A 56658-nucleotide genomic window follows, 5' to 3' on the forward strand; every position below is an offset into this window, starting at 1 on the left:
TGCGCTCGCCGGCCGGGCCCTCGACGATGCCGATACTGCCGCGCACGGTCAGTTCGCGGCCGTCGATGCTGATCGGGGCGAGCAGCGCGTTCATGATGCGGGAGGCGAGTTCGTCGACGCCGCGCCGGGTGTCGGGGCCGGTGGTCAGCGCCACGAACTCGTCGCCGCCGAGCCGGGCGACCATCTCGCCGGGGGCGGTGGCGCAGGCCTGCAGCCGGTCGGCGACCTCGACGAGCATCCGGTCCCCGGCCGCGTGGCCCAGGCTGTCGTTGACGGTCTTGAAACCGTCCAGGTCGAGGTAGCACAGGCCGAACCGCTGCCCCTCCCCCGCGCCGAGCGCCTTCTCCAGGCGTTCGAAGAAGAAGGTGCGGTTGGGCAGCCCGGTGAGGGCGTCGTGGGTGGCCTCGTAGCGGAGCCGCAGGTTGAGCAGCCGTCGTTCGGTGGTGTCCTCCATGAGGGCGAGCTGGTACTGGGGTCGGCCGTCGGGGTCGCGGAGCAGGGAGACCGTCAGGTTCGTCCACAGCACGGTCCCGTCGGGGCGGTGGAACGCCTTCTCCAGGTGGTAGTGCTCGCGTTCGCCCCGCACCAGCTCCTCGTACAGCTTCCAGGTCTGCGGGGCGTCGTCGGCGTGCGTCCAGTCCTGGACGTTGCGGCCGCGCAGGTTCTGCTCGGAGACGCCGAACATGCGGACCAGGGCGCCGTTGACCTGGAGGACGTTGCCCTCGAGGTCGGCGATGCCGATCCCTATGGCCGCGCCCTCGAAGACGGCGCGGAACCGGGCCTCGGTGGCGTGCAGCGCCTGGGCGACGACGCCCTGGGCGCGCAACGCGGCCTGGGCGATGGCCTCCTGCTCGGCAAGGGTGCGCTCCCTGAGGGCCTGCGCGAACCCGGCGGCCATGGCGTGCTGCAGCCGCGCCGAGCGGGCCCGCAGGGCCTCGCGGTCGCCGTCACCGCCGCAGTACAGGACGAGGTAGGCGTCCACGCAGTCCAGGCTGCGGCTGAGGGCTTCCGGGTCGGTGCAGTGCGCCCGCACCAGGGCGGCGCCGACCGCCCTGCCCGCCTCCGGGTCGAAGGCCCTGGCGAGCAATGCCTCGCTCAGCCGCCGTGCGGGGTCCAGCAGTTGGCGCTCGAACTCCGGCCGGGTGGACGAGGTGGAGGTCACCGGGAAGACCGCCCGGCTCCAGATCGTCGCGAACCGGCGCAGTCTGTCCTCCGGGCCGTCGGGTTCCGCGTTCACCGCGTACGTCCCACGCCGGCGAATCCGGAGAAGGCGAACGGGTCCACGTCCTCCACGGGTGTCTCCGGCCGCCACCGCGGCATCGGCACCAGTCCGGGTTCCACCATGTCGTACCCCTCGAAGAACCGCGCGATGTCCTCGCGCGTGCGCATGATCAGCGGGTTGCGGGCGTTCCTGTACACGTCCACCGCCCCCTCGGCCCGCTCCGACGGCAGCGGGACCCCCTCGTAGGAGGCGTGGGTGAGGACGAGCATGCTGCCGGGCGCGAGGGCCTCGCGCAGTTCGGCCACCGCCGCGTAGGGCTCGTCCGCGTCCTCCACGAAGTGCAGTATGGCAACGAGCAGCAGCGCCACTGGCCGGGTCAGGTCGATCAGCCGCTCCACCTCGGGGCTTTCGAGGATGTCGCGGGGCCCCAGCAGATCGGCCGCGACGACGTCCGCCCGGTCGTTGCCCCGGAGCACCTCCCGGCTGTGGGCCACCGCCACCGGGTCGTGGTCGACGTACACCACGCGCGCGCCGGGGTCGGCGGCCTGCGCCACCTCGTGGACGTTGCCGAAGGTGGGGATGCCGGAGCCGATGTCGAGGAACTGCGTGATGCCCTCACCGGCCGCGAACCGCACGGCCCGGCGCATGAAGGCACGATTCGCCTGCATGATCTTGGGCAGTCCCGGCATGAACTCCATCGCCTTGCGTGCCGCCTTCCGGTCGACCTCGAAGTTGTGCGATCCGCCCAGGTAGAAGTCGTACATCCGGGAAACGCTCGGCACCGTGATGTCGATGCTCCGTGGGGCCCAGGCGGGACGCTCCATGTATGTCTCCAAGGCGAAGGCGATCCGGTGTTCGAGAGCAGAGGCTACTGATCGCCCGCCAAGGGAGCGACCTGAAACGGAAATTGACCATCCGTTCCCGGTCACTGCCGCTGGCACGTGCCGAATTGATACCCAGATACATGGTGACGAAAAGTACCCATGGCATTCCGGAGAGTTCCGACGTGCGGCGAAAGACAGGGAGAAGGACCCCGAAATTCCCCGAGTTCCAGTCAATCACAGCAAAACGGTCCGCCCCTCCGTGCGGCATGGAGGGGCGGACCGCGGTCGGCGGTGCCGAAGTGGACGACACCCTGGGGAGGTTGCTACTTCTCCGGCGCGCCGACCGGCTTCCCGTCGGGGCGGACGGCGTACCAGGTGCCGCCGACGCCCTGACCGTTGGTGTCGCCGGGCGCCTTGTCCCCGGCGAAGGTGTAGATGGGCCAGCAGTTGATCGTCTGCTGCTTCGCGCCGTCCGGGCGCGTGAAGGTCATGTAGTTCTTCTTCTGGATGCCCTTGGTGTCGTTGATGTCGACGGGCGCCACGACCGGCCACTTGTCCAGGCAGTCGCCGGTGCAGGCGGAGACGGGCTTCGGCCAGGCCTCGTCCTTGGCGAAGCGGTAGACCGTCATCCCGTTCTTGTCGACCACGATCTCGCCCAGCTTCGGGTCCTTGCGGGTGGACAGCCCGGGCTGGTCGGCCGCCTGCGCCTTCTTGCCCTCGGGGGTCAGCGCGTACCACTTGCCGCCCACGCCCTGGCCCTTGGTGTCACCGGCGTTGACGTCCTTGACGTAGCGGTAGGCGGGCCAGCCGGCGATGGTCAGCTGTTTGGTGCCGTCGGACCGGGTGACCTCGCCGAGCAGGGCCTCGTCGATGCCCTCGCCGGCCGTGGCGTCGTCCGCGGGCACCGGGGGCCAGGTCGCGGCGCAGTCGCCGTCGCAGTTGGACTTGGGCGGCTTCGCGGCGTCCTGGTCGAAGCGGTAGAGGGTGAGTCCGAGGCCGTCGGTCACGACCTTGCCGAGTTCGGCGTTGTCGGCGGCGGACAGCTTGCCCGCGGAATTGGCCGGGCCGGTGGACGGCTGCGCGCTCGCCTTGTCCCCGCCGGCCCCGGCGTAGTCCCCCGCACCTGCGGCGCCCACGTTCTGGCTGCTGGAGGGCGGCGGAGCGTCCTGACCGCACGCCGTCGTCAGCGCCAGCACCGCCGCGGCGCTCGCCACCAGTGAGGCGGTCCGCCAGGAGGTCTTCATCGTCAACTCCACATCATCGCCATGGTCTTGCAGCGCTCTGCCGTGCCGCCGCTCGACGATGGGTACGCACGGGAGTACCCGTCGTGTTCAACGCTCGCCGGACTTTTTTCCGGAACCTCCGGCTCCCCGGGGTGTGCCGGGGGTGCCGGAGGTGACCGGGGCGCAGGAGGCTCCCCGGGCTGCCGGAGGCTCCGGGGAGTGGCGTCCCGCACGCCAGTGCGCCGTCGCGCACGCGCGGGCCCGCGCCGGTCCAACCCCCGGGAGCGGGGAAATACCTCCATCGGGCCAATCCCCGGGGACCCGCGCGTGTCCCGCCACGGCCCGGCTCATGATCTCCGTCGTGCAAGGACTCGTACCGATCTCCTCCGCCCTCGTGGCCCGCGCGCTGGCCGCCACGGCGCTGGCCTGGGCCCTCGTCGGCGCACCCGGCACGGCGACGGCGGACGCCTGTGCGTACGCCTCGACCGGCCCCGACGGCACCGAGGCGGTGGCGGTCGCCGGCAGCATGACCTGGCCCCTGCCCCCCAAGTGCTCACCCCCCGCGCCCCCTCCGACGCCGACACCGACCCCCACACCCACGCCGACCCCGCCACCGCCACCACCGCCGCCCCCTCCCCCGCCGCCGGAACCGACCCCTCCGCCGCCGCGGCCCTCCCCGACCGTGCGGCCCGTCGTGCCGGCGCCGCCTCCGCCCCCCGCGGCCCGCCCGACGCCTCCCCCGGTGCGGCCGACGCCCCCGCCCCCGCCGAGGCCGCGGCCCGCGCCGACGCCGGAGCCCTCCGTCACGCCCACCCCGCGCCCGTCCGTGACGCCCGTGCGGTACCCGGTGCACCGCCCGGCGGCCCGCGCCGAGCGGCCCACCCGCGGCGCCACGTCGCCGCTCACCTTCGTCCTGCTGATCACCACGCCCGCCGTGGTCGCCGTCGCCGCGCTGCGGCCGCGCTGATCCGGATTCCGGCCCGGCTCCGTACCGGCCGCACGCCCGGTCCTGGTCCGACCCGGTCCGGGACCCGTGAATCGTTGACTCGTCGACTCGTTCTGGAGGCACCTCTTGCCGGAATGGCTTGTTCTCACCCTCGCGATGCTGGCCGTCTGTGCCGTGGTGGTGACCATCACCCTCGTCCGGCACCGCCGCGCGGCCGACGACGAGGATCCCAGCGAGACACCGGACGTCATCGAGTACATGACGATGTGGATCGGCGTGGTGTACGCCATCGTCCTCGGTCTGGCGATCGCCGGTGTCTGGGAGGGCCGCGGGGCCGCGGAGGACCACGTACGGGCCGAGGCGGTGGCGCTGCACGAGATCTCCGAGCGGGTCCGGGTCTACCCGGCCGGGACGCGCGACCGCATCCGCGACGACATCGACGCCTACGTGTCGCACGTGGTCACCACCGAGTGGCGCAGCATGGCCGACGGGGCCGGCGTCACGGAGCAGGGCACCGAGCTCCTCGACCGCGTCCGCCGGGACGTCACCGACTACGAGCCGCGCACGGACTTCGAGGCACAGGCCTACCAGCCGCTGGTCGACCAGGTCGCCGCCGCCGACCAGGCCCGCAGCGCCCGGGCGGAGTCCACCGAGGAGACCATGCCGGGCGTGGTGTGGTTCGGGCTGATCAGCGGGGCCGTCGTCACCATCGGGATGATCTTCGCGCTGCAGATCAGGCGCACGCCGCGCGAGCTGGTGCTCGCCGGGATGTTCTCGGCGCTGATCGCCTTCCTGCTGTTCCTCATCTGGGACTTCGACATGCCCTACAGCCGGGGCATCACCGCCTCGGCCGACCCGTTCCTGAACCTCTTCCCGCACCTGAGGACCTGAGGCCGCCGTACGCCGCCGTACGCCGGGCGCGCCGGGCAGGCGGGAGGCCCGGTGCGCGCACGACACGCCGGCCGTGTCCCCCGTCGGCGGGACGCGGGTTCGCCCGCACGGCCCACCGGGATGACCCGTTCGCGCGACTGCGATCGCGCGGGCGGGTGGGCGTTTCTAGCGTTTCGCCCATCGAGGCGCATTCCTGCACCGCGCGGAACAGGTCCGCGGCTGCACCTCGGGACCCGGAGGATCCACATGCACGCGATACGCGTCGCTTCCGCCGCCCTGCTGAGTGCCGGCGCCCTCGCCCTGGCCGCCGCGCCGGTGGCCGTCGCCGGAAACATCACCCCGTTCGGGTTCGGCGTCGAGCCCGAGATCGTCGACCCGGGTGACACCGTGACCCTGCGCGTGGACCGCGCGGGGGGCGGCTGCAAGGGCCACGCCCAGGTCTCCTCACCGGTGTTCGACACGGTCACCATCCCTCCGAAGAAGGCGAAGGCCACGGCCGTGGTCGACTGGGACGCGCGGCCGGGAGCCGTGTACCAGGTGGCGTTCACCTGCGACGGCGTCACCGGCACCGCGCCGCTGACCATCGCCTCCGACCGGCCGGTGCCGCTGCCCACCCCCGTGCCGGTGGAACCGGAGCACCCCAGGGGCGTGCACGCCGGCGAGGGCGGCAGCTTCGCCGGTCTCGACGCGGGACAGCTGGGCCTCGGCGCGCTGATCGTCGCGGGCGCCCTGGGCGCCGCGTACCGCCGCTACCGCCGTCCGTCCCCCGAGGACGGCGCCTGAGGGCGGGACGCGCGGGAGACGGGCGGCGCCCCATGATCCCCGGACGCCCCCGCACCTGATGTCCGGACGCCCCCGCACCGCAGCCCCTCGCCCCGGAGCCGGTGGCGTCCGGGGCGAGGGGCTGCGGTCACGTGCGAGCGGGCCGTCCGAGGGGAGGGACTCAGATCCGCTTCTCGGCGCGGCGGCGCATCCAGAACACGCCGCCGGCGGCGACCGCCGCGGCGACGAGTCCGCCGCCGATGGCCATGTCGGTCGGGGTGGCACCGGTGGTGCTGCTGCCGCCGAGGCCGCCGCGCACGCCGCCGATGACGGTGAAGGCGTCCGAGCGGGTCAGGGTCCGCCCGGAGCAGTGGACGGTGATGTCGTAGGGGCCGGGCCGCGCGTCGGAGTTGATGGTGGCGGTACCCCGGGAGGTGCCGCGCTGGCCGCTGACCGGCGTCAGGTTGGTGCGCGGGAAGGCGTGGGACGTGGCGTGGCCGCCGTTGGGGCAGCCGTCGACGGTGATGGCCAGCTGACCACCGCGGGCGATGACACTGGGCATGGCGGTGATGTTGGACGGGCTGGGAACGCCGCCGCCGTCCGACACGGTCACCGGGGCGTCCGCGACCGCCACGGGGGCGCCGAGTCCGAGGACGGCGACCGCCGCTCCGGCGGCCGCCAGGGCACGTGAGTTGCGCATGTGATCCTCCGCGGAAGGCGCCCCGGGTCCCGTACCCGGTTGGATCGGCGAGAAAGCGCCTCCCGGAAAAACCCTCAGTTGCCGTGCGGGCAGCCGCATTTCGGGAATGGTCCGTCCCGGTGAGGGAAATCCGCCTGCCCGCTCCCAAGATCGTTCATCACCGCAGGTCACATGCCGCGGGGGCGTCCTCGTGCGGCGGTTCCCCGGATGGCGCACCGGTGACGGCCGGGGGCACCCGTTCGGCGCCGTCCCGTCGCCGGTCCGGCCCGCGGAATCTAGCGTTCAGACATGCGCCGGTGACGCGGCGACGGCCGCGTCGAGAGGGGAAGAGCGAATGTCTGCTTTCGAAGCGGCCGCGGCCGAGGAGGAGGCACGGCGGAAGAAGCGCGCGCCGTGGGGCGTGATAGCGCTGGTGCTGCTCACCGGCCTGGCGCTGATCCGCAACGGCTCGGGCGAGTTCGACGTGGGTCCGCCGCAGCCGGCCAGCGCGGCGGCGGCCGACACCCGGGCACCGGTGACCGATGGCGCCCAGCCGCTGCCGTACGCGCTGCCGGACCGGGTCCGGATCCCCGCCATCCAGGTCGACGCGCCGGTCATGCCGGTGGGGCTGGACGCGGAGGGCTGGGTGGACGCGCCGCCGGCCGAGGACCCCAACCTGGCGGGCTGGTTCACCGGCGCGGTCACTCCCGGCGAGAAGGGCACCTCGGTCGTCGTCGGCCACGTCGACAACCAGCAGGGGCCCGCCGTGTTCTACGGGCTCGGTGCCATGAAGAAGGGCAACCGCGTCGAGATCACCCGCAAGGACGGCAGGACGGCCGTGTTCGAGGTGTACGGCATCGAGGTGTTCTCGAAGCACGACTTCCCCGGCGACCGGGTCTACGCCTCCAAGGGCGCCGCGGAACTGCGGGTCATCACCTGCGGCGGCGGCTTCTCCCAGCAGGACGGCTACGACGGGAACGTGGTGGCCTTCGCCCGCCTGGCCGAGGTCCGCTGAGCCGCGCGGCCCCGGCCCGGCGGGCGGGGCCGCTCAGGCGTACGTGGGGCGCGGCACGGTGATGTGGTAGCCGGAGTCGAGCAGCCCGGGCAGGTAGTCGCGCAGGGCGCGGACGCTCTGCGAGCGGTCGCCCCCGGCGTCGTGGGAGAGCACCACGACGCCGGGGGCGGCGCCGTTTTTCACCCGGCCGACGATGGTGCGGGCGCCGGGCTCGGTCCAGTCCAGGGTGTCGACGGTCCAGGCCAGGGGCTCCATGCCCAGTTCGGCGCCGAGCCGGAACGCGGTCCGGTTCCAGGCGCCGTAGGGGGCCCGGAACCATTGCGGCCGTTCGCCGTAGCCCTCCTCGATGACGTCGCTGGTGCGTTCCATCTCGGAGCGGATGCGGCTGCCGGAGAGCTTGGTGAGCAGGGGGTGGGACCAGGTGTGGTTGCCGACGGTGTGGCCCTCCTCGGCCATGCGGGCCAGCAGTTCCTTGTGGTAGGAGGCCATCTCGCCGCACACGAAGAACATGGCCCGCACGTCGTACTCGGCGAGCGTGTCCAGGATGGCGGGGGTGTAGCGGGGGTCGGGACCGTCGTCGAAGGTCAGCACCATGGTGCGGCCGCGGCCGGACACCCGCAGCAGCGGTTCGCTGCGCACCGGGGGCCGGGCGGGCACGGCGCGCGGGGTGCCGTATCCGGTCAGGGGCTGGAGGCGGTACTCGGAGGGCCTCAGCGGGCGGGCGGCCGGGGCTCCGGCGACGGGCGGGGCGGGGGGCGGTGCTGCCTTGTTCCCGGTGAACGTCGTGAACAGGCCCGCCGCGCCGGCCGCTCCCACTGCGGCGGCACCGGTGATCAACGCCCGGCGCCGGGTGAGCAACTGATCCTTCTTCATGAGTCATCAGTCGCCCGGCGGGGGCCCGGCGCTCGGCCGCGACACCGGTGTGGCGGCACGATTCAACCCGCTTGGCCCAGTGGGCGGGCCCGTCTCCCGGCCGGTGCGGGCGGGTGCGGGTCAGCGGCGGCGCACCAGGGGGAAAGGCAGCGTCTCGCGGATGGTCAGTCCGGTGAGGAACATGACGAGGCGGTCGACGCCGATGCCGAGGCCGCCGGTGGGCGGCATGGCGTACTCCAGGGCGTCGAGGAAGTCCTCGTCGAGTTCCATCGCCTCGGGGTCGCCGCCCGCGGCGAGCAGGGACTGCGCGGTGAGCCGCCGGCGCTGTTCGACGGGGTCGGTGAGTTCGGAGTAGGCGGTGCCCAGCTCGGTGCCGAAGGCCACCAGGTCCCAGCGTTCGGCGAGCCGCGGGTCGGTGCGGTGCTCGCGGGTCAGGGGGGAGACGTCAGTGGGGAAGTCCTTGTAGAAGGTGGGCAGTTGCGTCTTCTCCTCGACCAGCCGCTCGTACATCTCCAGGACGACGTCGCCGGGGGTGTCGTCGTCGGTGTACGGCACGCCGGCGCGGTCGCAGAGCCGGAGCAGCTCGGGCAGTCCGGTGCCGGGGCCGATCTCCTCGCCGAGTGCCTCGCTGATGGCGCCGTGCACGGTCTTGACGGGCCAGGTGCCGGAGATGTCGTACTCCTTGCCGTCCTTGTGGGCGACCGGGGTGCCGAAGGCGGCGGTCGCGGCGCCCTGGATGAGTTCGCGCACGAGGTCGAGCATCACGTCGTAGTCGGCGTGCGCCTGGTAGGCCTCCAGCATCGTGAACTCGGGGTTGTGCTTGTAGGAGACGCCCTCGTTGCGGAAGGTGCGGCCCATCTCGAAGACCTTCTCCATGCCGCCGACGCACAGCCGCTTCAGGTACAGCTCGGGGGCGATGCGCAGGTACAGGTCGAGGTCGTAGGCGTTGATGTGGGTGGTGAAGGGGCGGGCGTTGGCGCCGCCGTGGATCTGCTGCAGCATCGGCGTCTCGACCTCGAGGAAGCCGCGCTCCAGCAGGCCCTGACGCAGGGCCTGGACGGCGGTGGAGCGGCGCCGGACGACGTCGCGGGCGTCGGGGCTCGCCACCAGGTCGAGGTAGCGGCGGCGCACCCTGGCCTCGGGGTCGGCGAGGCCGCGCCGTTTGTCGGGCAGGGGGCGCAGGCACTTGCCGACGAGCTGCCAGGAGGTGACGAAGACGGTCGGTTCGCCGCTGTCGCTGACCCCGGCGCGGCCGGTGGCGCTGATGTGGTCGCCGATGTCGGTGTCGGCGGTGAAGCGGTCGAGGGCGGCGCCGGAGCCGTCGCGGGTGAGGGCGAGCTGGTGCTGTCCGGACCAGTCCCGCAGGACGACGAAGACGATGCCGCCGAAGTCGCGCACGAGCATGACGCGGCCGGTGACGGTGACGTCCTGGCCGGGCCGGATGCCGGCGAGGGTGTGGGTGCGGGCGGGGACGCCGACGGGGTAGGGGTCGATGCCCTGGGCGCGCAGCCGGTCCAGCTTGCGGTGCCGGACGCGGACCTGGTCGGGCAGGTGGGCGAGGGGGTCGGCGGGCTCGGTCTCGTCCCCTCCGTCGAGGCCGAGCGCCGCCAGGGACGGCAGGCCCTCGGTCGTCGCGGGCCGCTGTCCGGCCCTGGGGCGCCCCTTCTCACGGAGCTCGCGCAGGGACGGCACGCGGACGAACCCCTCGGCGACGGCGGAGGCGAGGCCGACCCGGGCGAGGGAGGCGGCCTCCCCGTAGCAGAGGAAGCGGGGGTACCACTCGGGGTGGTACTTGGCGTTGGAGCGGTACAGCGCCTCCAGCTGCCACCAGCGGGAGAAGAACAGCAGCAGGCGCCGCCAGATCCGCAGCACCGGTCCGGCGCCGATGCGGGCGCCCTCCTCGAACACGGAGCGGAACACGGCGAAGTTGAGGGAGACCCGGCGGACGCCCAGTTTGGGGGCGGCGGCGCACAGTTCGGCGATCATGAACTCGGTGACGCCGTTGGGGGCCTCGCGGTCCCGGCGCATCAGGTCCAGGGAGACGCCGTCGCGGCCCCAGGGGACGAAGGACAGCAGGGCGAGCAGCCGGCCGTCGGCGTCGTGCGCCTCCACCAGGAGGCAGTCGCCGTCGGCGGGGTCGCCGAGGCGGTCCAGGGCCATGGAGAAGCCGCGCTCGGTCTCGGTGTCGCGCCAGGCGTCGGCCTTGTCGACGATCTCCCGCATCTCCTCCTCGGAGAGGGCGGAGTGGCGGCGCACCCGGCAGCCGGCGCCGGTGCGCCGCACCCGGTTGACGGCCTGCCGGGTGACCCGCATGTCCCGTCCGCCGAGGTCGAAGTCGGCGACGTGCAGGATCGCCTCGTCGCCGAGCTGGAGCGCGCCGAGCCCGGCCCGCACGTAGGCGCGGGCGCCCTCCTCGGACGCACCCATCACGGCGGGTGTCCAGGCGTGGCGGCGGGCGACCTCCAGCCAGGCGTCGATGGCGTGCGGCCAGGCCTCGCGGTCGCCGACGGGGTCGCCGCTGCCGAGGCAGACGCCGGTCTCGACGCGGTAGGTGACGGCGGCCTTGCCGCTGGGCGAGAAGACGACGGCCTTGTCCCGGCGGGTGGCGAAGTAGCCGAGGGAGTCCTGATCGCCGTAGGCGCGCAGGAGGGCGCGGATGCGGGTCTCCTCGTCACCGTGCAGGGCGGCTTCCAGGCGCTGGGAGCGGAACAGGGTGGCGGCGGCGTTGAGCAGGGCGAGCGCGCCGAACAGGCCGAGCACGAAGAACAGGGGGCGTGGCGGGCTGCCGTCGAAGGTGTCGGCGGGGACGAGCCCGCCGAGGACGCGGTTGGCGGCCCAGGCCAGGCTCTGGCCGCGCGGGAGGCCGCCGGGGAACAGGGCGACCAGTCCCCAGCCCGCCAGGACGGCGACGACGAGGCCGGCGACCAGGACGGCCAGCGCACGGCGCACGGCGCCGTGCCGGGAGAGGGCGTAGAACTCGCCGCGGGCCACGATCAGCACGGCGAGCGCGACGGCGCAGACGGCGAAGGAGGGGAGGGAGTCGGCGTAGAGGCCGGACGCGATGCCGATCACGTCGGCGAGCAGGAGCAGGCCGAGGTAGACGACCACCAGCCACCAGGCGATCTTCTTGCGGGCGGCGGTCGCGGCGGCCAGCAGGAAGAGGAAGACCGCGTAGGCGAGGTTGGCGCTGACCGGCACCAGGAGCAGTTCCAGCACGTCGATGAGGGGACGCAGCCCGGTGCGCAGGGGCGGGATGACGGCGAGCAGGACGCACAGGATCCCGAGTGCGGCGAAGAAGACCGCGAAGGCCTGGGGGACCCGGCCGGGGAACAGGCGGCCGGGCCGGCGTACCGGCGCCTTGGTGTCCCGGGCCGTACCGGCGTCCACGGTGGCACTCATGTTTCGACTCTAGGAACACCTTCGCCGCCTCGCCCGTCGAGCGGGCGGGGCCGTCGCCGCGCGGGCCGGGACACCGGTGCCCTCGCCGGGGGTCCGATAGCCTCGCACACGTGACGGAATCGCAGGCGCGACGGTTCGAACGGGGTACCGACGGTCCGAAGGTGATCGTGGTGGGGGTGGACGGCTCGGAGTCGTCGATGCGCGCGGCGGCCTATGCCCTGGGGCTGGCCCGGCGGCAGAGCGCGATGCTGGCGGCGGTGTACGTCCGGCCGGTGATGGCGGCGGGGGTGGCGCTCGGGGCGCCGGCGGCGGACGCGACCGACGAGATCGCGGACGAGCTGGTGAGGCAGATCCGGGAGGCGGCGCAGCGGGTGCGGGACCTGTCCGCGCCGCGCTGGCAGTTCCACACGTTCCGTGGCGATCCGTACAACGGCCTGGTGAAGGCGGCCGACGATCTGCGGGCGGACGCGGTGGTCGTGGGCGCGTCGGAGAAGGCGGGGCACCGGTTCGTCGGCTCGGTCGCGGTGCGGCTGGTGAAGACGGGGCGCTGGCCGGTGACGGTGGTGCCGTAGGGCCCGCCCGTCCCCGCCCCGCCGGCCGGTGGCGCGGTGGCGCCGGGGCGGTGCGGGCGGCGGGCGGGCGGGTGCGGGCGGGGGTGCCTACTCCCCCATGACGAGTCCGTCCTGTGCCGCGCCCCGGCTGAGGACGACGGTGCGGATCCGGTCGCGGACGGCCTTCACCTCGGCGCCCCGGTCGAGGGCCCGGTTGAGGTTGACGACGCGCCCGGCGTCCACGTCGAACAGCTGCGGGACGAACTCGGCCCGGGTGACCTGCCAGCGCTCCCCGGGCCGGGCGGGCGGGGCGAAGGTGAACCGGCCCAGTGTGGACTGGTTGCCGCGCGGGTCCTTGATCCCGTCGTGGTTGACCATCTCGCCGGCGATCTGGTCGCCCATGCCGTAGATCACCCAGGTGCCGTTGACCTTCTCGTACGCCTGCGGGACGTGGGCGTGGGTGCCGAGGAGGAGGTCGATGGCGGGGCGCTCGCCGGCGCGGGCGGCGGTGAGGGAACGGGCGAGGGTGATCTGCTGCTCGTCGGGGGCCTCCTGCCATTCGGTGCCCCAGTGCACGGAGACGACGACCACGTCGGCTCCCGCCGTGCGGGCGGCGCGCGCGTCGGCGACGATGCGGGACTCGTCGATGAGGTCGACGGCCCAGGGCTGTCCGGGGGGCAGCGGGATGCCGTTGGTGTCGTAGGTGTAGGCCAGGTGGGCGACCCGGGCGGTGCCCGCACGCAGCACGGTGACCGCGCGGGACTCCTGTTCGGTGCGGGCCGACCCGGCGTGCCGTACGCCCGCGCGGTCGAGGGCGTCCAGGGTGCGGCGGATGCCGTCGGCGCCGTCGTCGAGGGTGTGGTTGGAGGCGGTGGAGCAGCCGTCGTAGCCGGTGGCGGCCAGGCCGCGGGCGACCTCGGGCGGGGACTTGAAGGTGGGGTAGCCGGTGTAGTCGCCGTTCTCGCCGTAGACGGTCTCCATGTGACACAGCGCCAGGTCGGCGCCGGCGACGACGGAGCGGATCCCGGCGAGCATCGGGCGGAAGTCGTGGCCCGTGCCGCCGGCGTCGAAGCGGGCGCGGTCGATGACCGACGTGTGGGGCAGCACGTCCCCGGAGGCGACCAGGGTGAAGCTCCGGGCCGCCGGAGCGGGGGCGGGATGGCCGGATTCCGCCCCTCGGTGGTCCCGGGCCTGACAGGCCGCGCCGGTCGCGAGGACGACGGTCAGGGCCAGGGCCAGCCGTCGACTGCGTGTGAGCATCACTTCACCCCGCTGTAGTCATATTTACGGACAATCAGATACAAATCTGACAGCGGGCTCCTGTCGCTCCGACACGCTCAACAGGCCGTCCGGCGTGCCGGAACGGCCGCCTCAACCGTTCGTCGAACCGTTCGTCGACGCGATCGACCGTCCGCCGCACGCCCCTGTGCGCGCCCTGTCTTCGAGCGGCGCCGTGGGTTGCCATACGGCCATGACGGCCGGAATCACACTCACGAACGGGACCACCGCCGAGCACGAGCTCGCCGCACTGCAGCGCGAGCACGGCCGGCCCCTCTTCGCGCTGCTGCTCCGGCTCTGCGACGGGGACCGGCAGCGCGCGGAGGATCTGGTCCAGGAGACGCTGGTGCGCGCCTGGCAGCACCCCGAGGCCCTGCGCGCGGACGACTTCGACTCGGTGCGGCCCTGGCTGCTCACCGTGGCCCGGCGGCTCGCCATCGACGCCCGACGGGCCCGCCAGGCCCGGCCCGCCGAGGTCGGCGACGCCGTGCTGGAGAACGCCCGCGTCATCTCCGACCACGCCGAGCGGGCCGCCGCCGCCCTCGACGTCCGCGAGGCTGTGAAGACACTCACTCCGGAGCACCGTGAAGTCCTGGTGCTGGTGTACTTCCAGGGGGCGAGTGTGGCGGAAGCCGCGGCGGCCCTCGGCATCCCTGCCGGTACTGTGAAGTCCCGCGCGTTCTACGCGCTGCGCGCCCTGCGCCGGGTGCTTCCGGGATACGCCGCCGACCTGCGGTGAAACCGGCGGCTGAGTCAAACCTCCGTAAAGCGCCTTGCCGATTGCCCCTGTTGAGTAATCGGCTGTCCTCATCCGTGTTCCGGAAACGGGGGCCCGGCTTCGGGCGACGCGCACGTGACGGAGGAAGGCTGGAAGGGATGCTGCACAGAGGTCAAGAGAGCACGGAAGGGCCGGGGGACGGCCAACTCGTCGTCCCCATGGCCTGGTTGTACGCCGAGTACATCGCCGACGAACTGCTGCGCAGCGGCGACCTGATGCCGCCGACGTCCTTCGAGTTCCGGGCCGGCCGGGACGCGCTGGCGCTGACCGTCTTCCTGTCCGACACCGACCGCGAGCTCTCCGGCATCCGGGTGATCACCCAGCTGGAGACCTGGCTGTCGCTGACCGCCTACGACCAGCCGTGGCAGGAGTGGGTGGAAGAGCGCCTGGCCGACCTGTCGGCCGACGCCGCGGCCCGCCGGACACGCCCCGACCCCGACCTGGCGCTGGCCCGGGCCGCCTGGCGCTGGCTCCAGGAGACGGAACTGCTGGCGCCCGACCTCAACGCGGTGCCGGGCGGTGCGGCGGGGGCCGGGGAGGACGAGGGGCCGAAGGTGTGGACTCCGGCCTGGCAGCTGGGACTGCCGCTCGGCCACCTCGCCATCCACCTGTTCTAGACCCGTCTTCCGACCCGGCGGAAAACCGACCAATCCGCGGGCCGGACGGCTCCGAATCCTTTGGTCACGATTCGGTGTGCTGCTTGAGTGATTCCGCTGCCCGGTGCGTACCGGTGGGAGCAAGGAGTAACCCCACCCGCACCCAACGGCACGAGGATTCGGCATGAGGTCCCTGGAAAGGCATCGCGACGTCGGCGCCTATGCGCTCGGCGTGCTGGACGAGGCGGAGGCATTCCGCTTCGAGGACCACCTCATGGAGTGCCCCAGCTGCGCTGCCCAGGTGACCGAATTCGGCCCGGCAACGCGTCAGTTGATGTTGTACCGGCGCTCCACCCCGCGGCTGGTGCACCCCCTGGCCAAGCCGGGGCCCAGGATGCTGGACCGGCTGCTCGCGGAGGTGGCCACCCGCCACCGGGCGGGACGGCGCCGGCTGCTGCTGGCGCTCGCCGCCTCGGTGGTGTTCGCGGTGTCCGCCCCGGCCGTCGCGATCGTGGCCGCCGGCGGCGACGGCGGGTCCGGGAGCGTCGCCGCGACCGACACCCGCACCGGGGTCTGGGCCCAGGTCACCTCCGACGACGAGGCCTGGGGCAGCAGCATCGAGGTGCAGGTCAAGGACGGCGCGGGCCCTCGCACCTGCCACCTGGTCGTGGTGGGCCGCGACGGCTCCGAGGAGACCGTCACCAACTGGCGGGTGCCCGACCGGGACGGCCGGGCGCACACCATGGTCGCCGGCTCCACCCTCCGCTCCACGCAGATCGCCCGCTACGAGGTCCGCACCTCCGAGGGCGAGCACCTGGTCACCCTGCGGCCCCGCTGACACCGCGCCGCCGGGAGGGGCCTCACTTCAGCAGGCGGGAGAGCCTGCGGTCGGCCAGCGGCTTGCCGCCCGTCTGGCAGGTGGGGCAGTACTGCAGCGACGAGTCGCTGAAGGACACCTCGCGGATGGTGTCGCCGCACACCGGGCACGCCTCGCCGGTGCGGCCGTGCACCCGCAGACCGCTCTTCTTCTCCGCCTTCAGCCGGCCCGCCGCGATCCCCCGGGAACGCTCCACCGCCTCGGTGAGGGTGGTGCGCAGCGCCTCGTACAGGCGGGCCGTCTCGGCCTCCGTGAGCGAGGCGGTCGGCTTGAACGGGGACATGCGGGCCGTGTGCAGGATCTCGTCGCTGTAGGCGTTGCCGACGCCCGCGATCAGGCTCTGGTCGCGCAGCGCTCCCTTCAGCTGCCGCCGCTCCCCCGACAGCAGCCCGGCCAGGCGCTCCTCGTCGAAGTCGTCGGCGAGCGGATCGGGGCCCAGGCGTGCGACGCCGGGCACGTCCGCCGGATCCGCCACCACGTACACCGCGAGCCGCTTCTGCGTCCCCGCCTCGGTGAGGTCGAAGCCCGCACCGGTCTCCAGGGCCACACGCAGCGCCAGCGGCCCCTTCCCGGGCCGGGGCGGGCCGCTCGGCAGGGGGTCGCGCCACTGGAGCCAGCCCGCGCGCGCCAGGTGGGTGACGAGGTGCGGGCCGCCGTCCGTCTGAAGCCCCAGGAACTTGCCGTACCGGTGCACGGCGGTGACCTCCCGGCCCTCGACGGCCGACAGGGGCGGGGCGTAGGTCTTCAGGACGCTGACCGCCACGGGCAGCACCCGCACGATCTCGTGGCCGACGAGGTGCTCGGTCAGGAAGTCCTTGAGCGCCTCGACCTCGGGGAGTTCCGGCATACGTCCAGAGTGCCCCATCCGGGGCCGGTGCGGTCAGTCCGGATCCGCCCGCCCGGACACCGAGAACTCGCCCCACACGCATTTGCCGCCGCCCCGCGCCTCCACGCCCCACAGGTCGGTGAGCATGTCCACCAGCAGCAGGCCGCGCCCCGAGACTCCGGCCTCCCCGGCGTCGCGGCGGCGCGGGAGGGCGCTGGAGGAGTCCTCGACCTCCACCCGCAGCCGCCGCTCGGCGCCGGTCAGCAGGCGGAGGGTGACGACCGCCGCGCCCTCGGTGTGCATCAGGGCGTTGGTGATCAGCTCGTCGGCGGCCAGTTCGATCTCGTCGGCGCGGTCGCGTGCCCCCCAGGCGCCGACCGCGGCGCGGATCATGCGCCGGGCCTCGGAGAGCGCCTCGGGATCGCCGGGGGCCACGTGCTGCTGGAGGCGGCCGCCGGAGCGCGGGCTGTCCAGAGGGCGGCGGCGCAGCACCAGCAGGGCCACGTCGTCGTCGCCGCGGCGTTCGTCGGCGACCTCGATGAGCCGGTCGGCGAGGTCACGGACGTCGTCCGGGCCGGTGCTGACGAGCGCGGACAGGGTCTCCATGCCCTCGTCGAGGTCGGTGCCGGGCTGCTCGACCAGCCCGTCGGTGCACAGCAGCAGCGTGTCGCCGGGGTCGAGCTCCATGGTGCCCACCGGGTACTCCAGGCGGCCGAACTCGGCGGACAGCCCCAGTGGCAGCCCGCCCGGCAGGGCCACCCTGCGGCAGGTGCCGTCGGCGCGCCGCACCAGGGGGTCGAGGTGTCCGGCCCGGACCACCTGGAGCACCCCGGTGGACAGGTCCGCCTCGGCGTAGAGGCAGGTCGCTGAGCGGTCGGTGTCGAGTTCGTGCAGGAACACGGAGGCGCGGGCCATCACGGTGGCCGGCGGGTGGCCCTCGGCGGCGTAGGCGCGCAGCACGATCCGCAGCTGGCCCATGACGGCGGCGGCGTGCGTGTCGTGGCCCTGCACGTCGCCGATGACGGCGCCGACCTTGCCGCCGCCCGAGGTGGTCCCCCCGGGCAGCGGGATCAGGTCGTACCAGTCGCCGCCGATGTCCCGGCCGAGCGACCCGCCGAGGGTGGCGCCGCGGTAGCGGACGGCGACGTCGGCCCCGGCGACGCTGGGGATGGTGCGGGGCAGCATGGCCTGCTGGAGCCCCTGGGCGAGGTCCATCTCCTGCTCGTAGAACATGGCCCGCTGGAGGCTCTGGGCGATGCTGCTGCCGAGGGCGACGAGGATGTTGCGTTCCTCCGGCGAGAAGCCGTGCCGGTCGCTGTAGAGCAGGCCCATCGCGCCGATCGGCCGGGCCTGCACGATGAGCGGCAGATAGGCCGCCGACGTCACGTTCAGACCGCCGAGGTGCGGCCACAGCAGCGGGTAGCGCTCGGCGAACTCCTCCGGGGATTCGATGAAGCACGGGCCGAGGGTCCGTACCGCCTCGCTCATCGGGTACGCCTCCTCGATCCCGGTGACCCGGGTGCCCGGCACGAAGCTGCCGACGGGTCCCTCGGCGATCAGCCGGATGCGGCCCGCCTCGACCAGGCCCATGACGAGGCTCGTCGCCCCCAGGTGGATGAGGCCGTGGGTGTCCTTGAGGACGTCGATGACGTCCTGCACGGTGCGGGCGTGGGCGAGGGCGGCGGTGGTGAGCTGGACGACATTGGTCTGCTCGCGGCGGGCGTCCTCCTGGGCGGTCTGCTCGCGCCGGGCGGTGCTGTCCCTGAGTTCCTCGGTCGCGTCCCGCACGATGCCGATGATGCGGCGGGGCCGGCCGGTCGCGTCGCGGCGGATGTAGCCCTGGGTGTGCGTCCAGCGCAGGCTGCCGTCGCGGCGGCGGAGACGGAAGTAGGCGCCGTAGTTCTCGCTGCCGTCCTTCAGCGCCTGGGAGACGGCCGCGTCCAGCCGCTGGGCCTCGGCGGGCGGCACCCGGTCCGACAGCGTGCCGGGGCGGTCGTCGTACTCCTCGGGCAGCACGTCGAAGATCTCGCGGGCCTGGGCGTCCATCTGCATCACGCCGGTGTCCAGGTCCCAGTCGAAGCTGCCCATGCGGTTGAGCGCCAGAATGGGGTCCGGGTGGTCCGGCCAGTCGTCCGGGAGTGACAGCACGCCCGCTCCCCGATCAGCCATGGGGCCACCTTGCCAGGATTCACCCGAATCTTCGACCGCTGCGCGGGGTACGAAGGGGGCGCGCCGCGGGCGGCCCGGGGCCATCGTGTCCGGGCCCGCCGGTGACGACGGGCGGCGGCGCGGGCCCCGCCCGTTTTCACCCGCGCGGGTGACCCGTTCCGCGTGGTGGCCGCCGGAGGCGCCGGGGCGTGGCGTACGACGGAGCGTCCGTGGCGCCGAGCGGGACGTCGGAGGGAGGGCGCGGCCGTGGAGTGGTTCACCGCGACCGAGTACTGGCTGAGCCGGGAGCTCTTCCAGCGGGCACTGGCCGCGCTGTACGGCGTCGCCTTCCTGACGGCGGCGCTGCAGTTCCGGGCGCTGACGGGCGAGCGCGGGATGCTGCCGGTGCCCCGGTTCGTGGCGCGGGTGCCGTTCCGCCGGTCGCCGAGCCTGTTCCACCTGTACTACTCGGACCGCTTCTTCGCCGCCGTGGCCTGGGCCGGCTGCGCGGTGTCGGCGGCCCTGCTCGCCGGGCTGGGCTCCGTGGTGCCGCTGTGGGCCGCGATGCTGCTGTGGCTGGTGCCGTGGCTGCTGTACCTGTCGATCGTCAACGTGGGGCAGACCTGGTACGCGTTCGGCTGGGAGTCGCTGCTGCTGGAGGTCGGGTTCCTCGCCGTGCTCCTGGGCAACGACGAGGTGGCACCGCCGGTGGTGGTGCTGTTCCTGCTGCGGTGGGTGCTGTTCCGGGTGGAGTTCGGCGCGGGACTGATCAAGATGCGGGGCGACGCGTGCTGGCGGAACCTGACCTGCCTCTACCACCATCACGAGACGCAGCCGATGCCCGGCCCGCTGAGCCGGTTCTTCCACCACCTGCCCCGGCCGCTGCACCGGGTGGAGGCGGCCGCCAACCACGTCACCCAACTGGTGGTGCCGTTCCTGCTGTTCGCTCCGCAGCCGGTCGCCTCGGCCGCCGCCGCGCTGATGATCCTCACCCAGCTGTGGCTGGTGCTGTCGGGCAACTTCGCCTGGCTGAACTGGATCACCATCGTGCTGGCCCTCTCCGCCCTGCACCTGCCGTCCGACGCGCCGCGGGTGCCGGATCCCCCGCTGTGGTACGTGGTGGTCGTCCTCGCGGTGTCGGCGCTGCTCCTCCTGCTCAGCCTCCGCCCGGTCCGCAACATGGTCTCCCGCCGCCAGGTGATGAACCGCTCCTTCGACCCGCTGCACCTGGTCAACACCTACGGCGCCTTCGGCAGCGTGAGCCGGGTGCGCTACGAGGTGGTCATCGAGGGCACCTCGGCGGCGACGCCCGGGGCGGACGCGGACTGGCGGGCGTACGAGTTCCGCGGCAAGCCGGGCGACCCACGGCGCCGGCCGCGCCAGTTCGCCCCGTACCACCTGCGGCTCGACTGGCTGATGTGGTTCGCCGCGCTGTCGCCGGCCTACGCCGAGCCGTGGTTCGGCGGGCTGGTGGAGCGGCTGCTCGCGGGCGACCGGGACACGCTGCGGCTGCTGCGCGCTTCCCCGTTCCCGCCGGACGCGCCGCCCCGGTACGTCCGCGCCCGGCTGTTCCGCTACCGCTTCAGCACGCGGCGGGAGCTGCGGGAGACGGGCGCCTGGTGGCAGCGGACGTACGTCCGCGACTTCCTGCCGCCCACCCGGCTCGCGGACGTCTAGGCGGTTCTTGTTCGGATCACCGGGCGGAACGGAGGAAGGCGCCTGCGATTCCCCGGCCGCCGATGCGGCGACGGGTGCCGGTGCGGCGACCGCCTCGGCTCCGTGAGGGCCGACTGCCTCACCCACGCGTCGCTCACCGACGTCACGGCGGCCCGGGGTGCGGCGTTGCGTACCCTGGCGGAATGCGGATGCGTCCCACCCTGAGCTGGACCCCGACCGGGGAGCTGCCGCCGGCCGCCACGGACCTGGAGGCGGTCGCCGGTGCGCTGAGCCGCGGCGGCGTGCTGGTGCTCAGCGGCGCGGGTCTCTCCACGGAGTCGGGCATCCCCGACTACCGGGGTGCGGGCGGCAGCCTGAGCCGGCACACCCCGATGACGTACCAGGACTTCGTCGCCGGGGCCGGGGCGCGGCGCCGCTACTGGGCCCGCAGCCACCTCGGCCGGCGCACCTTCGTCCGGGCCCGCCCCAACGCCGGGCACCGCGCCGTGGAGGCGTTCTCCCGGCACGGTCTGCTCTCGGGCGTGATCACGCAGAACGTCGACGGTCTGCACCAGGCCGCCGGCAGCGACGACGTCGTGGAACTCCACGGCAGCCTGGACCGGGTCGTCTGCCTCTCCTGCGGTGCCTTCAGCACCCGGGAGGAGCTGGCCGCACGCCTGGACGAGGCCAACCCCGGGTTCGACCCGGTGGCCGCCGCGATCAACCCGGACGGTGACGCCGACCTCACCGACGAACAGGTCAAGGATTTCACGGTGGTGCCGTGCACCGTCTGCGGCGGTGTCCTCAAACCGGACGTGGTGTTCTTCGGTGAGGCGGTTCCGCCCCAGCGGGTCGAGCACTGCCGCGCGCTGGTGCGCCGGGCGTCCTCCCTGCTGGTGCTCGGTTCCTCCCTGACGGTCATGTCCGGTCTCCGGTTCGTCCGCCAGGCGGAGCGGGCCGGCACACCGGTGCTGATCATCAACCGGGACCCGACCCGCGGCGACGGGCACGCCGTCACCCGGGTCGCGCTCCCGCTGGGCGCCGCCCTCACCACCGTCGCCGCCCGGCTCGGTATCCCGCTCGACGCCGGGCCGGCGGACACCTGACGCATCGCGTGATGCGTTCTCGATACCTCAAGACCGCACGAGCGCGGGCCTGGTGACGTTTGCGTCACCAGGCCCGTGGACGAGGGTGGTCAGCGTCTGCGGGGCATGCCCGCCCCGACGCCGGCCACGTGGAGGGCCAGGGCGGTCAGCCCCAGCAGCATGATGTTGACCGACGAGAACACGTCGTTGGTGCCGATGTCCGCCGCGTTGATCAGGAAAGAGATGAAGAACAGTACGGCCGCCACGATGCCCAGCATGCGAGCTCCTCTCCTAGGGTGAACTCCCGTATGCCCGGCCGTCGCGATTGCAGTCAACGCACGGACGATTGAGGGGCGGAGCGGCCACGCAGGGGTGCACTCGGTCGCTCACGCCGCCGCACAGGGCTGGGCCGGCGCCCCCTGGGCCCGCCGCAGCCGCAGTGTCATCAGTTCGAACGGGCGCAGGCGGACGGCGATCCGGTCGCCGTCGAGATGGACGTCGGGGGCGTCCGGCAGGGGGCGTTCCAGCAGGTCGGTCGCCTGCACGCCGCTCGCCGGGAACCCGGTGGTGAGCACGGCGGCGGCCCGGCCGCCGTGGGCCTCGTGGAAGCGGACGACGACGTCACCGCTTCCGTCGTCGGCCAGCTTGACGGCGGTGATCACGACCGCTTCCTGATCGGCCGTCACCAGCGGGGCGACGGGCCCGGCCCCGGGGCGCCGTCGCGGCGGGAGGTTGATCCGCCAGCCCTCGCGGACCGCGTCCCCGATGCCGGCCCCCGGCACCAGGGCGTGCCGGAAGCGGTGCACGCCCTGGTCGGTCTCCGGGTCGGGGAACCGCGGGGCGCGCAGCAGGGACACCCGCACGGTGGTGGTCGTGCCGCGGTCGCCGCCGGTGCGGACGGTCCGGGTGACGTCGTGGCCGTAGGTCGAGTCGTTGACGACGGCCACGCCCCAGCCGGGTTCCTCCAGGTGCACGAAGCGGTGGTTGCACACCTCGAACCGGGCCGCATCCCAGGAGGTGTTGGTGTGCGTCGGCCGGTGGACGTGCCCGAACTGGGTCTCGGAGGCGCAGCGTTCGGCGTGCACGTCGAGCGGGAAGGCCAGCTTGAGGAACTTCTCCGTCTCGTGCCAGTCGACCTCGGTGTCGACGACCAGCCGCCGCTCCCCGGGCGGGAGGGAGAGCACCTGGGTGACCCGGGAGCCGTCGCCGAAGGAGCGCGTGATCCGCACCGAGGCGCCGTCGGTACCGGCGGTGACCTCGTCGGCGTCGGTGAGGTCGGTGACGGTGTTGCGGTAGAAGGCGTCGACGTCCCAGGCGTCCCACATGTTCGGCAGGTCGGGATGCAGTTGGAGCAGATTGCCCGCGCGGCCGGGTGCGATCGTCTCGCGGTCCGCCGCGAGGTCGAGGACCGACACGAGCAGGCCGTCGGCGTCGATGCCCGCCCGCAGCAGGCCGTTGTCCAGGACGTATCCGCCGCCGTCCCGCTCGGTGAGGTGCGTGCGCCCCTGTTCGGCGGGGGTGGCCGCCCCGCCCGCGGGGACGCCGGAGCGGGCGTGGGGGGCGGCGTTGAAGAGGAGGTCGGTGGTGCCGTCCCCGGCGAGGGCGCGCTGGGCGGCGTCGATGATGCCGTCGAGTTCGGCGGCGATCCGCGCGTAGGTGGCGCGGGCCTCGCGGTGCACCCAGGCGATGGAGGAGCCGGGCAGGATGTCGTGGAACTGGTGCAGCAGCACGGTCTTCCAGATCCGGTCCAGTGCCGCGTGCGGGTAGGGGGATCCGGTGCGCACGGCGGCCGTGGCCGCCCACAGTTCCGCCTCGCGCAGCAGGTGTTCGCTGCGGCGGTTGCCCTGCTTGGTGCCGGCCTGGCTGGTGAGGGTGGCCCGGTGCAGTTCGAGGTAGAGCTCGCCGACCCACACGGGCGCCTCGGGGTACTCGGCCTCGGCCCGGGCGAAGAAGGCGGCCGGGGTCTCCCAGGTGACGGTCGGCGATCCTTCCAGGTCGTGCAGGCGGGCGGCCTTGGCGACCATCTCCCGGGTGGTGCCGCCGCCCCCGTCGCCCCAGCCGGTGGGGGCCAGGGAGTGGCGGGCGGCGCCCTTGTCGCGGAAGTTACGGGCGGCGTGCGCGATCTCCCGTCCCGTCATGGCGCAGTTGTAGGTGTCGACGGGCGGGAAGTGGGTGAAGATCCGGGTGCCGTCGATGCCCTCCCAGTGGAAGGTGTGGTGCGGGAAGGCGTTGGTGCGTGACCAGGAGATCTTCTGGGTGAGCAGGTACCGGGTGCCGGCCGCGCGCAGGATCTGCGGCAGACCGGCGGCGAAGCCGAAGGTGTCCGGCAGCCACGCCTCGGTGTTCTCGATGCCGAACTCGTCGAGGAAGAAGCGCTTGCCGTGCACGAACTGGCGGGCCATCGCCTCGGATCCGGGCATGTTGGTGTCCGACTCCACCCACATGCCGCCCGCCGGCACGAACCGCCCGTCGGCGACCGCCTTCTTCACCCGCGCCCACACCTCAGGCCGGTGCTCCTTGACCCACGCCCACTGCTGGGCCTGGGACATGGCGAAGACGAAATCGGGCTCGTCGTCCAGCAGCGCGGTCATGTTGGCGGCCGTCCGGGCGACCTTGCGCACGGTCTCGCGCAACGGCCACAGCCACGCCGAGTCGATGTGGGCGTGCCCCACCGCGCTGACGCGGTGCGCGGAGGGCGCGGCGGGAGCGGCGAGCACGGTGGTGAGCCGTTCGCGGGCCCGTGCGGCCGTGCCGTTGACGTCCTGGAGGTCGACGGCGTCGAGGGCGGCCTCCACCGCGCGGAGGATGTCGTGGCGCCGGTGCCCGTCGGCGGGCAGTTCGGCCATGAGCTCGCCGAGCACCTCCAGGTCCATGACCAGTTCCCACACGGTGGTGTCGAAGACGGCGAGATCCATCCGGGCGAGGGTGTACTGCGGCTCGTCACCGGCGGTCGCGAGGTCTCCGAGGGGGGTGGGCCGGAAGGCGGGCCGGCCGAGGATCACGGGGTTGGCGGCGGCCTCGACGTACAGGTCCACCCGCTCCCCGCCCCGGGCCGGTGCGGCGATCCGGACCCACTGGTTGAGCGGGTTCAGCCCCTTCACCGGGCTGCCGTCGGGGCGGTGCACGAGGCCCTCGCACTGGAAGCCGGGCATGGCCCCGTCGAAGCCGAGGTCCAGGACCGCCTCGACGGTCCGCCCGGCCCAGGCGTCGGGGATGGTGCCGGTGACCCGGAACCAGCTGGTGCCCCACGGGACGCCCCAGCGGGTGCCCACCGCGACGGGTTCGTAGGCGGCCGCGAGGCCCTCGGGGACCGGCACGGGTTCGCCCGGGACGTGCCAGACCGCCACGTCCAGCGGGACGGACTCGGGGTGGACGGCGGGGCGGATGCGCTCGTCGAGGACCCGCCTGAGGCGGGCCTCGACCAGGGTGCGGTCGTCATGCATGCGGGGCGCTCCGGGGGTCGCGGGGCTCGGGCCGGCGGTGGGGGCCGACGAGGAGTACTGCTCCCCCGCGGCCCGGGGTTCGAACCGCGCCCGGCGGCGGGAGCCCGGGCGGGGGTGCGGAGTGCGGGGTGCGCGCGAGGTGCGCGCGATCCGGGCCCGCCGGGACACCGGTGCGGGGTGCAACCCGGACCCGCCGGGACACCGGTGCGGGGCGCAACCCGGACCCGCCACCACACCCGCCCGGGGCACGGCCCCGGACCCGCCGCCACACCAGCGCGGAACGTGGTCCGGACCCGCCGCCACACCGGCGCCGAGCGCCGCCCCCGCCGCCCGTCGCCCTGCACAGGACAGGCCGCACGGGACATAATCGTCCTCATGCGGTCGAAGCGCACCGTCTGTGCCGTCGCCGGAGCGCTGCTGGTCCTGACGGCCGGCTGTACCGGCGGCGGGGGCGAGGCCGCGCCGGCTCCGGTCTCCGCACGCTCCGCCACCGGGGACGGGGAGGCGGACGGCTCGGCGGCCCCCTCCCCGTCCGCCTCCCCGTCCGCCTCCCCGTCCGCCTCTGCGCGGGCCGACCCGGTGTCGATCCCGGCGCTGATCGAGCGGGAGCAGACCGGTTCCGGTCTGCGGCTCGGCAGGGTGCTGGCCCGCACCTCCGCCTACACCCGGTACGCCGTCACCTACGAGGCCAACGGCCTCACCGTCTCCGGCGTGATGAACATCCCCGAGGGCGACGGGCCGTTCCCCGCGCTGGTGCTCGCGCACGGCTACATCGACCCCGACGTCTATGTCACCGGGCAGGGCATGCCGCGCGAGCACGACCTCCTCGCCCGCAGCGGCTACGTGGTCCTGCACGTCGACTACCGCAATCACGCCGGCTCCGACAAGGACCCCGACAACGACGTCGGTCTGCGGCTCGGCTACACCGAGGACGTCATCGGCGCCGCCCTGGCCCTGCGCGCCTGGGGCCGTGCCGAGGTCGACACCGGCCGTATCGGCCTGTTCGGCCGGTCGATGGGCGGCGGGGTCGTCTACAACGCGCTGGTGGTGGCGCCCGGGCTGTTCGACGCGGCCGTCGCCCACGCGCCGGTGAGCGGGCGGCCCGAGGAGAACCTGGACCACTTCCAGCGGCCCGACGGTGATCCGGTCGTCGAGCGGATCGAGGCCGAGCACGGCACGCCCGGGGAGAACCCGGAGTTCTGGCGCCAGGTGTCCCCGCTGACCCATGCCGCCCGGGCCGCCGACCCGCTGCAGATCCATCACGGCACGGCCGACGACACCTGCCCGCCGAGGTGGTCCCGGGAGGCCGCCGCCGCGTTCGAGGCGGCCGGGGCGGACGTCGAGCTGCGCACCTATGCCGGTGAGGGGCACACCTTCGGGCCGCGGTGGCGGGAGTCGATGGACGTCACGATGGACTTCTTCGCACGGCATCTGCGCTGACCCGCCCCCGCCGCGTCCCGGTCCGGGGTGCGGGACGATCTCGACGCGGGGGCGTCCGGCGGGGCACAGTGGCCCTGCGTACCCCCCGGTACGCCCCGTCCCCTCCGTACCCCGAGGAGCCGAAGTTGACCAGTTGGGCCGGCCGGACCGCCGTCGAGATCGCCACCGCCGTACGGGAGAAGCGGGTCACGCCGCGCGAGGTCGTCGCGGACCACCTGGCGCGCATCGAGCGGCTCGACGGGCGGGTGGGCGCGTTCCGGGTCGTGCGGGCGGAGGCGGCCCTGGCGGAGGCCGACGAGGTGGCCGCCCGCGCCGATCTGGCGGAACTGCCGCTGGCCGGGGTGCCCGTGGCGGTCAAGGACAACCTCGCCGTGCGTGGCGAGAGCATGCGCGTGGGCTCCGCGGCCACCCCGGACACGCCCGCCGGGCAGGACCACGAGACGGTGGCCCGCCTGCGGGCGGCGGGCGCGGTGGTGGTGGGGCTGACGCATGTGCCGGAGCTGTGCGTGTTCGGCACCACGGACGGGGTGCACGGCACCTCCCGCAACCCGTGGGACCCGGCCCGCAGCGCGGGCGGCTCGTCGGGCGGCAGTGCCGCGGCGGTCGCCGCCGGGATGGTGCCCCTCGCGCTCGGCAACGATGGTATGGGGTCGCTGCGGATCCCGGCCGCCAACTGCGGTCTGGTCACCATCAAGCCGGGCCTCGGGGTGGTTCCCGCGGGCATCGGCGACGGCGACTGGTTCGGCCTGTCGGAGAACGGACCGCTCGCCACGACCGTGGAGGACACCCGCCTGATGCTGGCGGTGCTGGCCGGTACCGGGGCACCCTCCGAAGCCGGGGACGCGGGCGCGCCCGACGCCGGGCCGGGCACCTTGCGGATCGCGGTGTCCCTGCGCAGCCCGCTGCTGGGCGCCACGGTGTCCAAGCCGTACGCTGCGGCCGTGCGGGAGGCCGCCGGGGCGTTGATCAAGGCGGGTCACCAGGTGCGGCGCGCCGATCCGCCGTACCCGGTGTCGCTCGGCACGACGGCCCTGGCCCACTGGGCGGCGGGCACGGCCGTGGACGCGCGCGGCCTGGAGAAGCGGCTGCTGACCCGGCGCACCCGGGTGCACGCGGCGATCGGCCGGCGCTGTGAGCGCTCCGTGCGCTCCGGCACCGGCCGGGAGCGGCTGCGCGAGCGGCTGGAGCCGTTCTTCGGCGAGTACGACGTGCTGCTCACCCCGGCCCTCGCCCGCCGCTCGCCGAAGGCGGGCCCGTGGCACGAGCGGGGCTGGCTGCGCAATGTGGCCGCCAACTCGTCGTACTCGCCGATGACTCCGCCGTGGAACCTGACGGGCTGGCCCGCGATGTCCGTGCCGTTCGGCGCGCTGCCCTCGGGGGCGCCCTGCGCGGTGCAGCTGGTGGGCGGGCCGGGGGCCGAGGAGGTGCTGCTGGAGCTGGCGCGGCAGCTGGAGGAGCGGCACCCGTGGCGGCGGACGGCCCCGCTCGCGGAGGCCGACCGGTAATCGCCTTGCCGTGGTCCGAAACGGGCGTCTAATCTCAGTCGCATGACTGCCGGGTCGGCCGAGAGCCGTACACAGAAGGTGCGCCCGGCCCTGGCGTGAGCCCGGGGCGGGGCCGCGACCCGCCCGTTCCTCCGTGTTCCTTTCCCGCCGCGCCCGAGCGTGGCCCCACCCATGGAATCGACACCCGGAGAGCACCGGCCATGCCTGCAGCACAACCCTCGCACCCGACCGAACTGCCCACCACCATCGCCCACTTGAACCACACCGTGGTGTTCGCCCGGGACCGGCGGCTGTCCGCCGACTTCCTCGCGGCCGTCCTCGGCCTGGAGGTGGGCGCCCCGTTCGGGCCGTTCCTGCCCGTGGACCTGGGCAACGGCGTCACGCTCGACTACCACGAGATGCTCGACGAGCGGGTCCAGCCCCAGCACTACGCGTTCCTGGTCCCGGAGGAGGCGTTCGACGCGATGATCGCGCGTCTGGAGACGCTCGGGGTCACGTACTACGCGGACCCGCGTCACACGGAGCCGGGTCGGGTCAACACCCTCTTCGGCGGCCGGGGCGCCTACTTCGACGACCCGGACGGCCACAACATGGAGATCATGACCCGGCCCTACGTCCGGCCCTGACCGGTACGGCTGGTCCGCAGGGGCGTGCGTCCGGCACGCCCCTGCGCCGGGCGGGGGGAAGGGGCGGGTGTCAGTCGACGCTGGGCAGGATGTGGGGCTCGGCGAGGTCGTCCTCGTAGCCCGCGAGGCGGATCGGGGCCGACCGGGCCCACACGTCGAGGCTGCACAGCTCGCCGCTGCGGCGGCGGGCCCGCTCGGGCCGTTCCTTGGGGCGCTCTTCGGTAGTCGTCTTCTCCGGTGTCACCGCGCACTCCTTATGTGTCGGTCACCCTGGGGACGTGCTGCGCCGGCTCCTGCGCCTGCGCCCGCCGCCCGTCCGGGCATGTGAGAAAAGCCGTTCGGACGCGGTGGCGCCGGTCGTACGAGGGAAGAGCTGGCCGTTGTGAACCGGCTTGTCCCAGACGGACCGTGGGTGTGGGTAGGACCCCGTGTGCTGTCCGTCCGGCTCAGATTAACCAAATGAGCGGCCACGCGCTCGATGGGGCTCGAAACTCGCGGTAACAATCGCGCGTCGGACCCATGTCAACGCACCTCAATATGCTCCTATTTCACCATTGATTCCCCCGCGGTCCGTCACCCGAACGGACTACAGGGCGTCGACATGTGCGGAGAGGTCACCTGGTCATGGCGCCGTTCACGTCCCGTTGGCCCGCCCGCAAGCACGCCATGGTCTGCTGCCGTTCGGCAACGGCCGTCTCGCTGGGAGGACCGGCGCATGGAACTGCGCGGTGTCGAGGAGCTGATGGACCTGCTGCACGCCTGCCGGGACCCCGGCGGCACAGGGGCCGAAGGGTCCGGGCACGCCCTGCGGGCCGCCGCGCTGCTGCGCCGCGCCCGACCCGCGGACAAGGAACTCCAGGTGGCGGCCCTGGTGCGGCCCGTGGGCCGGCTGCTGGGGCCTGGTGACCCCGCCGCGCGTACGGCCGACGCGGTGCGCCCGCTGCTCGGCGCGCGGGTGGCGGACCTGGTCCGGCGGCACCCGTCCGCGGGGGCCGACGACCTCCTCGCCCTGCGCGCGGCGGACGAGGAGGCCCGCACCGCCTGCTTCGATCCCGGTGTCCTGGAGGACTGGCGCACGGTGCTGGAGCTGCTGGCCGCGCGCGAGTCACGGCCCGCGGCGCCCGGCTGACGGTCCGTCGGGCCGCCGCCCGGTCACCACCTGCCGGGCGCGTAGTCCTTCAGGAAGACGCCGTACAGGTCCTCGCCGGCCTCGCCGCGCACGATGGGGTCGTAGACCCGGGCGGCGCCGTCGACCAGGTCGAGCGGGGCGTGGAACCCGGCCTCGGCCAGGCGCACCTTGTCCGGGTGCGGGCGCTCGTCGGTGATCCAGCCGGTGTCGACGGCCGTCATCAGGATGCGGTCCTGTTCGAACATCTCCTGGGCGCTGGTGCGGGTGAGCATGTTCAGCGCGGCCTTGGCCATGTTGGTGTGCGGGTGTCCGGCGCCCTTGTAGCCGCGGTCGAAGACGCCCTCCATGGCGGAGACGTTCACGATGTACGTGCGCTTCGCTGCGGACGCCGCCATGGCCGGGCGCAGCCGGCTGATGAGGATGAACGGCGCCGTCGAATTGCACAGCTGCACTTCCAGCAGCTCGACCGGGGTGACCTCGTCCACGGTCTGCACCCAGCTGTTGGTGTCGTGCAGGTCCGGGACCAGGCCCCCGGCGTCGATCGCGGTGCCGGCCGCGATGCGGGCCGGGGACGCGGAGCCGGAGACCAGGGCGAGACCGGTGACGTCCTGCGCGGTGAGCGCTCCGCCGCCGGCGACGGGCAGTTCGGCGACCGCGCCGGAGTTGAAGGAGCCGATCACCTCGGCGGCGGGCAGTTCCCCGGCGGGCAGCGGGGCGGACTCGGCGGTGACCAGCTCGCTGTAGGCCTGCGGGGAGCGGCGCACGGTCTGCGCCGCGTTGTTGATCAGGATGTCCAGCGGCCCCGCGGCGGCCACGGAGTCGGCGAGCGCGACGACCTGGGCCGGGTCGCGCAGGTCGATCCCGACGATCTTCAGCCGGTGGATCCACTCGTCGCTGTCGTGCTGCGCCTTGAAGCGGCGGATTGCGTCGTTGGGGAAGCGCGTGGTGATCGTCGTGTGGGCGCCGTCGCGCAGCAGCCGCAGCGCGATGTACATGCCGATCTTGGCGCGTCCGCCGGTGAGCAGGGCCCGCTTGCCGGTGAGGTCGGTGCGGGCGTCGCGCCGGGCGCGGTTGTCGTCCGCGCACCTCTGGCAGAGCTGGTGGTAGAAGTAGTCGACCTCGACGTAGCGGGTCTTGCAGACGTAGCAGGAGCGCGGGCGCTGGAGTATCCCCGCGATCTTGCCCGGCTCGACCCGGGAGGACGGCAGGATGCCCTCGGTCTCGTCGTCGATGCGCTCGGCGGAGCCGGTCGCGGTGGCCTCGGTGACCGCCTTGTCGTGCGCGGTCTTGGCGGCCCGGCGCTCCTGCCGGCGGCGCTGCTTGACCGTGCGGTAGATGTGCGAGGTGGCCCGGCGGACCAGCACCGCGTCGGGGTGGTCGACGTCGAGCCGGTCGAGTTCCTCCAGGACCGCGAGGCAGACGGCCAGCCGCTCGGGGTCGATACCGGGCCCGTGTTCCACCGCGTCCGCGGCCCGCGGGCCGTCCTCTGTCACCGTCATCGCCGCTGTCGTTTCCCGCTCTGCCTCGCGGCGCTCCGGTCGCGCCCGCTGTCGAACGGGGAATTTTACGGAGCGCCGCGCCGCAGACCAAACCCGCGCGGGTCAGGGCTCGCAGACCGTGAGCAGTGTCTCCACCTCTTCCGACAGGGCGAGGGCCAGCCGGTCGAGGTCCGGGACGGCCACGCCGTCGGCCACCAGCCCGTAGTGGACCCGGCCGCGGTAGGTGGAGACGGCGACCGCGAGGGAGTGGCCCGGGGCCAGCGGGGCGAGCGGGAAGACCGCGCCGAGCGGGTTGCCGCCCAGCCTCAGCCCGAAGCCGGGCAGCGGGACGCTGGTGACGAGCACGTCGAACCAGAGCCGGGCCGCCTGGCCGACGAAGGGGCCGCCGAGCCGGTGGCCGAGGGCCGGGACGTGGTCGGCGAGCAGGGCGACGGCGCCGGCGCCCCGGTGCGGGCCGGCGTCCTTGTTGCGGTCCATCGCGTCGCGCACGGTGGTGAGGCGGGCGAGCGGGTCGTGTTCGCCGACCGGGAGCCGCATCAGGTAGCCGGAGAGCCGGTTGCCCTGGGGGTGGGCGGTGCGGGGCCGGCGCCGGGAGACCGGGATGAGGGCGCGGGGCGCGATGCCCGCGCTGCCGTCCCCGCGTTCGTCCAGCCAGCGCCGCAGGGCTCCGGCGACGACGGCGATCAGGACGTCGTTGACGGTGCCGCCGACGCTCTTGCGGACCCGGTGGACGTCGTCGAGGTCGATGACGGTGCCGGCCGTGCGGCGGCTGCCGCTGGACTCGCAGGCCAGGGCGGGCGAGGAGCGCACGTCGAGGGTGGAGCGGGCGACCGAGGCGCCGATGTCGAGGGCGCGTCCGGCGTCGGAGAGGGCGCCGCGCACCAGGTCCGGCATGCGGCGCACGTCGGGGAGCAGTCCGTGCGCCGGGTCGGCCGGGCGCAGCCGGGGTGTGGGCAGGTCCATGGGGTCCATCAGCGCGGCGGCGAGGGTCAGCGCGCGCAGCCCGTCGGCGAGGGCGTGGTGGAACTTGAACAGCACGGCGAAGGACGCGCCGTCCTGTGCGGGGAGCACATGGGCCTCCCAGGGGGGCCGGGAGCGGTCCAGCGGTCGTTCCATGAGGCGGCCGGCCGCCGCGTGGAAGTCGGGTGCCGGCGCGTGCAGCCGGACGTGGTCCTGCGGGTCGAAGCGCGGGTCGGGTTCGCGGCGGGCGCCGCCGAAGGAGAGGGGGCGGCGCAGGGCGGCGGCGAGCGGTTCGCCCTGCCCCGTCCAGGGGCGCCGGAGCGCCGCCAGGGAGCCGCCGGTGAGCGGGCGCCACACGTCCCGGATGCGCATCCGCAGTCCGGGGACGGCGGCGGCGCGGGAGGCGAGGAGGTCGGCCGCGTGGGCACCCGCGGCATCGGAACCGGCCGGGAAGACGCCGAGCGCCGCGAGGTGCATGGGGTGGTCGGCGGACTCGATGTTCCAGAACGCCAGGTCGAGAGGAGCGAGCAGGTCTGCGGTCACGGTCTGGCCTCGCAGCGACGACGGGATGGATCAGCAGTCAATCGCCCCCGGCCGATTACGGTCAAGTACGATCCGGCTACGTATAGTTAACAGCACATTACATCGCCCGGCCCCCGCACCGGGGCGGTGCGGGGGCCGGGACGGACGGGGCGGACGCGGTCAGCGGGGCTGCCGGGCCCCCCTTGGGGGCCGCCGGGCGCCACCCGGACGGGTGCGGGCCGCCCGTGGCGGGGTGATCAGGGGGCACCTCCCGGGGCCGGGCAGCCGGCGGGCACCGCCCGGGAGGCGTCCCGGATCAGCGCCTCGTGTCCGGCCCGTACCCGGGGCACGTCGGGCTTCATCACCCGGCGGTCGTAGGTGAGCAGACCGTTCAGCTCGCCCTCGACGTCCGTGATCTGGGTGTAGACGGCGCCGTTGCTGCCCCGGCACACCAGCGCGCGCACCTCGTCCAGCTTGGTGAGGTAGTCGTCGGTGTAGGTGGTCGGGTCGACGTCCACGTACGACATCTGCACCGACCAGGCGTGGCCGGGCACCGCGAGTCCGAGGCCGCCGTACTCGCCGGTGACCAGGGCGCGCCGGCCGTCTGGGCGGGGCGGGAGCGCCGGGCTCGGGTAGCCGTGCTCGTCCATGATGTCGCCGGCGTCGCCGTCGGCACCCAGGTTGAGCCCGGACTGGTTGTTGACCAGGCGCGAGGGGTCCCAGCTCTTGGCCAGGCCGGCGATGCGGCCGACGTCGTACTGGCCCCAGCCCTCGTTGAAGGTGACCCACATGACGACCGACGGGCTGCTGATGTGCTCGTCGATCATCTGCTTCAGCTCGCGTTCGTAGCGGGCGCGGGACTCGGCGTCCGGGTTCACCCCGGCCGTCATGGACGGCATGTCCTGCCACACCAGCAGGCCGAGCCGGTCGGCCCAGTGGAACCAGCGGTCGGGTTCGACCTTGATGTGCTTGCGCACCGAGTTGAACCCGAGCCGTTTGTGCGCCTTCAGGTCGTACGCGAGGGCCTCGTCGGTGGGCGCGGTGTGCAGGCCGTCGGGCCAGAAGCCCTGGTCGAGGGTGGCCATCAGGAACAGCGGCTCCCCGTTGAGGACGGTGCGCGGCACGCCGTTGACCTGCTTGACCTCGATGGAGCGCATGCCGAAGTAGCTCTCGACCCGGTCGGCGCCGACGGTCACCTTGAGGTCGTACAGGAAGGGGTCGTCGGGGGACCACAGCCGCGGATCGCGGATCTTCAGGGTCAGCGGCTTGCCGGTGCGGCCGGTCGCCGTGGCGACCTTGCGCCGTCCGTCGTACGCGGTCGCCGTGACCGGCAGGCCGTCGCGGACGCCCTGCGCCTCGACGGTGAGCCGCTCGCCGGGCACGTCGGGGATCAGGCGGAGCGAGTCGACGTGGTCGCGGGCGACCGGTTCCATCCACACCGTCTGCCAGATGCCCGAGCTGGGGGTGTACCAGATGCCACTCGGGTCCAGGCGCTGCTTGCCGACCGGCGGGTTCTCCCCGTCCGCGGCGTCCGTCGGGTCGTACACGCCGACGATCAGCTCCTGGGTGCGGCCGGGCTTCAACGCGTCGGTGACGTCGGCGCTGAACTTGTCGTAGCCGCCCTCGTGGGTGGTGACCTTCGTGCCGTTGACGTACACCTCGGCCCGCCAGTCGACGGCGCCGAAGTTCAGCCGCAGCCGCTGCGCGGAGCCGATGCGCCAGTCGCGGGGCACGGTGAAGGTGCGCCGGTACCACATGCGGTCCTCGTGCCGCTGGATGCCGGAGAGCTGGGACTCCACCGGGTACGGGACGAGGATGCGTTCCTTGAGGTTCTTGCCGACGGGCGGGCGCTCGCCCTCCTCGGCGGCGGCGAACTGCCAGCGCCCGTTGAGGTTGCGCCACTTCTGCCGGGTGAGCTGCGGGCGCGGGTACTCGGGCAGGGCGTTGTCCGGGCCCACCTCGTCGGCCCACTCGGTGCGCAGTTCGTGGGTGGAGCGGTTGGGGCCACTGCTGAGGAAGGCGTCCACGGGGTCGCCGGCGGCGGTGGTCAGTCCGCCCGCGCCGTCGTAGCGGATGTCTGCGGCGCCGCGGGCGGTGCCGGACTTGTTGCCGACGACGGGTTCGGCGAGGGTGACGAGCAGGGACCTGGGGTCGGCCGGGTCGGGCCGTGCCGAGGTCAGCGGCCACTTAGCGCCCCCGATGACGGCGTCGAGGTGCTCGGTGAACCGGGCCGGGGGTGCGGCGAGCGGGCGCGGGAAGTCCAGCTTGAGGGTGCGCCCGGAGGCGAGGACGGTGGCGGCGAGGGCCCCGTCGTAGTCGAAGCCGTCGGGGAGGCGGAACGCCGACTGCGGTACGGGCTTCTTGGTGCCGCCGGGTTCGGTCCAGCGCAGGTGGAGGTTGGAGCCGCCGTAGTGCTCGAAGTACTCGACCTTGATGTCGTGGGCGGTGCCCGCCGTCAGCTCGATCGGTTCGGCGGTCTGTTCACGGTCCCAGTCGTCGACCCAGTGGTCGATGGCGAGGCGGCCGTCGATCCACAGGCGGAAGCCGTTGTCGCCGGTGATCGAGAAGGTGTGCGGGCCGCTCCGCTCGGGGACGATCCTGCCCGTCCAGCGGACGCTGACGTCGTCGGAACGCCCGGTGGTGAGGTTGAGACGCGGCTCCAGGTTGTCGAAGTCCAGGTGGGGGTCGAAGGCGGTGGCCCTGAGCTCGTGGAAGTCGAAGGCGCCGGGGGCGGAGTGGGTGTAGTACTCGCCCTTAAGTCCGTGGATCTCCACCGGGTCGTCCGGGGCCCCGGCCGCGGCGGACCCGGCGGCGGGCGGTCCCGCCGCGGGCAGCGTCGCCGCGGTCAGTCCGGCGACGCCCAGCGCGGCGGCCAGGAGCAGGGCGAAACGGTCTCTGAGTCGTCTGGTGCGCACGGATCCTCCGTGGGTGAGGAAGTGACGGCTCGGTGCGGGGTGTGCTGCGTACTCGGTGCTGCGCCCATGTGTCTTTGTGTGCGTTTCGGCGCCCGTACAACGTTGTCATGAACAGTAGTCGTCATAACAGCACGGATTCCGCCATCCGTCCAGGGACATGACAAGGGCCCCGGTGGTCACGTCCGACCGGGGCCCCGCACCCTCGCCCGCCGCCGCTACGGCATCGGCACCCGCTGTCCCTTGCCGAGCGCGATCACGCCGCCCTTGGACACCGTGTACAGCTCCGCGTCCCGCTCCGGGTTGACGCCGATCGTCGCGCCCGGCGGCACCTCGACGTTCTTGTCCAGGACCGCGCCGCGCACCACGGCACCCCGCCCGATGTGCACGTTGTCGTGCAGCACCGAGCCCTGCACCACCGCTCCCGGGTCGACCAGGACGCCCGGGGAGAGCACCGAGCGGGTGACCTGGCCGCGGATCAGGCAGCCCGCGCTGATGATGGACTCGCTCGCCATGCCCCCGGCGTTGAACCGGGCCGGCGAGAGTTGCCCCGAGTGGGTGTAGATCGGCCACTGCCGGTTGTACAGGTTGAACGCCGGACGCTCGGCGATCAGGTCCATGTGCGCCTCGTAGTACGCGTCCAGGGTGCCCACGTCCCGCCAGTAGCCCTGGTCGCGGGTGGTCTCGCCGGGGACGTGGTTCGCGCTGAAGTCGTACAGGTACGCCTCACCGCGCTCGGTGAGCTGGGGCAGGATCGAGCCGCCCATGTCGTGCACCGAGCTCTCGTCCTCGGCGTCCCGCTGGAGCGCCTCCACGAGCGTCTTCGTGGTGAAGATGTAATTGCCCATCGACGCGAACACGCACTCGGGGTCGTCCGCCAGCCCGGGCGGATCGGCGGGCTTCTCCAGGAAGCCCTGCACCGTCTGCCCGTCGGACCCCGGCGTGATCACACCGAAGGCCGCGGACTCCGAGCGCGGCACCCGGATCCCCGCCACCGTGACCCCCGCACCGCTGTCGATGTGCTGGGCGAGCATCTGCCGGGGATCCATCCGGTACACGTGGTCGGCTCCGAACACGGCCACGTAGTCGGGCTGTTCGTCGTGGATCAGGTTCAGCGACTGCAGGATGGCGTCCGCGCTGCCCAGGTACCAGCGCGGGCCGAGGCGCTGCTGGGCGGGCACGGGCGTGACGTAGTTGCCGAGCAGGCTGGACATCCGCCAGGTGGTGGTGACGTGCCGGTCCAGGGAGTGCGACTTGTACTGCGTGAGCACGCAGATGCGCAGGATGTCCCCGTTGACGAGGTTGGACAGCACGAAGTCGACGAGGCGGTAGGTGCCGCCGAAGGTGACCGCCGGTTTGGCACGGTCCGCCGTGAGGGGCATCAGGCGCTTGCCCTCGCCGCCCGCCAGCACGATTCCCAGAACCGAAGGACCACCACGCCGCATGGCCGCTCCCCTCACGCCGGAATTTTCCCATGACTGCCCCGGACGGGCGGGCCTAAGCCTGTCCGAGGATCTCCTCGTACAGGCGGACCGTGCGGCGGGCCACCGCGTCCCAGCCGAACTCGCCGACCGCGCGCTCCCGGCCGGCCTCGCCCATCCGCCGCGCGGCGGCCGGATCGCCGAGGACCGCGTCGAGGGCGCCGGCGAGGCCCGCCTCGAAGTCGTCGTCCACGTCGACGAGTACCCCGGTCGAGCCGTCCGCCACGACTTCGGGGATCCCGCCGACCCGGGAGGCCACCACGGGCGTGCCGCAGGCCATCGCCTCCAGGTTGACGATGCCGAGCGGCTCGTAGACGGACGGGCACGCGAACACGGCGGCGTGCGTCAGCAGCTGGATCACCTCCGGGCGCGGCAGCATCCGCGGGATCCAGTGCACGCCCTCGCGGACCCGGCACAGCTCCTCGTACAGCTCGCGGAACTCCCGGTCGATCTCCGGGGTGTCCGGCGCGCCCGCGCACAGCACCACCTGCGCGGCGGGGTCGATCCCGCGCACCGCCCGCAGCAGATGGGGCACGCCCTTCTGCCGGGTGATGCGGCCGACGAACAGCACATAGGGGCGCGAGCGGTCCAGCCCGATCCGGTCCAGGGCCTCCGTGCCCGGGTCGGGGCGGTAGAGGGCGGTGTCGATGCCGTTGTGCACGATGTGCACCCGGTCGGCATCGAGCGCCGGATAGCAGGCCAGGATGTCCTCGCGCATGGCGCCCGACACGGCGATCACCGCGTCGGCGGCCTCGACGGCGGTGCGCTCGGCCCAGCTCGACAGGGCGTAGCCGCCGCCGAGCTGCTCGGCCTTCCAGGGCCGCAGCGGCTCCAGGGAGTGGGCGGTCACGACGTGCGGGATGCCGTGGAGCAGTTTGGCGAGGTGGCCCCCGAGGTTGGCGTACCAGGTGTGGGAGTGGACGAGGTCGCGGCCTTCGAGGGCGGCGGTCATGGCCAGGTCCACGGAGAAGGTGCGCAGCGCGTCGTTGGCGCCGTCCAGCGCGGACCAGGGACGGTGACGGTGCACGCCCTCCGCGCGGCCCTCGCCCCAGCAGTGCACGTCGAGGTCCACCAGGGAGGCCAGCTCCCGGGCCAGGAACTCCACGTGGACACCTGCGCCGCCGTACACGTCCGGGGGGTATTCCCGGGTCAGCAGTCCCACTCGCACCCGCGGACCCCCTGTCTGAGCGGACGTTGTTCCCATGGTCACTCAGATGGGGCGCGTGGGGAAGAGGAGGACACGCGCGGTGCACACGCGCGGTGCACACGTGCGGCGCACACGCGGCTCGCAGCGGCACACACGTGCGGCACCCACGCGACACGCAGCGGCACACACGCGGCCCGCGGCGGCACACGCGTGCGGTGCTCGGCCGGGTCGCGGCGGGGTGCGGCCGGGTCGTCGTGCCGGGGTGGGGAGCGAGCGGGGGCCGGTCGCGAGCGGGGGGCGAGCCGGCCGCCCCGGAGGGGCTGTTCAGGGGCCCGTCAGGGGTGGTGCGAGGGCTGGTCAGGGGTGGTGCAGGGGCTGGTCAGGGGGCGTGTCGGAGGGCCGGTCAGGGGCCGTGTTGTGGGGCCAGTCAGGGGTCGTGTCGGGGGCCTCCGTCGATGGGTGCCCACCCAGGGGATGACGGGGCGGTCGCGGTACTCCATCGGCAGTAGTACGGATTGAGTGCTCAGGGACGACGACGGGAACAGTCGGAAGGGGCATCGTGTTGTCCATGAGAGCCGACTGTTCGCCGCGCCGGGCACAGCGCCCCGGTCCCACGCAGAGGAGCCGCCCATGAGCGCCCTCGCGTTGTCCGTGCTCCTGTCGTTCGTGTCGGCACTCGCCTACGCGGGCGGGGCGATCGTGCAGGAGCAGGTCGCGGTGTCCTCCCCCGGCGAGCAGTACGCGCCGCTGCGCCGGCCCGCGTGGTGGGCCGCCGTCGCGCTGAACGGTCTCGGCGGCCTGCTGCACGTCGTGGCGCTGGCCTACGGTCCCCTGAGCCTGGTGCAGCCGCTGGGCGCTCTCACCATCGTCTTCGCGCTGCCCATGGCGGCGCTGTTCGTCGGACGCCGGGCGGGGGCGGCGGCCTGGCGCGGTGCGCTCATGGCGTCGGTCGGTCTCGCCGGTCTGCTGGCCCTGGTCGGCACGGCCGGGACGCAGTCCCTGACCACGCCCCAGCGGGCGGTGGCCGCGGCGGTGACCGCCGGCGCGATCGTGGCGCTGATGGTCGCGGCGCGCGCCGTCCACCGTCACCCGGCGGTGCGCAGCATCCTGCTGGCCACCGCGTCCGGCGTCGCGTTCGGCATGTCGTCGGTGTTCACCAAGACCGTCGCCGTCGACTGGACCGACGGCCTCGCGGCGGCGGACGTGCCCTCCCTCGCGGTGATCGGCGTCCTCGCCACGGCCGGCATCCTGCTCTCCCAGGCCTCCTACCGGGGCGCCGGACTGGCCGCTCCGCTGGCCACCCTCACGGTCGTGAACCCGGTCGTGGCGGCCGCCGTCGGCATCACCATGTTCGGCGAGACGTTCCGCCACGGCACGGCGGGCACGGTGCTCGCGCTCGGCTCCGCGGTGGTGGCGGCGGGTGGCCTGATCCTGCTGACGACCGAACGGCTGGCGCGGGAGCACAGCGCGGCCACCGACCGGCCGGCGGGCACGCGGACCGGCGCCGGCCTCGAGCCGCCCGCCGCGACGGCCGGAATCCCCGCCCCGGCCTTCCAGGTCCGGGACTTCCCGGCACCGGCCTTCCCGGCCCACGACTTCCGGACCCCGTCCTGGCGGGTTCCCGCGTTCCCCGTGCCGGAGCAGCTGGCGGCCGCGTTTCCGGCCTTCTCGTGGCCGGTGCCCGATGCCGATGGTGATGGTGATGGCGACTCGGGCATCGGGGTCGGTGCCGGGGTGGGGGTGCCGGTCGCGGCGGTTGCCTCGGCCTCGGCCCACGCGTCCGCGCTTCCGACGCCGGCGTGCGCGGTTCCGGTCTTCTCCCCCGCCGCGATGCCGACGGGCGGCGGCACGGCGGCACAAGGGGCTCCCGCCCTACCGTCAGGGGACGCACCCGGGGCGGTACCGGCGGCGCTGCGGCCGGGCGGGACGGCGGAAGAGGCCGGACCGCTTCCCGCTCCGGTGCCCTACGTCCCGTTCCGGGGCGGCCCGTATCTGTACGTGCCGGTGACCGTGCCCGTCCTGGCCGGGCACCGCGCGCCCGTCACATCCTGACGCCGCCGGCTCTCAGGTAGGCGACCGGGTCGATGTCCGACCCGAACCCCGGCCCCGTCCGCACCTCGAAGTGCAGATGCGGGCCGGAGCTGTTCCCGGTGTTCCCGGACCGTCCGATGCGCTGCCCGGCGGTGACCGACTGGCCGTTCCTGACGGAGATCGCGGACAGGTGGGCGTACTGGCTGTAGCGGCCGTCGGCGTGCCGGACGACCACCTGGTAGCCGAATGAGCCCTCCCAGCCGGCGCTGACCACCCGGCCGTTCGCGACGGACTTCACCGACGTACCGGTGGGCACGGGGAAGTCGACGCCGGTGTGGTAGCCCTTCGACCAGGAGGAACCCGCCTTGTGGTAGGGCGTGCCCAGCGGCGCGCCGACCGGCGCGACGAGCCCGCCACCGGACGCGGCACGGTCGGTGCGGGGCGGGGTGGTCCGCTTCTCAGGAGCCGGCGGCTCCGGAGACGTCCGGGGCTTCTGCTGCTGCTTCTGCTGCCGCTTCTCCTGGGCCTTCTGGGCCTTCTGGCTCCTTTCGTGGCTCTTCTCGGTCGTCTTCGGGGTGGGTCGCTTCGTGCGCTCCCGTGGCGTCGAGGGCCGGTCGGTCTGCCCGGCCCAGCCGTCCGGCAGCGCGAGCCGCTGGCCGGGCAGGATCAGGTCCGGGTCGGCGCCGATGGCCGAGCGGTTGGCGTCGTACAGCTCCTGCCAGCCGCCGCGCACCCGCTCGCCGGACGCGATGCCGGAGAGGGTGTCGCCGCGGACGACGGTGTACATCTCGGCGCGGCCCGCGCGTGACTGGGGGGTCTTCTGCGGCTCGACATCCTGGACGGTGGGCCGGCCGCCCGCGCTTGCCTTCCCGGCCTTCCCGGCCTTCTCTGCCTTCTCTGCCTTCTGCGCCTGGCCGGTTCTGGAGTCCCTGGTGTCCTGACGGTCGGCCCGGTCGGTGGCCGGACGGATGTCGGGCGCGGCTCCGCCCCGGGTCAGCCCGGCCCGTACCGAGCACACCGGCCAGGCCCCGGGACCCTGGCCGTCCAGCACCTTCTCGGCGATGGCGATCTGCTGGTCCTTGGTGGCCAGGTCCGCGCGGGGCGCGTAGCGGGTGCCGCCGTACTCCTCCCACGTGGACTGGGTGAACTGCAGGCCGCCGTAATAGCCGTTGCCGGTGTTGATGTTCCAGTCGTTGGTCGACTCGCATGCGGCGACCTTGTCCCAGGTCTCCACGTCGGCCGCCTGGGCGACGCCGGTGCCCATCAACGGGAGCGCCATTCCGGCACCGCCCGCGGTGACGGTGAGCGAGGCGCGGTTGATCCTGTTCGGCTGATACCGGCGGTGCCGGCCGCGCACGGCCATGGAGCCCCCTCGACATTGCGTCAGAAGGGGCAAAAGTAAGCGCTCCCGTTCGGGTGTGACAAGACGGCTATCAGCCGCCGGGGCGCTCCAATGGCCGGGACTTTTCGCCCAGTTGTGCGCCGGTACGTGCTGCGTCGGGGGCGTACTGCGGGCGCGTACGCGGGGGCTGCTGCGGGGATGCGGGCGCGGGTGCGCGGGGGCCTGACGCGGGGGGCCTGGCGCGGGGGCGCGGGTGTGCGGCGAGGGCGCGGGGCGGCACCTGCGCACCCCGGGGGTGGCTGCTGCTGGCTCGCGCGCCCCCGGAGGATGGCGCGCGGTGGCCCGCGCGCCGGACCGGTACCGGTGTCCGCCGAGGGTTGGCCGGGTGTGCGGGTGAGCGTCCCGGGACTTTCGTCCGTATGAGGCTGCGCGCGTGTCGTGCGACCCGCGCGTGCGGCCGGAAGTGCGGCACGACAGGATGGTCGAGGCAGGACTGGCGGGCACCGACCGGCAGCACCGACGCCCCGGCAGCACCGTTACCAAGGTCATGAGGAGCCAACTCAATGAGCAGTTCAGCGCAGATCGGCGTCACGGGTCTCGCGGTCATGGGCCGCAACCTCGCCCGTAACTTCGCCCGCAACGGCTACACGGTCGCGGTGCACAACCGGACGGCGGCGCGCACGCACGCGCTCGTGGAGGAGTTCGGCGGCGAGGGCAGCTTCGTGGCGGCCGAGACGGCCAAGGAGTTCGTGGCCGCGCTGGAGCGACCGCGGCGGCTGGTCGTCATGGTGAAGGCCGGGGAGCCGACGGACGCGGTGATCGAGGAGTTCGCGCCGCTGCTGGAGCCCGGCGACATGATCATCGACGGTGGCAACGCCCACTTCGCCGACACCCGCCGCCGGGAGAAGGCACTGCGCGAACAGGGCATCCACTTCGTCGGCATGGGCGTCTCCGGCGGCGAGGAAGGCGCCCTGCACGGGCCGAGCATCATGCCGGGCGGCCCGAAGGAGTCGTACGACTCGCTCGGCCCGATGCTGGAGAAGATCTCCGCGAAGGCGGCCGACGGCGCGCCGTGCGTGACGCACGTGGGTCCGGACGGTGCCGGACACTTCGTGAAGATGGTGCACAACGGCATCGAGTACGCGGACATGCAGCTGATCGGTGAGGCGTACCAGCTGCTGCGCGACGTCGCCGGGTACTCCCCCGCCCAGATCGCGGACATCTTCCGCACCTGGAACACCGGACGGCTGGACTCGTACCTGATCGAGATCACGGCCGAGGTGCTGTCCCACGTGGACGCGGAGACGGGCAAGCCGTTCGTCGACGTGGTGGTGGACCAGGCGGAGCAGAAGGGCACCGGCCGCTGGACCGTGCAGATCGCCCTGGACCTGGGCGTCCCGGTGTCCGGGATCGCGGAGGCGGTGTTCGCCCGTTCCCTGTCCGGGCACGGGGCGCTGCGCGAGGCGTCCCGCCAACTGGCCGGCCCGACGGCGAAGCCGCTGGGCGAGGCGGAGGCCGCGGCGTTCGCGGACCGGGTGGAGCAGGCCCTGTACGCGTCGAAGATCGTGTCGTACACCCAGGGCTTCCACGAGATCGCCGCGGGCAGCGAGGAGTACGGCTGGGACATCGACCTGGGCGCGGTCTCCGCGATCTGGCGCGGCGGCTGCATCATCCGCGCCGCGTTCCTGGACCGCATCCGTGCCGCGTACGACGCGCGGGCCGACCTGCCGAGCCTGCTGTCCGACGAGACGTTCGCGCAGGAGATCGCCGACGCGCAGGACGACTGGCGCGAGGTGCTGATCGCGGCGACCCGCCAGGGCGTGCCGACCCCCGGCTTCGCGGCGGCCCTCGCCTACTACGACGCCCTGCGCGCAGCGCGGCTGCCGGCCGCGCTGACCCAGGGCCAGCGCGACTACTTCGGCGCGCACACCTACCGGCGCACGGACCGCGAGGGCTCGTTCCACACGCTGTGGGGCGGCGACCGGTCCGAAGTGACGGCGTAGCGCTCGGCTGTGCCGGCGTGAAGTGAACGGTGCGGGGCGGTGGCCGGGTGCTCACCCGTCCACCGCCCCGTACCGATTCCGCGGCCATGCCGGCCGCTCCGCGGGTCAGGTCAGCGGCGGGCCGGGCTCCGGGTTGGGCACCGGTTCGGGTCCCGGCGGGATGGGCGAGGGCGACGGCCCGGGCGGAGGCCCCGGCCGGGGCGGCGTCGGTCCCGGCGCCGGCGGGCCCGGTTGTGGGTCCGGAGGGGTAGGACCGGGCGCGGGGTCCGGGCCCGGCGGGGGCTCGGGCGGCGGAACGGGCGCGGGGTCCGGCTGCGGCTGCGAAGGGTCCGGGCCCGGGGTGGGTCCCGGCGGGACGGGGTCCGGATGCGGGTCGGTCATGACGGTGGTCCTCCGGCCAGTCGGTCGACTTCGGCTCTGGACTATCCCCCGCCTACCCGACGGCCGCCTCCCCAGTCACCCGACCGCGGCACGCGCGGGCTCCCGATCTCACCTACGGCGCCCGTACCGCCCGCCGCCGCTGCCCCCGCCGCGAGTCCGGTCCCCGGGCTGGACAGCACCGGGACGCGGGAGCGGCTCATCGCCGCCGCCGGGGCCATGGACGCCTGGGCCAGCACGATCACGTCGGCACCGGTCACGCCGTCGGCCGCGGCGGCGACCCGGCTCAGGTACCCGTCGGAGTCACCGGCCTCGAACCGTCCCCAGGCCCCGTCCACGACCGTCGGCCGCACGCGCGCGGGACGGCCCGCGCGGCGGGCCTCCTCCTCGATCAGGCGCACCGTCGGACTCAGGGTGCTCTCCAGCGCGGCGAGCACGACGATGCGCGGGCCGGCCGCCACGGCCTGCCGCGCCATCGGGCGGTCCACCCGCAGCACGGGCACACCGGCCTCGCCGGACGCGGCCTCCGCGACGGCGCCGAGGGTGGAACAGGTGCACAGCACCGCCCGCGCCCCGCCGTCCACGGCATCGCGCACCCGCGCCCGTACGGCACCGGCGACGGCCTCCGGCCCGGTGGCGCGCGCCCGCTCCAGCAGGTCCGCCGCGACGAGGTGCCGCAGCTCCAGCCCCGGGTGCGCGCGGTCGCGCAGCGCGTCGAAGACGGGGATGTGCACGGGCGAGGTGTGCAGCAGCGCCAGCACGGCGGGACGGGACCGGACCCGGCTCAGAACATCTCGGGGTGGTCGGCGAGCCCCTTCTTCGCCGCCGCCATCAGCTCGGGATCCGCCGACGGCGCCTCGTCCGGATGGCGCTGCGCCCACTTGGCGACGTACGGGCACAGGGGCGCGACCGCGCTGCCCTCACGGGACGCGATGCCGTAGAGCTCACGCGCGAGGGAGCCCGCGATGCCCTTCCCCTCGTGCGCCTGTTCGACGACGGTGTGCACCGGCACGAGGGCCCGCCGGGGCTCGTCGAGCACGAAGTACTCGATCCGGCCCACGACGTCTCCGCCCGCCACCGCTTCCAGCCGGCCCGCCGCCCGGTCGTCGCGGATCTCGATGTCGCTCATGGACGCACCACGCTCCTGCCTCGGTCTGCGGCGGCGCGGCCCCTCAGGCCGTGGCGGCCTGCGGGCTGCGCTCCTGGTCCGACCCGGGGACCGGCTCGGACGGGTCGGCACCCAGCGCGACGATCCGGTTGTCGCGGTCCACGTGCACGACCCGCGGCTCCAGTACCCGCGCCTCGGCGTCGGTCACCTGAGCGTAACTGATGATGATCACCAGATCCCCGGGGTGCACGAGATGCGCCGCCGCCCCGTTGATCCCGACCACACCGGACCCGCGCTCCCCCTCGATCACATACGTCTCGAGCCGCGCCCCGTTGGTGATGTCGACGATGTGCACGAGCTCACCGGGCAGCAGATCGGCGGCGTCGAGCAGATCGGCATCGATCGTCACGGATCCCACGTAGTGCAGGTCGGCCTGGGTGACGGTGGCGCGATGGATCTTGGACTTCATCAAAGTTCGCAGCACTTTGGACTCCTAGAAGACGGCTCCCCGCCAGCTTTCTGCAGGTCAGGGGCGTCGTTCACTGTACACCGGCACGCGTCGCACTCGAAGATTCCGGAGAACATGGACCCCACTCGGGTAAGAAGGCTCCTCGCCTGCGCTTCCGTCCGATCCAGACTCTCGCACCATGGCCGACCAAGCACCGCCCCGAACACCTGTCCCGGAATGCGTGCGGACTCATGCTGACCAGATGCTGACTGACCTGACGATGCGCCAGGCCCGCGACGCCCTGGTCAGCGCGGCTGTCACCGAAGCCGGGTACGAGGTGGCCGATGCGGTCACCGCCTGACAGCGCGTGGCGGAGCGCCGTACGCCCCACGGTGCTCCGCCGCGCGGCGGCGTCACCAGGACCCGGGCCGGACGACCACCGCCAGGACCTCCATTCGCCCGCTGTGCTCGAAGTGAAGGGTGAACGGCACCAGGTCGCCCTCCGCCCAGCGTGCCGCGGCCGGGACGGTCACATCGCTGCTGTGCGGAGACATGTCGAGGGTGCCCCCGGCGGGGATGGACAGTGACTCCGTGGGCCAGCGGTATGCGGCTCCGCCGGTGGTCATCCGGTGGCTGCTGAGGGAGATGCCCTCGGTGACGTCGGACGAAGTCACCCCCATCAGCCGGTCCTGGGCGCCACCGGCGTTAATGATCTTGAAGAATGCCGCTGTCTCCGGCACTCCCCGCGACGGGAGGAAGAGCCGCGCGTCGGTGACCCCGATGCGTGCGGGGGTACCGGCGTTGCCCGTGGCGGTCCAGACCGCGAGACCGCCCAGGGCCAGCACACAGGCGCAGACCGGTGCCAGAGCGGCCAGGGCGGTGTCCGCGAGTCGTCGCCGGGTGGGCGTCCAGACGGAGGGTGTCATCGAAGGCTCCTCTCACGGGCGGGCGACGCGGACGGACGGCCGCGGGCCGGCGACGGCCGCCAGGCGCGCAGCCGCAGGCTGTTGCCGACCACGAGAAGTGAGCTGACGGACATCGCGGCGGCGGCCAGCATCGGGTTGAGCAGGCCGACCATGGCCAGGGGGACGGTCACGGCGTTGTAGCCGAAGGCCCACAGCAGGTTGACGCGGATTGCGGCCAGCGTGCTGCGGGAGAGGCGGACGGCGTCCGCGAGGGCGTCGATGTCTCCGCGGACCAGGGTGACGTCGGCGGCTCCGATCGCCACGTCGGTGCCGGTGCCCATGGCGATGCCGAGGTCGGCCCCGGCCAGGGCGGCGGCGTCGTTGACTCCGTCGCCGACGACGGCGACCCGGTAGCCCCCTTCCCGTAGTTCGCGGACGAGCCGGGCCTTGTCCTCGGGGGCGCAGCGGGCACGTACGTCGTCGATGCGCAGGGCGGTGGCGACGGCGCGGGCGGGTGCCTCACGGTCTCCGGTGGCCAGCACCGGCCGTACCCCCAGACGCCGTAGCCGGTCCACGGCCCGGTAGCTGCCCGGCCGCAATACGTCTCCGATCTCGACGAGCGCCTCGGTCACACCGTCGACGCGGACCACGACGGGCGTGTGGGCGGCCGTCTCGGCGGCGGACAGCGCCTTGTCCAAGGGGGCGGGCAGCTCGTCGTCCGGGGCCAGCACCTCCACCAGCCGGCCGTCGACGTTCCCGCGCACGCCGCGTCCCGGCAGTGCCGTGAAGCCGGTCACGTCCGGCAGCGTGCCGTCCGGTGCGGTGCGTCGGGCGTAGGCCGTGACGGCCTGGCCCAGCGGGTGCTCGGAGCCCTGTTCGACCGCGCCCGCGAGCCTGATCGCCGGTTCCTCGCCGATGCCGCCGGGGGCGGCCGTGACCCGGGCGACGCTCATGTGCCCGGAGGTCAGGGTGCCGGTCTTGTCGAGGACCACGGCGTCGATGTGCTGCAGTCCTTCCAGAGCCTGTGGGCCGCTGACCAGGACGCCCAGTTGAGCACCACGGCCGGTGGCGGCCATCAGGGCGGTCGCGGTGGCGAGGCCGAGGGCGCAGGGGCAGGCGACGACCAGGACGGCCACGGAGGCGGTGATCGCGGCCTGCGGGTCGGCGCCCGCGCCGAGCCAGAAGCCGAGGACGGTGGCGGCCAGGGTGAGTACGACCGGTACGAAGACTCCGGCGACCTTGTCGGCGAGGCGCTGTGCCCGCGCCTTGCCGGCCTGCGCCTCGGTGACCAGGTGGGTGATGCGGGCCAGCCGGGTGTCGGCGCCGACCGCGGTGGCCCGCACCGCCAGCAGGCCGCCGACGTTCACGCTGCCGCCGATCACGGCCGTGCCGGGACCGACCTCGGCCGGCTCGCTCTCCCCGGTGACCAGGGAGAGGTCGACGGCCGAACTGCCTTCGACGACGGTGCCGTCGGTGGCCACGCGTTCCCCGGGCCGTACGACGAAGATCTGGCCCGCCCGGAGGTCCTCGATCGCGATGCGGCGCTCGCCCGTGTCGTCGCGTACGGCGACCTCCTTGGCGGCCAGTTCCGCCAGTGAGCGCAGGGCCGCTCCGGTGCCGCGCCGGGCCCTCGCCTCCAGGTACCGGCCCGCCAGGACGAACAGGGGGACGCCGACGGCGGCCTCCAGGTAGATGTGGGCGACGCCGTCCGATGCCGTCGGCACCAGGCTGAAGGGCATCCGCATGCCCGGGGCGCCGGCGCCGCCGAGGAACAGGGCATAGGAGGACCAGGCGAAGGAGGCCACGACGCCCAGCGACACCAGGGTGTCCATGGTCGAGGTGGAGTGCCGCAGTGCCCGCGCCGCCCGCTGGTGGAAGGGCCAGGCGCCCCAGACCACGACGGGCGCGGCGAGCACGAAGCACAGCCACTGCCAGTTGCGGAACTGCCAGGCGGGCACCATCGACAGGACGAGCACGGGGACGGCGAGCAGGACGGTGACCGTCAGCCGGTGGCGTTCCTGCCCCGTGTCCGTGTCCTCGTCGTCACCGTCTTCTCGGCGCCGCGCTTCGGGCGGTTCGGGCAGTGCGGCGGTGTATCCGGCCTGCTCGACGGTGGCGACGAGCTGCTCCGGGAGCACGTCGGGCGGATGGTGCACGCGGGCCCGTCCGGTGGCCAGGTTCACGCTCGCGGTGACGCCGTCCAGCCTGGCCAGTTTCTTCTCCACCCGCTTCACGCAGGCCGCGCAGGTCATGCCGCCGACCGCGAGGTCGGTCACCTCCACCACGGACACCGGCTCGCCGGCCATCAGTGTCCGCTCCCGTGGTTCATGCCGCCCATGTCGTCGTCCTCCACGTCCGTGCCGCCGCCCTCATGGCCGTCCTCGGTGATCCCGGGGCCGTGCATCCCGGGCGCGACGGGGCCGACGCTCCGGCCGACGGCGTAGGAGACGGCGAAGACCAGCACCAGCAGCGCGAGGAACCCGCACAGGGCAGGAGGGGGCAGGACACGGCGCAGCAGGCCGGCCGGCGTACCGGAAGCGGGTTGCCGTGTCTGGGCCATCTGTCGACTCTCCCGATCGCGTCGCACGCCGCACGGCCTCCACTGGACCGAGCCGCACCGGTACAGGAGTCGGGGCCGCAGGCTCTCCAGTTCCTCAGGGCAAGTGTGACGCCCGTCACTGGAGAGGCCCGAGAGGCTTCAGGAAGGCCGGCAGCCGTCGGCCGCTGCCCTGGGGCGGCGACCGACGGCCGGAACGGCGCCCGGTCGTGTCGTCAGGCCACGGCGGGTTCCGCCAGGTGGCGGGTGACGGACCCGTCCGCCGCCCACTCGGCCAGGGCGGTCCGGGCACGGGACACCCGGGAGCGCACCGTGCCGACCGGGCACCCGCTCAGCTCGGCGGCCTCGGCGTACGGCAGCCCGAGGAGCTGGGTCAGCACGAACGCCTCACGGCGGTCGCCGGGCAGGGAGTCGACCAGCTCCAACAAGGCGATGCCCTCGTCGAAGCCCGGCAGCCCTGTCGGCTGGGCGCGTTCGGCCGCGGCCTGCCAGTCGTCGGTCCATGCCGTACGGGGACGGCACGCGGCGTGTCGCAGGCTGTCGATGACGGTCCGGCGGGCGATCGACAGCAGCCAGGTCCGCGCCGAGGAACGCCCCTCGAACCGGGGCAGTGCCGTCAGGGCGCGCAGGAACGTGTCCTGGGTCAGGTCGTCCGCCGCCTGCGCGTCGTCGGCGAGGTACGTCACGTAGCGGCGTACGTCGCGTTGCAGTGCCCGGACGAAACGGTCGACCGCTTCGCTGTCGCCGCCGGCGGCGGCGAGCGCCCAGGCGGTGACCGTCTCGTCGGTCACGGTGGGCAGGGCAGGGGTCATGGTCCTGTGGTCCTTCCTTCAGTCCCGCGCGCACGGGCCGGGCACGGCACGGGCGCCGTCGGCGGTCGCACGGGTGTTGGGGAGATCCGGCCGCAGGGAAGCGCGGACGGGAGACCGCCGCCGTGTGGAAGGCGGTGGCGGTGATCCGGCTGTCAGACGACAGCGGTCTCCCCGGGAGGCCCCCGGGTGGTGAGGGCTTGGACGAGCAGGAGCTGCCGCAGGCGCCGCCTCGGCCGCGGAGCCGGCCGGAAGGAGGGCCGGGGGGAGGAGGGTGGGCAGAGCACGGCCAGGACCAGCCGCAGCGGTACGAACGCGCGGTCCGCGCAGGCACGGAGCATCTTGAAGACCGCGGTTTCGCCCTGGGCCAACCAGAGTCCGCACAGGACGGCGGCCAGCACGTGGGCGGCCAGCATGCCCCAGGAGGACGAGCCGGCCAGGTGCGTCATGTCGTGGCCCGTCGACGCCATGCTGTGGGCACCGTGAGAGGCCAGGTGATCCGTGGGGTGCAGCCCCGCCGCCACGGCGATGTCGTAGGCCCGGGCAATCCGCTCGGGCGTGGGGGCCGCACCGCAGAGAAAGCGGTCGGCCCATTGCCGAAGGGACTGCGCGTCCCCCGGGGCCGTCGCCATAACCGGCCGGTTGCCGGACTGCGCGAGCGTGAAGGCGATGTGCAGGCAGGTCTGGACGACGACCGTCAGACCGGCCACCGTACGACGGCGGCGCTCGTGGGCCCCGAAAGCCCAGCCGACGGCACCGACCGCGAAGGTGCCGGAGAGGAGCACCCACCAGGGCAGCCCCTCCCCCGACATCAGCACGTGGCCGAGGGCGGCGAGCACCACGCAGACGGCCGCGAACACCGCGGCCCGCAGCACACGCAGAAACCCACCGGCGGACATGGCGCCCCATCCTGGCACTCGGTGGACGAACGCCGACACCGGGGATGCCACCCGACCGGACCGCGGCCGAGAACGAGTCCCGCACGGCCCGGTCGCGGGGCTCCTCGGCGGCCGACACCGAGTCGCTCAGAGCGCCCGGTCAGTTCGGAGCTCCCACCGGGTCGGCTCGTTCCGCGTCGTGCAGTAACTGCATCAGTGCGGCACGGGCCCGGGCGACCCGGGAGCGGACCGTACCGATCGGGCAGCCGCTGAACTCGGCCGCCTCCGCGTAGGGAAGGCCGAGGAGTTGGGTGAGGACGAACGCCTCACGGCGTTCGGCGGGCAGCGCATCCAGCAGTTCGGCGAGAGCGATGCCGTCGTCGAAGCCGGGCAGACCGCGCTCCTGGGCGCGTTCGGCGGCTGCCTGCCAGTCGTCGGTGTCGGCGAGACGCGGCCGGGCGGACGCGTGCCGGTAACTGTCGATCACCGCGCGTCGGGCGATGGACAGCAGCCAGACGCGGGCGGAGGAGCGGCCCTCGAAACGGTGCAGGCTGCCCAGGGCCCGCAGGAAGGTGTCCTGAGCCAGGTCGTCGGCGGCTTGGGGGTCTGCGCCGAGATACCCGACGAAGTGCCGGACGTCTCTTTGGAGGGCGCGAACGAACTTCTCGACGGCTTCCGGGTCACCACCGCGGGCAGTGAGCGCCCAGGCCGTTATCAGCTCGTCGGCCGACTTGCGTTCCTCAGGTGTTCTCGTGGGGTGCGGAGTCCTGTCGCATGCGGCAGGAGGAGCGGGACTGATCACCTGGTGTCCTTTTCGGGGATCCGGAGGGCCGGCACGCGGACATCCGGAGACCGGACCGGGCGGCTCGGGGCGCACGGCGGATCCGGTGTGGGCAGGGGGTGGCAGGAGTACGCCTGTACTGCGGCGCACTCCTGGTGCCCGAAGCCGTTCGGGCGTGAGAGGCCCGGGACGGTGTCGGGGAACCGGCCGTCTCAGAGGACAGCGGTTCCCACGGGCGGACCCCGGGAAGTGATCGCGTACACCAGGAGCAGCCGGCATGGACTGCGGTCCGTGCGGCCACGGCGCAGGACGACGCCTGGGCGGCGCGGAGGTGCCGGGAGGGCGAGGAGCAGCCGCAGCGGAGCGGCCAGCCGTCCGGCGACGGCCCGCAGGATGCGGAAGGCCGCGCGTTCGCCGTGCGCGAGCCACAGGCCGCTCAGCAGCGCGGCCAGCACGTGGGCGGCGAGCATGCCCGTGGGGGACATCCCGCCACTCATGATGTGGCCGATTCCCGTCGCCGGGTCCATGGCCTCCGTCGGCTCCACGGCGGATCCGTCATGGGTCATGAAGTGCATGGCGTGACCGGTGTGCGCCGTGGAGGCCATGTGATGCGTGGACGGCGTGCCGTGAGCCGTACCGCTCGCGGACATCGACGACGTCGACAGTTCCTGCGCGTAGGAGAACCACTCGTGCAGCGCCGACTGAGCGGCCACCACGACGGAGGAGACGAGGAGGAGCCCGCGTTCCCGGCCGGCCAGGCACCACGCAGTCCCGCCGCACGCGACCACCGCGACGGCGAGGGCCCACCAGGGCACGGAGGCGCCCGACATCATGACGTGCCCCAGGGCGGCGAGCAGCACGCAGACGGCCGCGAACACCGCGGCCCGTGTCGTGCGGAGACCTCCCCCAGCACCCATGGCGGCTCATCCTTGCATTTCCGGCGCACCGTCTTGAGCGAGTACGAGAAGTTCCCGGACCTGCGACTCAACCCGCCCCCGGTGATTCATGTCACGCCAACCTGCGGGAACCCAAGGAGAGTTGCACTCGACTGCCTCCCCAAGGAGGTGCGTCTGTGACGACGGGACGGACAGAACAGGCCGGGCGGAACGGGGCGGGGCCGGCGACCGGGGAAGGAGCGACAAGGGCTCTGACCGCGCTGCTGACGTGTGCCATGGCCTTCTCGATGATGCAGTTGTTCCTGCTCGGGGCCCTCGGCCCGCGGCTCGTGGCGGACCTCGGCGTCTCACCGACGGTGCTCGGGCTGACGACCACCGTCGGGTTCGCCACGGCGGCCGTGCTCTCCCCGGCCGGCGGCCGGGTGGTGGACCGGGTGGGGCCCCGGCGCTGCCTGATGGCCCTGCTCGCCGTGGCCGCGGTCGCGCTGGCGCTGATCGGAACGGCTCCGGGCTCCGGGTTCCTGCTGGCCGCCGTCGCGCTCGGCGGACTGCCGCAGGCGCTGGCCAACCCCGCCACGAACAAGGCGATCCTCGCCGCCGTACCACCTGCCCGGCGCGGCTCGGTGACCGGCACGAAGCAGTCGGGGGTACAGCTGGGGGCGTTCACGGCCGGACTGCCGCTCGCGGCGCTGGCCGGTCTCACCGGATGGCGGGGCGCCGTCTGGACCGCCGCGGGCGCCGCGGCGGTGGCCGCCGTGTGGGCGGCACGTACGCTGCCCGCCGACCCGCCCGCGAAGTCCACGCCGGCCGTCTGGGTACCGCGCGGGACGACCGCGTGGCTGATGGTGTTCTCGCTGCTGCTCGGCTGCGGGATCGCCTCGGTCAACACCTACCTGTCACTGTACGGCACCGAGCGTCTGGGGCTCGGTCCCACGGCTGCGGGGGCGCTGGTGGCCGTGCTGGGCGTGTCCGGGATCGCGGGCCGGCTGGGCTGGTCGAAGGTGGCGGGGCGGCCCGACCGGGCGGTCCGGCTGCCGGGCTCGCTCGCTGTGGGAGCGGTGGCTGCGGCCCTGCTGTTGGCGGGCTCGTCGTCCGCTCGCCCGCTGGTGTGGGTGGCGGCCCTGGCCGTCGGGGTGTTCGCCGTGGCGGCGAACGCGGTATCGATGGTCCTCGTCCTGCAGCGCGCGGAGCCGGGACGGGCGGGCCAGGACTCCGCGCTGGTCTCCGCGGGCTTCTTCGCCGGGTTCGCGGTCGGCCCACCGGTGTTCGGAGTACTGGCCGAGGCGGGCCGGTACGGAAGCGGGTGGCTTCTCGTGGCGGCCGAGTTCGCGGGGGCCGGGGTGGTGGCGTTGCTGTGGTCCGTGCGGGAACGCCGGTCGGGCGTGCTGTCATGAAGGCACGCCCGGACGGGGACGCTCCCCCGTCCGAGGACCGGCGGGCGGGCCGCGTGAAACCGGGCCCGGCACCCGGCTGGGCCGCTCCGGCGCTCGACTCCGTCCTCGCCAGGGTCGCCGTCACCCGCGCCGAAGTCGGCGACCGGTTCCCCCTCTACGCGGACCCGGGCACCGGCGCGTGGAGGACGACGGCGCGCGGCTCCTGGACCGGCGGCTTCTGGGCGGGGCTGCTGTGGCTGCGCGCCCGGCACACCGGCGATCCCTCGGACCGGGAGGCCGCACGGGCGTGCACGGCCCGCCTGGCCGACTGGGCCGGGGCGGACACCTCCACCCGGGGCCTGATCCTCTGGTACGGCACCGTCTTCGCCGACGACGGGGAGCGGATCCGGTACCAGGGCGCGCGTGCCTGCCGGGACTCCTTCGATCCGGAACTGGGTCTCGTGCCGTGGGGTTCGGCGTTCGGCGGGCCGCGGCTGACGGCCCGTGTGGACGGCGTCCCCGGCATGGTGCCGTTGCTGGCCACGGTGGACGTGGAGGCCGCCCGCTCCCATCTGCGCCGGCACCTCGACCTGTGCCTCGGGAGCCGACCGTCCTCCTGGTCGTGGCTGCACGCCGAGGCGACCGGCTGGACCGCCTGTGCCGACCCGTCACCGGGCTGGAGCCGTGGTCCGGCGTGGCTGCTGCTCGCCCTGGCCGAAGGCGCCTGCCTGCCGGACGGCGACTCGTTCGCCGCACTCGCCGACACGTCGGCGCCGGCCTCTCCCGTGCCGCTCGCCGACACCGCTCACCCCAGCGGCCCCCTCGACACCTCCGCCGCCGCCATCACCGCGCTGGCTCTGCTGCGACTGGGACGCCGGGACCGGGCCGTCGGTGTCCTCGAAGTGCTGGTCGACCGACATCTGACCGCCGACGGGCGCCTCCTGGACGGCTGTTACGACCTCCCGGCCGGAACAGCCGTCCGGCACGAGCTGATCTGGGGCGACTTCTTCCTGGCCTACGCCCTCGCGGAACTCACCGGCCAGGTGGCCGGTGGCACCGGCTAGAGCCGCTCCGTACGCAGCACTCGTCGCGCCACGGAGGTGATGTGCAGTTCGTCGGGGCCGTCGAGGACGCGGGCCGCGCGCCCTGTACGGAACAGCGCGGGGAGTGCGGTGTCCGGGCCGAGTCCCGCCGCGCCGTGTACCTGTATCGCCGCGTCGGCCACCTGTTGGAGCGTGCGGGCCGCGGCGACCTTGGCCAGCCCCACTTCCACATGGGCGTCGGCGCCCGCGTCCAGCCGGGACACGGCCTGGTGGACCAACGGCCGGGTCGTCCGCAGGGCGAGCAGTGACTCGAAGACGTGGCGCTGGACGAGTTGCAGGTCGCCGAGCGGGCCGCGGGAGCGGGAGCGGGTGACGGCACGTTCCCGCATGAGGTCGAAGGCTCGGCCGGCCTGGCCGAGCCAGCGCAGGCAGCGCAGGGTCCGGCCGAGCTGGAGCCGTTCGGCGGCGACGGCGAGGGCCTTGCCGCGTTCGCCGATCAGGTGGTCGGCGTCCACCGCGACCCCGTCGAGTGCGATCTCCGCCTGCCCGGCGGCGCCGAGCACGGGCAGCTCGCGCACCACCCGGAAGCCGGGAGCGGCGGTCGGGACCAACAGCAGGGACAGACCGTCCCGCTCCGGGGGCCGCCCGTCCGTGCGCGCGAGGACGGTGACGAGGTCCGCGGCGTCGCCTCCGCTGACGAACCACTTGCCTCCCGTCAGCCGCCAGCCGTCCTCGGTCTCGGCGGCGCGGGTGGCGGTGAGGAACGGGTCGGTGCCGGGGGCGTCCGGCTCGGTCATCGCATAACTGGCCCGCAACTCCCCCGCGACCAGCGGCGCGAGGTAGCGCTCGCGTACGCGCGGGCTGCCGTGTCGCGCCAGCATGAGCGCGTCCAGCAGGGAAGCCGAGCCGAGGGCCGCCGGTCCGTGGTCGCTGGCGCCCTCCGCCTCCGCGACATGGGCGTACGAGCGCAGTCCGAGCCCCTGACCGCCCAGTTCGACCGGAAGGGGCAGTGCCCACAGGCCCTGTTCCTTCGCCTCCCGGCGCAGCCGGTGCAGCGTCCGGGCCGCGTCCGGGCCACCGCTGTCCAGGACCCGTTCGCAGGGCACGACCCGGGCGCGGACGAAGTCCGCCACCCGGTCCTTCAACTCCCGTACCTCCGGCGGGCACTGCGGGTCACCGAGCGTCTCGTCCAGCACGTCTCCCCCACCTTTCAGGGAACTCCGGCTCTCGCCGGTCCGACTGTCTGTTCGTGGAACCGGTCGGGGGTGATCGCCCCCGGGTTCCCGCGCGTCAGGAAAGGAGAGGCATGGCACCACCAGCCACACCGGCCATCGCGCAGACGTCCCGGCCCCTCGACGGACTGCGTCTGGAAGCCTCGGGCCCACCGGGACCGGCGGACGGACTCGTCGCGGAGCACCTGCGGCTGCTCGGCGCGGAGGAGACCGGGCGCTCCGGCGAACGCACGACACTCGTCGGACCGGAGGGCGGCGGCATCACCGCCCACGTGACGTGGGGCGACCTGGCCGTCGACGAGGCGACCGCGCAGGCGGCGACGGGCATCATGGCCGTGCACGGCCGCCGGGACGGGTCGCCTCGCGGGCTCGCCGCCGACTACGCCGCCACCGCAGCCGGTGTCCTGACCGTGCAGGGCCTGCTGGCCGGGCTCCTCGCCCAGGCGCGCGGCTCACGAGTGACGAGTACCGAGGTGAGCGTCGAGCGGGCCGGGCTGCTCGCCGTCTCGCAGTACCTCGCCGCGGCCGGGGCGGAGGAGGCCGAGGCCGCGGAGACCGCACCGGGCGGCCCGCCGTTCACC

At 73.7% G+C, this 56658-nt stretch carries 48 protein-coding genes (2 of these 48 running past the window's edge); 19 read left to right on the forward strand and 29 right to left on the reverse strand.

Annotated features, from left to right (window positions below; all coding sequences use genetic code 11):
* From ACIRPP_RS09720 to ACIRPP_RS09730, 3 genes are all read right to left on the reverse strand, one after another.
* Positions 1–1237, reverse strand: the 5' portion of a protein-coding gene (locus tag ACIRPP_RS09720) for a putative bifunctional diguanylate cyclase/phosphodiesterase (protein ID WP_403639543.1). Its footprint begins 908 nt before the window's first position; the window shows 1237 of its 2145 coding nt (coding positions 1–1237); it begins with the start codon at positions 1235–1237; the stop codon falls past the left edge of the window.
* Positions 1234–2046 carry an SAM-dependent methyltransferase gene (locus ACIRPP_RS09725; RefSeq protein ID WP_403639545.1) on the reverse strand — a complete coding sequence of 271 codons (813 nt, stop codon included), beginning with the start codon at positions 2044–2046 and terminating at the stop codon, positions 1234–1236. Before ACIRPP_RS09725 ends, ACIRPP_RS09720 begins: the two co-directional genes overlap by 4 nt.
* A 323-nt stretch (positions 2047–2369) precedes the next feature.
* Positions 2370–3290 (reverse strand): SCO0930 family lipoprotein, encoded by a 921-nt coding sequence (locus ACIRPP_RS09730; RefSeq protein ID WP_403640089.1) that lies wholly within the window; start codon positions 3288–3290, stop codon positions 2370–2372.
* An 814-nt stretch (positions 3291–4104) separates the two neighbouring features.
* Here ACIRPP_RS09730 and ACIRPP_RS09735 point away from each other — a divergent pair.
* The 3 genes from ACIRPP_RS09735 (at position 4105) to ACIRPP_RS09745 (ending at position 5889) form a co-directional block, all read left to right on the forward strand.
* Positions 4105–4236, forward strand: a complete 132-nt coding sequence (locus ACIRPP_RS09735) for a hypothetical protein (RefSeq protein ID WP_360594544.1) — start codon at positions 4105–4107, stop codon at positions 4234–4236.
* A gap of 105 nt (positions 4237–4341) precedes the next feature.
* Positions 4342–5106: a hypothetical protein gene (locus ACIRPP_RS09740; RefSeq protein ID WP_403639549.1), complete on the forward strand. Its 765-nt coding sequence runs from the start codon at positions 4342–4344 to the stop codon at positions 5104–5106.
* Positions 5107–5352: 246 nt separating this feature from the next.
* Positions 5353–5889: a hypothetical protein gene (locus tag ACIRPP_RS09745; RefSeq protein ID WP_403639552.1), complete on the forward strand. Its 537-nt coding sequence runs from the start codon at positions 5353–5355 to the stop codon at positions 5887–5889.
* A gap of 160 nt (positions 5890–6049) precedes the next feature.
* Here the strand turns inward: ACIRPP_RS09745 and ACIRPP_RS09750 are convergent, their stop codons facing one another.
* Positions 6050–6568, reverse strand: coding sequence for a hypothetical protein (locus ACIRPP_RS09750; protein WP_164338340.1), 519 nt, complete (start codon positions 6566–6568; stop codon positions 6050–6052).
* A gap of 334 nt (positions 6569–6902) precedes the next feature.
* On the opposite strand from ACIRPP_RS09750, the gene ACIRPP_RS09755 reads away from it, so the two are divergent.
* The gene (locus ACIRPP_RS09755) at positions 6903–7562 is read left to right on the forward strand and encodes a class F sortase (protein ID WP_403639556.1); all 660 of its coding nucleotides are present in this window, start codon (positions 6903–6905) and stop codon (positions 7560–7562) included.
* Between the two features lie 33 nt (positions 7563–7595).
* Here the strand turns inward: ACIRPP_RS09755 and ACIRPP_RS09760 are convergent, their stop codons facing one another.
* Both ACIRPP_RS09760 and lysX read right to left on the reverse strand, forming a co-directional pair.
* Positions 7596–8435: a polysaccharide deacetylase family protein gene (locus ACIRPP_RS09760; protein WP_403639559.1), complete on the reverse strand. Its 840-nt coding sequence runs from the start codon at positions 8433–8435 to the stop codon at positions 7596–7598.
* Positions 8436–8555: 120 nt separating this feature from the next.
* Positions 8556–11834 (reverse strand): bifunctional lysylphosphatidylglycerol synthetase/lysine--tRNA ligase LysX, encoded by a 3279-nt coding sequence (gene lysX, locus ACIRPP_RS09765; protein WP_403639562.1) that lies wholly within the window; start codon positions 11832–11834, stop codon positions 8556–8558.
* Positions 11835–11944: 110 nt separating this feature from the next.
* Here lysX and ACIRPP_RS09770 point away from each other — a divergent pair, with 110 nt between their 5' ends.
* The gene (locus ACIRPP_RS09770) at positions 11945–12406 is read left to right on the forward strand and encodes a universal stress protein (RefSeq protein WP_403639564.1); all 462 of its coding nucleotides are present in this window, start codon (positions 11945–11947) and stop codon (positions 12404–12406) included.
* A gap of 87 nt (positions 12407–12493) precedes the next feature.
* On the opposite strand, the gene ACIRPP_RS09775 is transcribed toward ACIRPP_RS09770, so the two are convergent.
* Entirely contained in the window at positions 12494–13645 is a 1152-nt protein-coding gene (locus ACIRPP_RS09775) for a CapA family protein (protein WP_403639567.1), read from the reverse strand.
* A gap of 211 nt (positions 13646–13856) precedes the next feature.
* Between ACIRPP_RS09775 and ACIRPP_RS09780 the strand changes: the two genes are divergently transcribed.
* The 3 genes from ACIRPP_RS09780 (at position 13857) to ACIRPP_RS09790 (ending at position 15875) form a co-directional block, all read left to right on the forward strand.
* Positions 13857–14402 (forward strand): sigma-70 family RNA polymerase sigma factor, encoded by a 546-nt coding sequence (locus tag ACIRPP_RS09780; RefSeq protein WP_164338335.1) that lies wholly within the window; start codon positions 13857–13859, stop codon positions 14400–14402.
* Between the two features lie 137 nt (positions 14403–14539).
* Positions 14540–15058: a hypothetical protein gene (locus ACIRPP_RS09785; RefSeq protein WP_403639570.1), complete on the forward strand. Its 519-nt coding sequence runs from the start codon at positions 14540–14542 to the stop codon at positions 15056–15058.
* A gap of 163 nt (positions 15059–15221) precedes the next feature.
* The gene (locus ACIRPP_RS09790) at positions 15222–15875 is read left to right on the forward strand and encodes a zf-HC2 domain-containing protein (RefSeq protein ID WP_403639573.1); all 654 of its coding nucleotides are present in this window, start codon (positions 15222–15224) and stop codon (positions 15873–15875) included.
* Positions 15876–15897: 22 nt separating this feature from the next.
* Here the strand turns inward: ACIRPP_RS09790 and ACIRPP_RS09795 are convergent, their stop codons facing one another.
* Positions 15898–16761, reverse strand: coding sequence for an Fpg/Nei family DNA glycosylase (locus ACIRPP_RS09795; protein WP_403639576.1), 864 nt, complete (start codon positions 16759–16761; stop codon positions 15898–15900).
* A 33-nt stretch (positions 16762–16794) separates the two neighbouring features.
* A complete protein-coding gene (locus ACIRPP_RS09800; RefSeq protein WP_403639579.1) occupies positions 16795–18909 on the reverse strand; it encodes a SpoIIE family protein phosphatase in 2115 nt (704 codons plus the stop codon).
* A gap of 246 nt (positions 18910–19155) precedes the next feature.
* Here ACIRPP_RS09800 and ACIRPP_RS09805 point away from each other — a divergent pair, with 246 nt between their 5' ends.
* Positions 19156–20565, forward strand: a complete 1410-nt coding sequence (locus ACIRPP_RS09805; protein WP_403639582.1) for a lipase maturation factor family protein — start codon at positions 19156–19158, stop codon at positions 20563–20565.
* A gap of 182 nt (positions 20566–20747) precedes the next feature.
* Positions 20748–21650 carry an NAD-dependent protein deacetylase gene (locus tag ACIRPP_RS09810; RefSeq protein ID WP_403639585.1) on the forward strand — a complete coding sequence of 301 codons (903 nt, stop codon included), beginning with the start codon at positions 20748–20750 and terminating at the stop codon, positions 21648–21650.
* 89 nt (positions 21651–21739) lie between these two features.
* Here ACIRPP_RS09810 and ACIRPP_RS09815 read toward each other — a convergent pair whose 3' ends face one another.
* Together ACIRPP_RS09815 and ACIRPP_RS09820 are read right to left on the reverse strand one after the other, a co-directional pair.
* Complete coding sequence (locus tag ACIRPP_RS09815) at positions 21740–21907, reverse strand: hypothetical protein (RefSeq protein WP_192231460.1); 168 nt, start codon at positions 21905–21907, stop codon at positions 21740–21742.
* Between the two features lie 108 nt (positions 21908–22015).
* The gene (locus tag ACIRPP_RS09820) at positions 22016–25072 is read right to left on the reverse strand and encodes an alpha-mannosidase (RefSeq protein WP_403639587.1); all 3057 of its coding nucleotides are present in this window, start codon (positions 25070–25072) and stop codon (positions 22016–22018) included.
* A 375-nt stretch (positions 25073–25447) separates the two neighbouring features.
* Between ACIRPP_RS09820 and ACIRPP_RS09825 the strand changes: the two genes are divergently transcribed.
* The 3 genes from ACIRPP_RS09825 to ACIRPP_RS09835 all read left to right on the forward strand — a co-directional run bounded on the left by ACIRPP_RS09825 (position 25448) and on the right by ACIRPP_RS09835 (position 28643).
* Entirely contained in the window at positions 25448–26512 is a 1065-nt protein-coding gene (locus tag ACIRPP_RS09825; RefSeq protein ID WP_403639589.1) for an alpha/beta hydrolase family protein, read from the forward strand.
* A 125-nt stretch (positions 26513–26637) separates the two neighbouring features.
* Complete coding sequence (locus tag ACIRPP_RS09830; protein WP_403639592.1) at positions 26638–28017, forward strand: amidase; 1380 nt, start codon at positions 26638–26640, stop codon at positions 28015–28017.
* Positions 28018–28217: 200 nt separating this feature from the next.
* On the forward strand, positions 28218–28643 hold the full coding sequence (locus tag ACIRPP_RS09835; protein ID WP_403639595.1) for a VOC family protein: 426 nt from the start codon (positions 28218–28220) through the stop codon (positions 28641–28643).
* Between the two features lie 70 nt (positions 28644–28713).
* On the opposite strand, the gene ACIRPP_RS09840 is transcribed toward ACIRPP_RS09835, so the two are convergent.
* The gene (locus tag ACIRPP_RS09840) at positions 28714–28887 is read right to left on the reverse strand and encodes a hypothetical protein (protein WP_403639597.1); all 174 of its coding nucleotides are present in this window, start codon (positions 28885–28887) and stop codon (positions 28714–28716) included.
* A gap of 471 nt (positions 28888–29358) precedes the next feature.
* Here ACIRPP_RS09840 and ACIRPP_RS09845 point away from each other — a divergent pair, with 471 nt between their 5' ends.
* Positions 29359–29772, forward strand: a complete 414-nt coding sequence (locus tag ACIRPP_RS09845; protein ID WP_403639600.1) for a hypothetical protein — start codon at positions 29359–29361, stop codon at positions 29770–29772.
* A 23-nt stretch (positions 29773–29795) separates the two neighbouring features.
* Here the strand turns inward: ACIRPP_RS09845 and ACIRPP_RS09850 are convergent, their stop codons facing one another.
* From ACIRPP_RS09850 to glgA, 5 genes are all read right to left on the reverse strand, one after another.
* Positions 29796–31271, reverse strand: a complete 1476-nt coding sequence (locus ACIRPP_RS09850; RefSeq protein ID WP_403639603.1) for an SDR family NAD(P)-dependent oxidoreductase — start codon at positions 31269–31271, stop codon at positions 29796–29798.
* A 102-nt stretch (positions 31272–31373) separates the two neighbouring features.
* Positions 31374–32774 carry a wax ester/triacylglycerol synthase family O-acyltransferase gene (locus tag ACIRPP_RS09855; RefSeq protein ID WP_403639605.1) on the reverse strand — a complete coding sequence of 467 codons (1401 nt, stop codon included), beginning with the start codon at positions 32772–32774 and terminating at the stop codon, positions 31374–31376.
* A 236-nt stretch (positions 32775–33010) separates the two neighbouring features.
* Positions 33011–35668, reverse strand: coding sequence for a PA14 domain-containing protein (locus tag ACIRPP_RS09860; RefSeq protein WP_403639608.1), 2658 nt, complete (start codon positions 35666–35668; stop codon positions 33011–33013).
* 215 nt (positions 35669–35883) lie between these two features.
* The gene (gene glgC / locus ACIRPP_RS09865) at positions 35884–37110 is read right to left on the reverse strand and encodes a glucose-1-phosphate adenylyltransferase (protein WP_403639611.1); all 1227 of its coding nucleotides are present in this window, start codon (positions 37108–37110) and stop codon (positions 35884–35886) included.
* Positions 37111–37162: 52 nt separating this feature from the next.
* Positions 37163–38314, reverse strand: a complete 1152-nt coding sequence (glgA, locus tag ACIRPP_RS09870) for a glycogen synthase (RefSeq protein ID WP_403639614.1) — start codon at positions 38312–38314, stop codon at positions 37163–37165.
* A 609-nt stretch (positions 38315–38923) separates the two neighbouring features.
* Here glgA and ACIRPP_RS09875 point away from each other — a divergent pair.
* Entirely contained in the window at positions 38924–40345 is a 1422-nt protein-coding gene (locus tag ACIRPP_RS09875) for a DMT family transporter (protein ID WP_403639616.1), read from the forward strand.
* On the opposite strand, the gene ACIRPP_RS09880 is transcribed toward ACIRPP_RS09875, so the two are convergent.
* On the reverse strand, positions 40335–41687 hold the full coding sequence (locus ACIRPP_RS09880; RefSeq protein ID WP_403639619.1) for a transglycosylase family protein: 1353 nt from the start codon (positions 41685–41687) through the stop codon (positions 40335–40337). The two genes, ACIRPP_RS09875 and ACIRPP_RS09880, sit on opposite strands and share 11 nt — an antisense overlap.
* Before the next feature lie 542 nt (positions 41688–42229).
* On the opposite strand from ACIRPP_RS09880, the gene gndA reads away from it, so the two are divergent.
* Positions 42230–43669: an NADP-dependent phosphogluconate dehydrogenase gene (gene gndA / locus ACIRPP_RS09885; RefSeq protein WP_403639622.1), complete on the forward strand. Its 1440-nt coding sequence runs from the start codon at positions 42230–42232 to the stop codon at positions 43667–43669.
* 422 nt (positions 43670–44091) lie between these two features.
* Here the strand turns inward: gndA and ACIRPP_RS09890 are convergent, their stop codons facing one another.
* From ACIRPP_RS09890 to ACIRPP_RS09935, 10 genes are all read right to left on the reverse strand, one after another.
* Positions 44092–44808, reverse strand: coding sequence for an aspartate/glutamate racemase family protein (locus ACIRPP_RS09890; RefSeq protein WP_403639625.1), 717 nt, complete (start codon positions 44806–44808; stop codon positions 44092–44094).
* A 23-nt stretch (positions 44809–44831) separates the two neighbouring features.
* Complete coding sequence (locus tag ACIRPP_RS09895; protein WP_403639628.1) at positions 44832–45176, reverse strand: GNAT family N-acetyltransferase; 345 nt, start codon at positions 45174–45176, stop codon at positions 44832–44834.
* Positions 45177–45219: 43 nt separating this feature from the next.
* On the reverse strand, positions 45220–45639 hold the full coding sequence (gene panD / locus ACIRPP_RS09900) for an aspartate 1-decarboxylase (RefSeq protein ID WP_164443934.1): 420 nt from the start codon (positions 45637–45639) through the stop codon (positions 45220–45222).
* A 377-nt stretch (positions 45640–46016) separates the two neighbouring features.
* Positions 46017–46529, reverse strand: a complete 513-nt coding sequence (locus ACIRPP_RS09905; RefSeq protein WP_403639631.1) for a copper chaperone PCu(A)C — start codon at positions 46527–46529, stop codon at positions 46017–46019.
* Positions 46526–48814, reverse strand: coding sequence for a heavy metal translocating P-type ATPase (locus ACIRPP_RS09910; protein ID WP_403639634.1), 2289 nt, complete (start codon positions 48812–48814; stop codon positions 46526–46528). The genes ACIRPP_RS09905 and ACIRPP_RS09910 overlap by 4 nt, the downstream gene beginning before the upstream one ends.
* Positions 48814–49068 (reverse strand): hypothetical protein, encoded by a 255-nt coding sequence (locus tag ACIRPP_RS09915; protein WP_403639636.1) that lies wholly within the window; start codon positions 49066–49068, stop codon positions 48814–48816. Before ACIRPP_RS09915 ends, ACIRPP_RS09910 begins: the two co-directional genes overlap by 1 nt.
* Before the next feature lie 212 nt (positions 49069–49280).
* The gene (locus tag ACIRPP_RS09920; protein ID WP_037643109.1) at positions 49281–49877 is read right to left on the reverse strand and encodes a sigma-70 family RNA polymerase sigma factor; all 597 of its coding nucleotides are present in this window, start codon (positions 49875–49877) and stop codon (positions 49281–49283) included.
* A 152-nt stretch (positions 49878–50029) separates the two neighbouring features.
* Positions 50030–50773, reverse strand: a complete 744-nt coding sequence (locus ACIRPP_RS09925) for a hypothetical protein (RefSeq protein WP_164443937.1) — start codon at positions 50771–50773, stop codon at positions 50030–50032.
* Between the two features lie 139 nt (positions 50774–50912).
* Positions 50913–51554 (reverse strand): sigma-70 family RNA polymerase sigma factor, encoded by a 642-nt coding sequence (locus tag ACIRPP_RS09930; protein WP_136238325.1) that lies wholly within the window; start codon positions 51552–51554, stop codon positions 50913–50915.
* Between the two features lie 191 nt (positions 51555–51745).
* Positions 51746–52450: a hypothetical protein gene (locus ACIRPP_RS09935; protein WP_403639641.1), complete on the reverse strand. Its 705-nt coding sequence runs from the start codon at positions 52448–52450 to the stop codon at positions 51746–51748.
* Between the two features lie 254 nt (positions 52451–52704).
* Between ACIRPP_RS09935 and ACIRPP_RS09940 the strand changes: the two genes are divergently transcribed.
* Together ACIRPP_RS09940 and ACIRPP_RS09945 are read left to right on the forward strand one after the other, a co-directional pair.
* Positions 52705–53823: an MFS transporter gene (locus ACIRPP_RS09940; protein WP_403640092.1), complete on the forward strand. Its 1119-nt coding sequence runs from the start codon at positions 52705–52707 to the stop codon at positions 53821–53823.
* The gene (locus tag ACIRPP_RS09945; protein ID WP_403639643.1) at positions 53820–54866 is read left to right on the forward strand and encodes a sugar ABC transporter permease; all 1047 of its coding nucleotides are present in this window, start codon (positions 53820–53822) and stop codon (positions 54864–54866) included. Before ACIRPP_RS09940 ends, ACIRPP_RS09945 begins: the two co-directional genes overlap by 4 nt.
* Here the strand turns inward: ACIRPP_RS09945 and ACIRPP_RS09950 are convergent.
* Positions 54863–56041, reverse strand: coding sequence for an acyl-CoA dehydrogenase family protein (locus tag ACIRPP_RS09950; RefSeq protein ID WP_403639645.1), 1179 nt, complete (start codon positions 56039–56041; stop codon positions 54863–54865). The two genes, ACIRPP_RS09945 and ACIRPP_RS09950, sit on opposite strands and share 4 nt — an antisense overlap.
* Before the next feature lie 110 nt (positions 56042–56151).
* Between ACIRPP_RS09950 and ACIRPP_RS09955 the strand changes: the two genes are divergently transcribed.
* Positions 56152–56658, forward strand: partial view of a CoA transferase gene (locus tag ACIRPP_RS09955; RefSeq protein ID WP_403639648.1) — the start only. Its footprint extends 1236 nt past the window's final position; 507 of the gene's 1743 nt are visible here — the first part of the coding sequence; the start codon lies at positions 56152–56154; the stop codon falls past the right edge of the window.

The organism is Streptomyces sp. NPDC101219 (assembly GCF_044767675.1).
Lineage (GTDB): Bacteria > Actinomycetota > Actinomycetes > Streptomycetales > Streptomycetaceae > Streptomyces.

Coding starts and splice junctions, on each gene's coding strand:
- ACIRPP_RS09725 (WP_403639545.1), bottom strand. CDS start 2,046: ATGGAGCGTCCCGCCTGGGCCCCACGGAGCATCGACATCACGGTGCCG.
- ACIRPP_RS09730 (WP_403640089.1), bottom strand. CDS start 3,290: ATGAAGACCTCCTGGCGGACCGCCTCACTGGTGGCGAGCGCCGCGGCG.
- ACIRPP_RS09745 (WP_403639552.1), top strand. CDS start 5,353: ATGCACGCGATACGCGTCGCTTCCGCCGCCCTGCTGAGTGCCGGCGCC.
- ACIRPP_RS09750 (WP_164338340.1), bottom strand. CDS start 6,568: ATGCGCAACTCACGTGCCCTGGCGGCCGCCGGAGCGGCGGTCGCCGTC.
- ACIRPP_RS09755 (WP_403639556.1), top strand. CDS start 6,903: ATGTCTGCTTTCGAAGCGGCCGCGGCCGAGGAGGAGGCACGGCGGAAG.
- ACIRPP_RS09760 (WP_403639559.1), bottom strand. CDS start 8,435: ATGAAGAAGGATCAGTTGCTCACCCGGCGCCGGGCGTTGATCACCGGT.
- lysX (WP_403639562.1), bottom strand. CDS start 11,834: ATGAGTGCCACCGTGGACGCCGGTACGGCCCGGGACACCAAGGCGCCG.
- ACIRPP_RS09775 (WP_403639567.1), bottom strand. CDS start 13,645: ATGCTCACACGCAGTCGACGGCTGGCCCTGGCCCTGACCGTCGTCCTC.
- ACIRPP_RS09780 (WP_164338335.1), top strand. CDS start 13,857: ATGACGGCCGGAATCACACTCACGAACGGGACCACCGCCGAGCACGAG.
- ACIRPP_RS09785 (WP_403639570.1), top strand. CDS start 14,540: ATGCTGCACAGAGGTCAAGAGAGCACGGAAGGGCCGGGGGACGGCCAA.
- ACIRPP_RS09790 (WP_403639573.1), top strand. CDS start 15,222: ATGAGGTCCCTGGAAAGGCATCGCGACGTCGGCGCCTATGCGCTCGGC.
- ACIRPP_RS09795 (WP_403639576.1), bottom strand. CDS start 16,761: ATGCCGGAACTCCCCGAGGTCGAGGCGCTCAAGGACTTCCTGACCGAG.
- ACIRPP_RS09800 (WP_403639579.1), bottom strand. CDS start 18,909: ATGGCTGATCGGGGAGCGGGCGTGCTGTCACTCCCGGACGACTGGCCG.
- ACIRPP_RS09810 (WP_403639585.1), top strand. CDS start 20,748: ATGCGGATGCGTCCCACCCTGAGCTGGACCCCGACCGGGGAGCTGCCG.
- ACIRPP_RS09815 (WP_192231460.1), bottom strand. CDS start 21,907: ATGCTGGGCATCGTGGCGGCCGTACTGTTCTTCATCTCTTTCCTGATC.
- ACIRPP_RS09820 (WP_403639587.1), bottom strand. CDS start 25,072: ATGCATGACGACCGCACCCTGGTCGAGGCCCGCCTCAGGCGGGTCCTC.
- ACIRPP_RS09825 (WP_403639589.1), top strand. CDS start 25,448: ATGCGGTCGAAGCGCACCGTCTGTGCCGTCGCCGGAGCGCTGCTGGTC.
- ACIRPP_RS09835 (WP_403639595.1), top strand. CDS start 28,218: ATGCCTGCAGCACAACCCTCGCACCCGACCGAACTGCCCACCACCATC.
- ACIRPP_RS09845 (WP_403639600.1), top strand. CDS start 29,359: ATGGAACTGCGCGGTGTCGAGGAGCTGATGGACCTGCTGCACGCCTGC.
- ACIRPP_RS09850 (WP_403639603.1), bottom strand. CDS start 31,271: ATGACGGTGACAGAGGACGGCCCGCGGGCCGCGGACGCGGTGGAACAC.
- glgC (WP_403639611.1), bottom strand. CDS start 37,110: ATGCGGCGTGGTGGTCCTTCGGTTCTGGGAATCGTGCTGGCGGGCGGC.
- ACIRPP_RS09875 (WP_403639616.1), top strand. CDS start 38,924: ATGAGCGCCCTCGCGTTGTCCGTGCTCCTGTCGTTCGTGTCGGCACTC.
- ACIRPP_RS09880 (WP_403639619.1), bottom strand. CDS start 41,687: ATGGCCGTGCGCGGCCGGCACCGCCGGTATCAGCCGAACAGGATCAAC.
- gndA (WP_403639622.1), top strand. CDS start 42,230: ATGAGCAGTTCAGCGCAGATCGGCGTCACGGGTCTCGCGGTCATGGGC.
- ACIRPP_RS09895 (WP_403639628.1), bottom strand. CDS start 45,176: ATGAGCGACATCGAGATCCGCGACGACCGGGCGGCGGGCCGGCTGGAA.
- ACIRPP_RS09905 (WP_403639631.1), bottom strand. CDS start 46,529: ATGACACCCTCCGTCTGGACGCCCACCCGGCGACGACTCGCGGACACC.
- ACIRPP_RS09910 (WP_403639634.1), bottom strand. CDS start 48,814: ATGGCCGGCGAGCCGGTGTCCGTGGTGGAGGTGACCGACCTCGCGGTC.
- ACIRPP_RS09915 (WP_403639636.1), bottom strand. CDS start 49,068: ATGGCCCAGACACGGCAACCCGCTTCCGGTACGCCGGCCGGCCTGCTG.
- ACIRPP_RS09920 (WP_037643109.1), bottom strand. CDS start 49,877: ATGACCCCTGCCCTGCCCACCGTGACCGACGAGACGGTCACCGCCTGG.
- ACIRPP_RS09925 (WP_164443937.1), bottom strand. CDS start 50,773: ATGTCCGCCGGTGGGTTTCTGCGTGTGCTGCGGGCCGCGGTGTTCGCG.
- ACIRPP_RS09935 (WP_403639641.1), bottom strand. CDS start 52,450: ATGGGTGCTGGGGGAGGTCTCCGCACGACACGGGCCGCGGTGTTCGCG.
- ACIRPP_RS09940 (WP_403640092.1), top strand. CDS start 52,705: ATGGCCTTCTCGATGATGCAGTTGTTCCTGCTCGGGGCCCTCGGCCCG.
- ACIRPP_RS09945 (WP_403639643.1), top strand. CDS start 53,820: ATGAAGGCACGCCCGGACGGGGACGCTCCCCCGTCCGAGGACCGGCGG.